General features: G+C 42.3%; 55 protein-coding genes (1 of these 55 cut by a window edge). 29 read left to right on the plus strand and 26 right to left on the minus strand.

Annotated elements, in window-relative coordinates; translation table 11 throughout:
* Positions 1 to 3: 3 nt before the first annotated feature.
* Positions 4 to 264, plus strand: a complete 261-nt coding sequence (locus B6N13_RS04480) for a PP0621 family protein (RefSeq protein ID WP_012070646.1) — start codon at positions 4 to 6, stop codon at positions 262 to 264.
* Here the strand turns inward: B6N13_RS04480 and B6N13_RS04485 are convergent.
* The 5 genes from B6N13_RS04485 to B6N13_RS04505 all read right to left on the minus strand — a co-directional run bounded on the left by B6N13_RS04485 (position 248) and on the right by B6N13_RS04505 (position 3,502).
* Complete coding sequence (locus B6N13_RS04485) at positions 248 to 700, minus strand: hypothetical protein (protein ID WP_211172770.1); 453 nt, start codon at positions 698 to 700, stop codon at positions 248 to 250. The genes B6N13_RS04480 and B6N13_RS04485 overlap by 17 nt on opposite strands.
* Before the next feature lie 56 nt (positions 701 to 756).
* On the minus strand, positions 757 to 1,638 hold the full coding sequence (locus B6N13_RS04490) for a hypothetical protein (RefSeq protein WP_169458620.1): 882 nt from the start codon (positions 1,636 to 1,638) through the stop codon (positions 757 to 759).
* Entirely contained in the window at positions 1,635 to 1,949 is a 315-nt protein-coding gene (locus tag B6N13_RS04495) for a hypothetical protein (RefSeq protein WP_048814062.1), read from the minus strand. The genes B6N13_RS04490 and B6N13_RS04495 overlap by 4 nt, the downstream gene beginning before the upstream one ends.
* Before the next feature lie 49 nt (positions 1,950 to 1,998).
* Complete coding sequence (locus B6N13_RS04500) at positions 1,999 to 2,550, minus strand: GspH/FimT family pseudopilin (RefSeq protein WP_169458621.1); 552 nt, start codon at positions 2,548 to 2,550, stop codon at positions 1,999 to 2,001.
* Between the two features lie 85 nt (positions 2,551 to 2,635).
* Entirely contained in the window at positions 2,636 to 3,502 is an 867-nt protein-coding gene (locus B6N13_RS04505) for an alpha/beta hydrolase (protein WP_169458622.1), read from the minus strand.
* A 290-nt stretch (positions 3,503 to 3,792) separates the two neighbouring features.
* On the opposite strand from B6N13_RS04505, the gene pabB reads away from it, so the two are divergent.
* From pabB to B6N13_RS04520, 3 genes are all read left to right on the plus strand, one after another.
* Complete coding sequence (gene pabB, locus B6N13_RS04510; protein ID WP_169458623.1) at positions 3,793 to 5,217, plus strand: aminodeoxychorismate synthase component I; 1,425 nt, start codon at positions 3,793 to 3,795, stop codon at positions 5,215 to 5,217.
* Positions 5,218 to 5,225: 8 nt separating this feature from the next.
* Positions 5,226 to 5,876 (plus strand): CoA pyrophosphatase, encoded by a 651-nt coding sequence (locus B6N13_RS04515; RefSeq protein ID WP_012070652.1) that lies wholly within the window; start codon positions 5,226 to 5,228, stop codon positions 5,874 to 5,876.
* A 128-nt stretch (positions 5,877 to 6,004) separates the two neighbouring features.
* Positions 6,005 to 6,739 carry a phosphoadenylyl-sulfate reductase gene (locus tag B6N13_RS04520; protein WP_012070653.1) on the plus strand — a complete coding sequence of 245 codons (735 nt, stop codon included), beginning with the start codon at positions 6,005 to 6,007 and terminating at the stop codon, positions 6,737 to 6,739.
* A 64-nt stretch (positions 6,740 to 6,803) separates the two neighbouring features.
* On the opposite strand, the gene B6N13_RS04525 is transcribed toward B6N13_RS04520, so the two are convergent.
* Complete coding sequence (locus tag B6N13_RS04525) at positions 6,804 to 7,124, minus strand: LysR family transcriptional regulator (protein WP_012070654.1); 321 nt, start codon at positions 7,122 to 7,124, stop codon at positions 6,804 to 6,806.
* Between the two features lie 111 nt (positions 7,125 to 7,235).
* Here B6N13_RS04525 and B6N13_RS04530 point away from each other — a divergent pair, with 111 nt between their 5' ends.
* Positions 7,236 to 8,582 carry an anti-phage deoxyguanosine triphosphatase gene (locus B6N13_RS04530; RefSeq protein WP_012070655.1) on the plus strand — a complete coding sequence of 449 codons (1,347 nt, stop codon included), beginning with the start codon at positions 7,236 to 7,238 and terminating at the stop codon, positions 8,580 to 8,582.
* 845 nt (positions 8,583 to 9,427) lie between these two features.
* Here the strand turns inward: B6N13_RS04530 and B6N13_RS04535 are convergent.
* The 3 genes from B6N13_RS04535 to B6N13_RS04545 all read right to left on the minus strand — a co-directional run bounded on the left by B6N13_RS04535 (position 9,428) and on the right by B6N13_RS04545 (position 13,779).
* A complete protein-coding gene (locus B6N13_RS04535) occupies positions 9,428 to 10,015 on the minus strand; it encodes a hypothetical protein (RefSeq protein ID WP_169458624.1) in 588 nt (195 codons plus the stop codon).
* Between the two features lie 191 nt (positions 10,016 to 10,206).
* Complete coding sequence (locus tag B6N13_RS04540) at positions 10,207 to 10,764, minus strand: hypothetical protein (RefSeq protein ID WP_169458625.1); 558 nt, start codon at positions 10,762 to 10,764, stop codon at positions 10,207 to 10,209.
* A gap of 1,635 nt (positions 10,765 to 12,399) precedes the next feature.
* Positions 12,400 to 13,779, minus strand: coding sequence for an MATE family efflux transporter (locus B6N13_RS04545; protein WP_169458626.1), 1,380 nt, complete (start codon positions 13,777 to 13,779; stop codon positions 12,400 to 12,402).
* 126 nt (positions 13,780 to 13,905) lie between these two features.
* Here B6N13_RS04545 and B6N13_RS04550 point away from each other — a divergent pair, with 126 nt between their 5' ends.
* A complete protein-coding gene (locus B6N13_RS04550) occupies positions 13,906 to 14,802 on the plus strand; it encodes a LysR family transcriptional regulator (protein WP_248280224.1) in 897 nt (298 codons plus the stop codon).
* Here the strand turns inward: B6N13_RS04550 and B6N13_RS04555 are convergent.
* From B6N13_RS04555 to B6N13_RS04570, 4 genes are read right to left on the minus strand one after another with little or no spacing between them, the layout of a single operon-like run.
* On the minus strand, positions 14,795 to 15,334 hold the full coding sequence (locus tag B6N13_RS04555) for a GNAT family N-acetyltransferase (RefSeq protein ID WP_100187488.1): 540 nt from the start codon (positions 15,332 to 15,334) through the stop codon (positions 14,795 to 14,797). The two genes, B6N13_RS04550 and B6N13_RS04555, sit on opposite strands and share 8 nt — an antisense overlap.
* A 40-nt stretch (positions 15,335 to 15,374) precedes the next feature.
* Positions 15,375 to 15,881 (minus strand): GNAT family N-acetyltransferase, encoded by a 507-nt coding sequence (locus B6N13_RS04560; RefSeq protein ID WP_100187489.1) that lies wholly within the window; start codon positions 15,879 to 15,881, stop codon positions 15,375 to 15,377.
* 7 nt (positions 15,882 to 15,888) lie between these two features.
* Complete coding sequence (locus tag B6N13_RS04565; RefSeq protein ID WP_012070660.1) at positions 15,889 to 16,905, minus strand: DUF2333 family protein; 1,017 nt, start codon at positions 16,903 to 16,905, stop codon at positions 15,889 to 15,891.
* Positions 16,906 to 16,917: 12 nt separating this feature from the next.
* The gene (locus B6N13_RS04570; RefSeq protein ID WP_169458627.1) at positions 16,918 to 17,742 is read right to left on the minus strand and encodes a hypothetical protein; all 825 of its coding nucleotides are present in this window, start codon (positions 17,740 to 17,742) and stop codon (positions 16,918 to 16,920) included.
* 117 nt (positions 17,743 to 17,859) lie between these two features.
* On the opposite strand from B6N13_RS04570, the gene dsbD reads away from it, so the two are divergent.
* From dsbD to purD, 9 genes are all read left to right on the plus strand, one after another.
* On the plus strand, positions 17,860 to 19,695 hold the full coding sequence (dsbD, locus tag B6N13_RS04575) for a protein-disulfide reductase DsbD (RefSeq protein WP_169458628.1): 1,836 nt from the start codon (positions 17,860 to 17,862) through the stop codon (positions 19,693 to 19,695).
* A gap of 250 nt (positions 19,696 to 19,945) precedes the next feature.
* Positions 19,946 to 20,389 (plus strand): acetyl-CoA carboxylase biotin carboxyl carrier protein, encoded by a 444-nt coding sequence (gene accB / locus B6N13_RS04580; RefSeq protein WP_012070663.1) that lies wholly within the window; start codon positions 19,946 to 19,948, stop codon positions 20,387 to 20,389.
* 20 nt (positions 20,390 to 20,409) lie between these two features.
* A complete protein-coding gene (accC, locus tag B6N13_RS04585) occupies positions 20,410 to 21,750 on the plus strand; it encodes an acetyl-CoA carboxylase biotin carboxylase subunit (RefSeq protein ID WP_012070664.1) in 1,341 nt (446 codons plus the stop codon).
* 119 nt (positions 21,751 to 21,869) lie between these two features.
* Positions 21,870 to 22,760, plus strand: a complete 891-nt coding sequence (gene prmA / locus B6N13_RS04590) for a 50S ribosomal protein L11 methyltransferase (protein WP_012070665.1) — start codon at positions 21,870 to 21,872, stop codon at positions 22,758 to 22,760.
* An 85-nt stretch (positions 22,761 to 22,845) separates the two neighbouring features.
* Positions 22,846 to 24,204 (plus strand): zinc-ribbon and DUF3426 domain-containing protein, encoded by a 1,359-nt coding sequence (locus B6N13_RS04595; RefSeq protein WP_169458629.1) that lies wholly within the window; start codon positions 22,846 to 22,848, stop codon positions 24,202 to 24,204.
* Between the two features lie 316 nt (positions 24,205 to 24,520).
* Positions 24,521 to 25,492 carry a tRNA dihydrouridine synthase DusB gene (gene dusB / locus B6N13_RS04600; RefSeq protein WP_048814065.1) on the plus strand — a complete coding sequence of 324 codons (972 nt, stop codon included), beginning with the start codon at positions 24,521 to 24,523 and terminating at the stop codon, positions 25,490 to 25,492.
* A gap of 118 nt (positions 25,493 to 25,610) precedes the next feature.
* Positions 25,611 to 25,889: a DNA-binding transcriptional regulator Fis gene (gene fis, locus B6N13_RS04605; protein ID WP_012070668.1), complete on the plus strand. Its 279-nt coding sequence runs from the start codon at positions 25,611 to 25,613 to the stop codon at positions 25,887 to 25,889.
* Between the two features lie 87 nt (positions 25,890 to 25,976).
* Positions 25,977 to 27,554, plus strand: coding sequence for a bifunctional phosphoribosylaminoimidazolecarboxamide formyltransferase/IMP cyclohydrolase (gene purH / locus B6N13_RS04610; RefSeq protein WP_169458736.1), 1,578 nt, complete (start codon positions 25,977 to 25,979; stop codon positions 27,552 to 27,554).
* 82 nt (positions 27,555 to 27,636) lie between these two features.
* Positions 27,637 to 28,923 carry a phosphoribosylamine--glycine ligase gene (purD, locus tag B6N13_RS04615; protein ID WP_169458630.1) on the plus strand — a complete coding sequence of 429 codons (1,287 nt, stop codon included), beginning with the start codon at positions 27,637 to 27,639 and terminating at the stop codon, positions 28,921 to 28,923.
* A 68-nt stretch (positions 28,924 to 28,991) separates the two neighbouring features.
* Here purD and B6N13_RS04620 read toward each other — a convergent pair whose 3' ends face one another.
* Positions 28,992 to 29,243 (minus strand): hypothetical protein, encoded by a 252-nt coding sequence (locus tag B6N13_RS04620; protein WP_012070671.1) that lies wholly within the window; start codon positions 29,241 to 29,243, stop codon positions 28,992 to 28,994.
* 58 nt (positions 29,244 to 29,301) lie between these two features.
* On the opposite strand from B6N13_RS04620, the gene B6N13_RS04625 reads away from it, so the two are divergent.
* From B6N13_RS04625 to pdxH, 4 genes are read left to right on the plus strand one after another with little or no spacing between them, the layout of a single operon-like run.
* Positions 29,302 to 31,599 carry a 7TM diverse intracellular signaling domain-containing protein gene (locus B6N13_RS04625; RefSeq protein ID WP_169458631.1) on the plus strand — a complete coding sequence of 766 codons (2,298 nt, stop codon included), beginning with the start codon at positions 29,302 to 29,304 and terminating at the stop codon, positions 31,597 to 31,599.
* Positions 31,600 to 31,643: 44 nt separating this feature from the next.
* A complete protein-coding gene (locus B6N13_RS04630) occupies positions 31,644 to 31,985 on the plus strand; it encodes a histidine triad nucleotide-binding protein (protein WP_169458632.1) in 342 nt (113 codons plus the stop codon).
* A gap of 14 nt (positions 31,986 to 31,999) precedes the next feature.
* A complete protein-coding gene (gene coq7 / locus B6N13_RS04635) occupies positions 32,000 to 32,632 on the plus strand; it encodes a 2-polyprenyl-3-methyl-6-methoxy-1,4-benzoquinone monooxygenase (RefSeq protein ID WP_169458633.1) in 633 nt (210 codons plus the stop codon).
* A 2-nt stretch (positions 32,633 to 32,634) separates the two neighbouring features.
* A complete protein-coding gene (gene pdxH, locus B6N13_RS04640; RefSeq protein WP_169458634.1) occupies positions 32,635 to 33,276 on the plus strand; it encodes a pyridoxamine 5'-phosphate oxidase in 642 nt (213 codons plus the stop codon).
* Between the two features lie 44 nt (positions 33,277 to 33,320).
* On the opposite strand, the gene B6N13_RS04645 is transcribed toward pdxH, so the two are convergent.
* Positions 33,321 to 33,821 carry an alpha-ketoglutarate-dependent dioxygenase AlkB gene (locus B6N13_RS04645; protein WP_248280225.1) on the minus strand — a complete coding sequence of 167 codons (501 nt, stop codon included), beginning with the start codon at positions 33,819 to 33,821 and terminating at the stop codon, positions 33,321 to 33,323.
* Between the two features lie 10 nt (positions 33,822 to 33,831).
* Here B6N13_RS04645 and B6N13_RS04650 point away from each other — a divergent pair, with 10 nt between their 5' ends.
* The 4 genes from B6N13_RS04650 (at position 33,832) to yfaE (ending at position 38,773) form a co-directional block, all read left to right on the plus strand.
* On the plus strand, positions 33,832 to 34,629 hold the full coding sequence (locus tag B6N13_RS04650) for a heparan-alpha-glucosaminide N-acetyltransferase (protein ID WP_248280226.1): 798 nt from the start codon (positions 33,832 to 33,834) through the stop codon (positions 34,627 to 34,629).
* 299 nt (positions 34,630 to 34,928) lie between these two features.
* The gene (gene nrdA, locus B6N13_RS04655; protein WP_012070678.1) at positions 34,929 to 37,193 is read left to right on the plus strand and encodes a class 1a ribonucleoside-diphosphate reductase subunit alpha; all 2,265 of its coding nucleotides are present in this window, start codon (positions 34,929 to 34,931) and stop codon (positions 37,191 to 37,193) included.
* A gap of 166 nt (positions 37,194 to 37,359) precedes the next feature.
* Complete coding sequence (gene nrdB / locus B6N13_RS04660) at positions 37,360 to 38,493, plus strand: class Ia ribonucleoside-diphosphate reductase subunit beta (RefSeq protein WP_012070679.1); 1,134 nt, start codon at positions 37,360 to 37,362, stop codon at positions 38,491 to 38,493.
* Complete coding sequence (yfaE, locus tag B6N13_RS04665) at positions 38,477 to 38,773, plus strand: class I ribonucleotide reductase maintenance protein YfaE (RefSeq protein WP_012070680.1); 297 nt, start codon at positions 38,477 to 38,479, stop codon at positions 38,771 to 38,773. The genes nrdB and yfaE overlap by 17 nt, the downstream gene beginning before the upstream one ends.
* 13 nt (positions 38,774 to 38,786) lie before the next feature.
* Here yfaE and B6N13_RS04670 read toward each other — a convergent pair whose 3' ends face one another.
* The gene (locus B6N13_RS04670) at positions 38,787 to 39,392 is read right to left on the minus strand and encodes a CDP-alcohol phosphatidyltransferase family protein (protein WP_012070681.1); all 606 of its coding nucleotides are present in this window, start codon (positions 39,390 to 39,392) and stop codon (positions 38,787 to 38,789) included.
* Between the two features lie 113 nt (positions 39,393 to 39,505).
* Here B6N13_RS04670 and B6N13_RS04675 point away from each other — a divergent pair, with 113 nt between their 5' ends.
* Entirely contained in the window at positions 39,506 to 40,267 is a 762-nt protein-coding gene (locus B6N13_RS04675; RefSeq protein WP_169458635.1) for an alpha/beta fold hydrolase, read from the plus strand.
* A 3-nt stretch (positions 40,268 to 40,270) separates the two neighbouring features.
* Here B6N13_RS04675 and B6N13_RS04680 read toward each other — a convergent pair whose 3' ends face one another.
* The 3 genes from B6N13_RS04680 to B6N13_RS04690 are packed head-to-tail and all read right to left on the minus strand — an operon-like array spanning position 40,271 to position 44,066.
* Positions 40,271 to 41,173 (minus strand): hypothetical protein, encoded by a 903-nt coding sequence (locus tag B6N13_RS04680; protein WP_348981522.1) that lies wholly within the window; start codon positions 41,171 to 41,173, stop codon positions 40,271 to 40,273.
* Between the two features lie 17 nt (positions 41,174 to 41,190).
* Positions 41,191 to 43,197 carry a TonB-dependent receptor gene (locus B6N13_RS04685; RefSeq protein ID WP_169458636.1) on the minus strand — a complete coding sequence of 669 codons (2,007 nt, stop codon included), beginning with the start codon at positions 43,195 to 43,197 and terminating at the stop codon, positions 41,191 to 41,193.
* A gap of 2 nt (positions 43,198 to 43,199) precedes the next feature.
* Positions 43,200 to 44,066, minus strand: coding sequence for a prephenate dehydratase (locus tag B6N13_RS04690; protein ID WP_169458637.1), 867 nt, complete (start codon positions 44,064 to 44,066; stop codon positions 43,200 to 43,202).
* Positions 44,067 to 44,178: 112 nt separating this feature from the next.
* On the opposite strand from B6N13_RS04690, the gene yidD reads away from it, so the two are divergent.
* Positions 44,179 to 44,454: a membrane protein insertion efficiency factor YidD gene (gene yidD / locus B6N13_RS04695; protein WP_169458638.1), complete on the plus strand. Its 276-nt coding sequence runs from the start codon at positions 44,179 to 44,181 to the stop codon at positions 44,452 to 44,454.
* On the opposite strand, the gene B6N13_RS23650 is transcribed toward yidD, so the two are convergent.
* The 4 genes from B6N13_RS23650 to B6N13_RS04715 all read right to left on the minus strand — a co-directional run bounded on the left by B6N13_RS23650 (position 44,451) and on the right by B6N13_RS04715 (position 48,639).
* Positions 44,451 to 45,104, minus strand: a complete 654-nt coding sequence (locus B6N13_RS23650; RefSeq protein WP_169458639.1) for a response regulator transcription factor — start codon at positions 45,102 to 45,104, stop codon at positions 44,451 to 44,453. The two genes, yidD and B6N13_RS23650, sit on opposite strands and share 4 nt — an antisense overlap.
* A gap of 28 nt (positions 45,105 to 45,132) precedes the next feature.
* Complete coding sequence (gene acs / locus B6N13_RS04705; RefSeq protein WP_012070688.1) at positions 45,133 to 47,091, minus strand: acetate--CoA ligase; 1,959 nt, start codon at positions 47,089 to 47,091, stop codon at positions 45,133 to 45,135.
* 99 nt (positions 47,092 to 47,190) lie between these two features.
* Positions 47,191 to 47,931, minus strand: a complete 741-nt coding sequence (locus B6N13_RS04710; RefSeq protein ID WP_169458640.1) for a class I SAM-dependent methyltransferase — start codon at positions 47,929 to 47,931, stop codon at positions 47,191 to 47,193.
* Positions 47,932 to 48,018: 87 nt separating this feature from the next.
* Entirely contained in the window at positions 48,019 to 48,639 is a 621-nt protein-coding gene (locus tag B6N13_RS04715; protein ID WP_169458641.1) for an HAD family phosphatase, read from the minus strand.
* Between the two features lie 281 nt (positions 48,640 to 48,920).
* Between B6N13_RS04715 and B6N13_RS04720 the strand changes: the two genes are divergently transcribed.
* Together B6N13_RS04720 and B6N13_RS04725 are read left to right on the plus strand one after the other, a co-directional pair.
* Positions 48,921 to 49,949 (plus strand): TAXI family TRAP transporter solute-binding subunit, encoded by a 1,029-nt coding sequence (locus B6N13_RS04720; RefSeq protein ID WP_012070691.1) that lies wholly within the window; start codon positions 48,921 to 48,923, stop codon positions 49,947 to 49,949.
* A gap of 96 nt (positions 49,950 to 50,045) precedes the next feature.
* On the plus strand, positions 50,046 to 52,169 hold the full coding sequence (locus B6N13_RS04725) for a TRAP transporter permease (RefSeq protein WP_012070692.1): 2,124 nt from the start codon (positions 50,046 to 50,048) through the stop codon (positions 52,167 to 52,169).
* A gap of 127 nt (positions 52,170 to 52,296) precedes the next feature.
* Here the strand turns inward: B6N13_RS04725 and B6N13_RS04730 are convergent, their stop codons facing one another.
* Positions 52,297 to 53,730 carry a peptidoglycan DD-metalloendopeptidase family protein gene (locus tag B6N13_RS04730; RefSeq protein WP_157035986.1) on the minus strand — a complete coding sequence of 478 codons (1,434 nt, stop codon included), beginning with the start codon at positions 53,728 to 53,730 and terminating at the stop codon, positions 52,297 to 52,299.
* A 425-nt stretch (positions 53,731 to 54,155) separates the two neighbouring features.
* Between B6N13_RS04730 and fdhD the strand changes: the two genes are divergently transcribed.
* Positions 54,156 to 55,028 (plus strand): formate dehydrogenase accessory sulfurtransferase FdhD, encoded by an 873-nt coding sequence (gene fdhD, locus B6N13_RS04735; protein WP_169458642.1) that lies wholly within the window; start codon positions 54,156 to 54,158, stop codon positions 55,026 to 55,028.
* 19 nt (positions 55,029 to 55,047) lie between these two features.
* On the opposite strand, the gene B6N13_RS04740 is transcribed toward fdhD, so the two are convergent.
* The gene (locus B6N13_RS04740) at positions 55,048 to 56,502 is read right to left on the minus strand and encodes a TrkH family potassium uptake protein (protein ID WP_169458643.1); all 1,455 of its coding nucleotides are present in this window, start codon (positions 56,500 to 56,502) and stop codon (positions 55,048 to 55,050) included.
* A 264-nt stretch (positions 56,503 to 56,766) separates the two neighbouring features.
* Between B6N13_RS04740 and B6N13_RS23530 the strand changes: the two genes are divergently transcribed.
* Positions 56,767 to 56,892: a hypothetical protein gene (locus tag B6N13_RS23530; protein ID WP_282434062.1), complete on the plus strand. Its 126-nt coding sequence runs from the start codon at positions 56,767 to 56,769 to the stop codon at positions 56,890 to 56,892.
* Between the two features lie 96 nt (positions 56,893 to 56,988).
* On the opposite strand, the gene B6N13_RS04745 is transcribed toward B6N13_RS23530, so the two are convergent.
* Positions 56,989 to 57,671: the 3' portion of an FAD-binding protein gene (locus B6N13_RS04745; RefSeq protein WP_169458644.1), read on the minus strand. It continues 250 nt past the right edge of the window; only the last 683 of its 933 coding nucleotides appear in the window; the start codon falls outside the window, past its right edge; it ends in the stop codon at positions 56,989 to 56,991.

Below are 57,671 nucleotides of genomic sequence, written 5' to 3' on the forward strand. Positions count from 1 at the left end.
TGTATGATCGTACGTTTGATCGTTTTTGTTGCTATTTTCTTTATTGGTTGGTGGTTGTACCGCCAATTTGTCGCTTTTAAACGCAGTCAATCGCCGGCGGAAGCAAAAAAACAGGATTCCTCTAAAAAAGACGAATCACAGGAAAGTATGGTTCGCTGTGAAGAATGTAAAACCTTCACGCCACGTTCTCATGCTATTCATGACCAAGAAGCGCGTCCATTTTGCAGCGCGGAACATTTAAAAGCATTCAACCAGAAGCACTAACCCAACCATTGGCAAGCAATCTATTCTCTCGCCACCACCAGCATAGATACTGTTGCTGGTTTTGTGTGGCGCAGAGTCGGTAGGAAATCTTAGTATTGTCAGATTCATCCGGCAGCGACTCGTAACTTTCCCAGCGATAATGCACAAGCTGGTTATCTTTTTGCCAAGTTTTTTCATGCGAACGCTCGCCTAAATCACAAAAGCCAATACACTCGCTCGCTGTTGCCAATGTAAAACTAGGAGAAACAACCAAAGCTTGCCGAAAATCTGCCCAAACTTTCTGATCGGCTTCCACTTCATTCTCTTGCCCACGCCATTGATAAGCAGCCATGAGCCTTTCTTGAAAATGCATCGACAAGCTAGACATCGCCAATAGCAAGGCAACAATGGGCAAAGACACCCAACCATACTGTGTTCTAAACAAAGAAAAATCCATTTCATCTGCCTCTTTTGAGAACTTCATCCCCCCATGTGAATGAAAAAACATACAGATTACAATACGATTATTTGATTACCGACACCCTGACAAGGCGAATGATAATGCCATTTTTCACCTCTCATAGAATGGTATTCTTGATAAAATTCTGCATCACGGTCGGCTTTGCAATCACTTAATCGATACTGATACTCCACCCATAAACCACGAAGATTCTTTAAGGGGAAGCGTCCATATTGTGTGTACAATGTGTCTACCAAACCATTTTGACTATTATCCAATAAAGGAAAAACAGCAAAGCGCTCTAAGCCATTCCATAGCTCTAACGACTTACCGCTTTCTTCTGGTGTGCGCCATAAGGCACTCCAGCCATCTTTACCTTCTGCGATATACCAATAAAAACCATCTTCACTTTGAATAACGCCTGACTGACCAATAGCTGCATCATCCTCAAGTTTAATCTGGCTTTTACTAGCAGAGTCGCTAAAAACATGCCCAGAATAATTTGACTCGCAAGATGAAAAAGTCGTTCTATCACCCGCTTTCCAATGGCAGGCCATGGTCGTTTCCATGGGATTATTTCGAACTGTTACTGAACTGCGACACAAGCCGTAATCAGCGCCCTGTAGCCAGTCTGAGTTTTTATCGATGCGTCGCGTCGCCAAACGAATCGGTGGTGACATGCCCGATTCAATCGTCAAATATAACGACTCGTCTATCGTGCAACTGGCAGGCAAAAGACGTGACCACTGTGCCTTCAGATGTGCATCAATAGCCGCTTTGATAGTGTGTTGATCCTGATAAGTTTGAGCCAAAAGGTGACGCTCCTGCATGCGAGCAATCGCCATTACTAAAAAGGGTAAAAACAAAGCAATCAAACCACACACCACCAGCAATTCGATCAATAAGCTGCCTTTCAAATAACGTCGCTGATTCATCGTGAGCCCTCTTCACTCAATGTGAGAATTGTTGACTCAAACAGAAAATGCTGTGAGGCATGAAACCAATTTTTAAGCTCATTGCCAGTACATTTTTGACAATCGGGATACTCTTCGTGGGGCGAGTTCTGGCCATCTAGCCAAGTCAAAGATCCCGTCAGCTGTGCCATAGCGGCTTGTTTTTGTTGATTCTCATGAAGTTTTCTATGTTCTTCTGCTTGCTGAATCGATTGCCATTGCACTTCGCTCTGACGCTGTACAACATGCAGCACCACGGCAAATAACGCCAAACAAAGAATCACCTCGAGCATAATCCAGCCCCTTGACCTCGGCTTAGACAATCGCAGCATTAAACGTTGTTTACTCATCCGCAATACCCACCACCGTTCCTTGTGAAGAGGAATAAGAGTCTAGTGAATCAACACCTCGCGGATCAGTGAGATAAAAACGTCCACTTTGATTGAGTATTAACGCCGCTTGCCAAGCCCCCAAACAAAACTCAAAGGTGCCATTTTGGTAACCCGATAAACCGTTAGATCGAAACTCTATCTGCTGCTTTTTAACTGGAAAGCCACTCCACGACACTGCCAATAAAGGCTCAAAGATAATCTGCCGATAGCGTTTTTTAGCTCCGCTATTAGGCTCAATTTGATAAAGTGTAAATCCTGAAGACCAAACTCCGTCGCAATTCAAGCCACCACATACAAAACTGGTTTGGCCGCTAATTACCGCCAATTGCCGAGCCTGCGTGAGCGCATCTGCTAAGCGCTTTATTTCATTTTTTAGGGTGTTTTTATCTTTAGTTTTTTGGCTGACACTAAGAAAATGCGCTGAGCCTGCGTGAGCTAATATGCTCAAAATAGCTAGAACACAGAGTAGTTCCAGCAGAGAAAAGCCGTATTGACGGTTCATTGAAAACCTCCTTGTTTTACTTTCTATATCACTAAATGCAACAGAATAGACATCCTTGCCTATTCCGTTATCTTAACCCATTTGATTATACGGTCGTAAACCATTTGTTAATGTGATTCGCAATTTGTCTTGGCTTTTGAAATGGCAATGAATGATCACAGGCGCTCATGGTTTTATGTTGCCAAGCGGCATTTTGTTCACTCAACAAATCATAGTGCTGGCGCAAGGCTTCATGACTTAATTCACCAGAGAACAAAAACACTTGCTCAGACGCATCTATCATCGTCTGACGAATATGCGGCTCGTTCGCCATTAGAGCAACATAATCAGTCACCGCATCCAATGCATAAGCAAAACCAAAAGGTCGATGAGCAAGCCGCGATTGCGTGGTGGCTTCCGCAACAGGATGCTTGCGTCGATTCGGCGACACACCATCCATAAAACTTGCTACGCCAAGTTCCACATCACCCGTATCTCGAATCAATTTCGATGCATGACGATACTTTTGACGCACATCCATCAAGGTAGATAAATCTTCACGATCCAATGACGCAGGTTCCAACAAAGCCATTTTGACTTTCTTTTTGCCCTGCAAACTACGCTGATAATTTAGGTTCAGCGCCACCAAGCCACCTAGTGAATAAGCAACTAGGTCAAAATCATCCCATTTTACATGGGCCAATAAAGCTTCGACTTCGTCGGTCAATTCGGTAACCGACACAGCCCCCTCTTCACCATGATGATGAAAAGAATCGCCCATGCCTTTTAGATCGGGCACCAGCATCCAACGCCATCGGGTAAAATACGGCAACATCGGAGAATAAGTGATCTCCCCAGCAACGCCGGCACCATGTAGCAACAAACAAACTCGGTCGCTTTGCGCTTCTGGGTTCTCGTAAAGACGGTACGCGATACGCGCTTTGGGTAAAGAAAGAAAAAAAATGTCAGACACTTGTAATTAACCTGTGAGGACCCTTATTAAAAGAATACAATGCTTGCACTTACTCGTACTATACACACAAACGTATATTAGAGACCTTTGCACGATGTTACGAGCGAAAACAAGACGAGGCAAAAATAGACGAGAAAGCAGACACCTACATGGATGTAGGTGTTAAAGCGACGCAGGATGCCAAAGCCGAGTTTATAGGTTATAAATGAGCATTTCGAGTCTATTTTTAACAAAGTATTGGCAAGCGCAGTAGTCGTGCAAAGGTCTCTATTACTAGGTATTGATAAAAAATGTCATCAATCAAACACGTAAATCTCCCGTATCAGGCGTCATTACTGTCTTTCTTTTCTGCTGTGCGAGACTTACCTTATCCCGCTTTACTCGACAGTAATCACGAACATTTCCCTGACACAAATTACGACATTTTAGTCGCTAACCCGCTTGCTCGCATCCATCCAGTTCAAAATAACCAGCCGATCACTTGGTACAGCAAACCACTTTATGAGCTAAGCAATACTGACAACCCAATGACCTTGTTGAATGAATTAATGAGCCTTATTTGCCAAGAACCTTGGGCGAAATCTGCTCCGAAAGATTTACCTTTTGTTGGCGGTTTACTGGGCTATTACGGTTACGAAAGTGGGCATTTTGTTGAACAATTACCCGATACAGTAAAACATGATATCAAGCTAGAAACTTTGAGTATTGGTCTTTATGGCTGGGCAGTAATTACTTGCCATAAGACAAAAAACACCCAATTGATTACCTCACCTTGGTGTTCTTCTGAAGACGTTGCCGATCTTATCAACCGCTTTACCAGTGCGTGTGATGATGTGTTGGTAAAACACGATTTAAATGAAGCAAGACCTTTTCGTTTACAAGCACCTTTTACTTCGAACATGACAGAAGCCGACTACGCGCAAAAATTTTCTGCTGTTCAAGACTACATTCAGTCGGGTGATTGTTATCAGGTCAATTTGGCGCAGCGTTTTTCCACTCGTTACAAAGGCGACACTTTCACGGCATATCACACATTAAGAGACGTTTGCCCGACACCATTTTCGGCTTATATGGAATTTTCGCCAGAGCAAAGTTTGCTAAGTCATTCACCTGAACGCTTCCTCTTATGTGATCAAGGCCGAGTAGAATCCAAACCAATCAAAGGCACTGTAGCACGCGGCAAAACACCTGAAGAAGACAAGGCCAACGCAGATTGGTTACTTGCATCAGCAAAAGATCGTGCCGAAAACCTGATGATTGTCGATTTGCTGCGCAACGACCTAGGTCGAACCTGTTTAACTGGCAGCATCAAGGTGCCAAAGCTGTTTGCTTTAGAGAGTTATGCCAACGTACATCATTTGGTTTCCACGGTAGAAGGTAGGATTGATCAAGCAGATCAAGCGATTCGTGTTTTCCATCAAAGCTTCCCAGGCGGCTCCATTACTGGCGCACCTAAAATTCGCTCTATGGAAATTATCGATGAGCTAGAACCTCATGAACGTTCAGCCTATTGTGGTTCTATCGCTTACTTCAGTGCGAATGGTCAAATGGATTCCAGCATTACGATTCGCACATTGGTCGCAGATCATGGCAACTTGCACTGTTGGGCAGGCGGTGGACTGGTCGCGGATTCGAAATGCCAAGAAGAATACCAAGAAACCTTTACCAAAGTGGGCAAGTTAACCCATACTCTAGAACAAGACTTTTTGAAATAGGCCGTATCATGTCTGACATAGAGCAGTTTTTAAATGCTCCTCCCATTGACCTGAGCTTGGATGATATTCGCGCTGCATTAGACAGAGAACCTTATGCGCAACAAATCCATAACCCAGACGAGAAAATGTTTCCCAGTGGTTATGATTTAAACTATCGATCTGCTGCCGTACTCATCCCTATTTGGAAAGAGCCAGAAAATGGCGAGCTGTATGTACTTCTAACCCAACGTGCGCTTCATATGCGTAATCATCCGGGACAAATAGCCTTCCCCGGTGGCAAACATGACCCAGACGATGCCAGCATCCAATACACAGCACTACGTGAAACATTAGAAGAAGTTGGTCTATCACCTGATTGTTTCGATCTATTAGGAGAACTTGGCGAGTATTGCACCATCTCGGGCTATTGCATAAAACCCATCGTCGCCGAAATGACGCGTAGAAGCGAATTAAGCCTGTGTGAAGAAGAAGTAAAATCTGTCCATTGGGTGCCTTTGCGTTACTTGCTCACGCCACAAAATTACCGTTTTAAAAAGAAAGTGCTCGATACAACGTCTCGTGGTTATTTTGAAATTGACTACGAAGATATCCGTATTTGGGGTGTTACTGCAGGCATTCTCTACGGGCTTTATCAAACACTGGCCAGACACATACGTTAATGGTTTTAGCCTTTTCTCTCTTTACACTTTATTAAGTATTATAAGGATAGTTTTCTTTCGTCTTTTATTTCATTGGCACAAATTGATAAGGTACAACCAACGTAACTTAGAACACGGTAAACTTTCCTATGCCAGCATTTGATTTAGCGTCTTTTACTACCAACAACAAAGAAGACGAAGCTCAAAAAATCATCCATAACGCGATGAAGGAATTTGACAACATTGCCATCTCTTTTAGTGGTGCAGAAGATGTTGTTTTAATTGACATGGCAGTCAAAGCAAAAAAAGACATTCAGGTATTTTCTCTGGACACAGGTCGACTACACCCTGAGACATATCGCTTTATCGAACAAGTCCGTAAGCACTATAAAATCAACATTGACCTACTTTCCCCTGATCGTGAAACACTCGAAAACTTCACCCGAGAAAAAGGCTTGTTTAGCTTTTTTGAAGATGGCCACAAAGAATGCTGCAGCATTCGTAAGGTACAGCCACTTAAACGTAAGCTTGCTACTCTAGATGCATGGATAACCGGGCAACGCAAAGACCAAAGCCCAGGCACACGTAACGTTTTAGCCTTTGCAGAAAAAGACAGCGCATTTAGTACAGATGAAAAAGATCTATTTAAATTCAATCCATTGGCGAACTGGTCTTCAGAAGACGTTTGGAACTACATCAAGATGTTTGATGTTCCCTACAATGAATTACATTTGAAAGGTTTTACCAGCATCGGCTGCGAGCCTTGTACTCGTCCAATTTTACCGAATCAGCATGAACGTGAAGGTCGTTGGTGGTGGGAAGAATCAGAGCACAAAGAATGTGGGCTACACATTGGTAACTTAATACCAACCGCTCAACAATAAGCTCCGCTTTCGGTTTAGAAACACTTAAATTATGAACGTTTAAAATTAAAAGTGCCCGATACCATCAGGCACTTTTAATTGCTTTAAACATTTCATCTGATTTACCTTCAAAATGGCTTTGTTCTAAATGACTTTGCCATGATGTAATAAAATCTTGATAGCATGCTTCAAGCTCTGTTATGTGTTGCAATAAAACTTCTCCTGCTGGCGTCATATCCGTCGTTCGACCATGTCGAATCAACAAAGGCTCGCCTAGCTCCCGCTCTAATTTTTGAATATGTTGGCTAACCGCAGGCTGAGTTAACCCCAGCAGCTTCGCAGTTTTCGTAAAACTCCCTGTTTCAACCAAAGCCTTAAAGGTAATAAGATGTTGTGTATTAAGCATAAAGATTCCTTATAGTAGATTCCATTATGCCCAATGCTAATTTTACGAACATTGACCTATATCGTGTTTTCATGAAAGACTCAAAGTTATTAACCTAAGTGGATTAAGAGCATGACAACTGCACAAGACACAATGCTACCTTGGCACGAAAGACAATCCGGTCATAAAAAATCCCGCGACAACGATTACCGCACACCTTACCAGCGCGACCGAGCCAGAATCATCCACAGCGCAGCATTTCGTCGCTTGCAATCCAAAACTCAAATTCTCGCTATCCGACAAAACGACTACAGCCGTACACGCTTAACACATTCCTTAGAAGTCGCCCAAATTGGCAACGGCATTGTTCATCAACTTAAATTCAGTTCACCTGCCGATGCCGACTTTCAGCCTTGGCTCGCGGACGATGCTTTAATTGAAACCATTTGCCTAAGTCATGATATTGGCCACCCACCCTTTGGCCACGGCGGAGAAGTCGCCCTTAACTACATGATGCAAACTCATGGCGGCTTTGAAGGTAATGCGCAATCACTAAGAATCCTAGGAAAACGCGGTTCCTACTCACCTATCTATGGTATGGACGTCACCCGCCGTACGTTATTAGGAATTTTAAAATACCCCGTTTTACACACTAGCGTGGTCGGCAAATACCCAGAAAAACCAGCAAACTTCCGCCAATTCAAAGCCTCTAACTGGGCGCCACCAAAATGCGTCTACCAAGAAGAACAAGATTTACTAAACTGGATCATCGAACCCTTTAGCCAAACCGACAAAAGCTTATTACAAGAAGTAAACCAAACTGATCCTGACAGCCACGCCAAAGCCAAACACGCCAGCTTTGACACCAGCATAATGGATCTCGCCGACGACATCGCCTATGGCGTTCACGACCTAGAAGACGCCATCGTCCTCGGCATGGTCACCAAAGACATGTGGCTAGAACACCTAGAACCAAAACTCGCCGCCTTGGCGTCACCCTTTTTAGCTGAAAACCTAAACGACATTCGCACCCAACTGTTCAGCCGTCAAAGCCACCTTCGTAAAGAAGCCATTGGCAGCTTAGTCAGCTGGTTCATCACCTCTTGTCGAGTCATTGAAAAAGCCCAATTTGAACACCCATTACTGCGTTTTCAAGTGGGCTTGCCCGAAGGCCAACGTCAAGCCTTAAACTTGTTAAAACAATTTGAAATGCAACACATCATCCAACGCCCAGAAGTGCAAATGCTCGTCTACAAAGGCCAGCAAATGTTGTTGGAAATGTTTGAAGCCTACTCCGCCGATCCGAGCCGATTACTGCCAAGAGAAATCGCCAACGAATGGCAAAAAAGCCAAGATCGAGGAGAAAGCGGACTTCGCATCATCTGCGACTACATGGCCTCCATGACCGACGACTACGCCAGCCGCATGTACAATAAGTTGTTTGTTCCGAGCTTGGGCTCGGTGTTTGAGCCAATGTAGTTGAGTTTAATTACAATTAGATTTGGAGCCAAAGGGATATTTGGCTCCGTTCAAACGCTTTGAATTCCTAAGCTTTTTTCCGCCCTGCTGGGCGTGTTACTTTTATCCAGATCCACAAAAGTAACCAAAAGGTCTCTTTAAGATCTTTAATGCCTGATTTTTGTCATCGAAGAATAGCTTTACCGACGCTCTAGGGCAGTAAGGCATAGATTGTTGTTGATATTGGTAGGAAGGATATTTTTAACTGACCCTGAAACTCCATAAAGTCGCGCAACTTCGTCGCGTCGAACAGACCTTCTTCGGTCTGCAGTGATGGAAAACAAAGACGTAGGGCGACATGAGGGAGGCACGACCGCTTTCTGTAATATAAGAGTGCCGATGAAAGCGAAGCTTTCATGCTCTAGAGTAGGTCGCGGCTTTGCCCGACGCGGAATTTAAACTCCATTCAAACGCTTTGTATTCCCGACCTTTTTTCCGCTCTGCTGAGCGGGTAACTTTTGTCCAGATCCACAAAAGTAACCAAAAGGTCTCTTTATCGGGCTTTCGCCCAAACGTCTTATTCATATTGTTTAACATCACGTCTAGCAACACGATTTTTATCGTAAGGCATAGATTGAGCTTATTGTTCGAGAGAGTCCTTCCGTTAATGACTCTGAAACTCCATAAAGTCGCGCAACTCTGTTGCGTCGAACTGGCTTCTTCGAGGTTGCAAATGCGGAAGACAATATCACGACAACATGCCTCGGGTGACGGAGACACGTCATTCCCGCGAAGGCGGGAATCAATTTCTTATGCTACTCAAAAGTTGGACTGAGAAGTTTCAGTACAGAAAGTGGCAGGCATATTTAACACCGACTGCCCCTGCGTAACGTTCCAGAACAACGTTTTGCACTGGGGTAACTCAACGGGTCAAACATCACTTCGCCATTTTGAAAGCTATCTTTATAAATACAGAGTATTGCTTCAACAAATTTCGGATTAATTTTTTGTAAATGCAGAGGAAGATCTTGAATATTTAAACTCTCCTTAGAAGTATCTAAATTTAAATTTCTTGCTCCTTTTAATGTACCGGCATGGAGATATATTTTTGTAGGTTCCAGACTGAAATAAGTTCCTAAACGTAAAGCCGCATCATAAACATAAAGTTTTCCAACTCCATGAATAGGTAACAAATTCTTTTTTAAACATTCATATAGTGATTCAAAGTCCTTTATATTATCGAACGACATTTTTTTTAAAACCCTATGACTCTCATCACATGTTTGTTTTGTTATTCGATATTGATGGGGAAATTTTTTTTCGTCTTTTCCATTACAATATGCCACTCTAGATAGCACATTACTAAAACTACTTGGCGGCTTAAAATCAGCTAATTCAGATTCTAAATTTAACTGATGCTGAGTTTTGTAATGTTCGATTATTTTTTCTAGCATAATGATCTTATATATTTGATATTCATAAAATTTTCAGGAACGATGTTAATTTTTTTACTATATTTAGTTTTTCATCTAACCACAAACTTATAACTGACTTCTTCGTGATTTCAGGTGCTGTAAGGTGACGCCTACTAATTACTAAGTCCCTTTCCCTTTTGTCTTCTTCAAAGGTAAGACGGAGGGTGGGGTTAGTCTCTTCTTTGGGTACTATTCAAATACATTATCTCTTCACCATATCCATGAGCATCATAGTTCACAGACAATTCGTTCATAAAACCGTGAAGATAAGAAGCTTGGCGAATGGACACATTTTGGTTTCCCGATAGTTGTTGAATTAGTCCGCCAACTGAGAAATGACGCTCCATGGAAGGAAAAACTAATTCGATAGGAAACCGTGGATTACAAACAACATTGCTTCTAATCTGCGAGCCGTAGTAACAAATCGCTTTTTTAACAGCAGTGATGGACTCATCATCAGAAACATTCCAGATAGCTGAGGCGCCAACACTAAAGCCAATCAATAACACTTCGTCTTGTTGCTCCAGCAAGACTCGCTTCAATTTATCAGTGTAGGAACCCAAACCGACATTCTCAGAAAAATACGCATAAGCAGCCTCTTCGTTTTTAAAATTCATAAACTCTGAATCATATGGATCTAAAATTAACGCGTCTTCGCTTATCTCTGCGGTAAAACGCTCAAGGGCTTCGGTTCTGCCAAAAATGTCTGAGAGCACGATGGTTTTCATTGATGTATCCAGTGGTATTTCTGCGTAAAGTTTGTCTGACAATATAACCTAGTTAAGGGTAACCTACATTTTTGTTTAATGCCTGTGATACGTAATTAACTAGAGAAATCGCCTTTAAACTATTAAGCTTGCTTCCGTAATCTAGTGATTCGCCATGCAATACCATATGCCTATTAAGAAGATTAAACCCTTTTTCACTTTATTCCAGTTTTCTGTCGTCCAGAAGGACAGCCTACCTTAAAAATGAAAGCTTCGCTTTCAACCGGCACATTACGCTACGCTAATGATGCCCTACGTTATGGTTTTACACGATTAGCTACGAAGAAGTCAGTTCGACGCGACGAAGTTGCGCGACTTTATGGAGTTTCAGAGTCATTAACAGACAAAGTCTCTCGAACAGAAAAAACCAATCTATGCCTCACGATAAAAATCGTGTTGCTAATCCAGAATTAAACAACGTGAATGAGACGTTTGGGCGATAGCCCGATAAAGCGAATTTTTGGTTACTTTTTGGGCGCTTGCAAAAAGTTACCCGCTCAGCAGAGCGGAATAAAGGCTGGGAATACAAAGCGTTTGAGTAGAACCAGATAAATTAAAAAAGCGGCTTCGACGCGACGAAGTTGCGCGACTTTATGGAGTTTCAGGGTCAGTGTTTGAAGGTTTATCTCCCACCAAATAAACAATCTATGCCTTACGATAAAAATCGTGTTGCTAAACGCAACATTAAACAACGTGAATGAGACATTTGGGCGATAGCCCGATAAAGCGACCTTTTGGTTACTTTTGTGTCGCTAGACAAAAGTTACCCGCTCAGCAGAGCGGAATAAAGGTTGGGAATACAAAGCTGTTGAATGGAACCAAATAAATTAAAAAAGCGGCTTCGACGCGACGAAGTTGCGCGACTTTATGGAGTTTCAGAGTCATTAACAGACAAAGTCTCTCGAACAGAAAAGCCAATCTATGCCTTACGATAAAAATCGTTTTGCCAAACCAGTATTTAACAATATGAAGGAGACGTATGGGCGATAGCCCGATAAAGCGAATTTTTGGTTACTTTTTGGGCGCTTGCAAAAAGTTACCCGCTCAGCAGAGCGGAAAAAAGGTTGGGAATACAAAGCGTTTGAATGGAAGCAAATAAGCTAAAAAAGCGGCTTCGACGCGACGAAGTTGCGCGACTTTATGGAGTTTCAGGGTCAGTTAAAAATACCTTTTCTAACATCCTAAAAAACAATCTATGCCTTACGATAAAAATCGTGTTGCTAATCCAGAATTAAACAACGTGAATGAGACGTTTGGGCGAAAGCCCGATAGAGAGACCTTTTGGTTACTTTTGTGGATCTGGACAAAAGTTACCCGCTCAGCAGAGCGGAATAAAGGTCGGGGATACAAAGCGTTTGAATGGAACATGAATTCCGCGTCGGGCTGAAGCCGCGACCTACAATGAAAGCTTCGCTTTCTTCGATGAAAGAAATCAGGCATTAAAGACCTTAAAGCGAATTTTTGGTTACTTTTTGGGCGCTTGCAAAAAGTTGCCCGCTCAGCAGAGCGGAAAAAAGGTGAGGAATACAAAGCGTTTGAACGGAAGCAAATAAAGAACACCTTAAACAAAGTATTCTTCATTAATAAGTTCAGAGATTACTGATAAGCGACCGCTCTTGCTGCAATATCACTTTGTTGGTTATGCATTTTCTTCAATCCTTTCAGGTTGATCAATAGCATCGGCAGTACAATTAAAACAAAGGCGATGTTGGATAAAGGAACAGCCAGCCAAACACCGTCTATGCCGAGGTACTTTGGCAAAACGAATAGAAACGGAATCTGGATCAAGATATTACCAACCGAAACAAATAATGCTTGGGAACTTTTACCAACAGCGACGAAATAAATGGACGCCATAAATAAGAAGCCATCTAAAAACAATGCCATTAGGTGAAGACGAATGCCATTTTTACTTGCGGCAACTAGAGCACTGTCTCCTGAGGCAAAGGCGCTGATAAAGAATTCTGGAAACAGATTCAGCAGTATAATCAGTGCGATACCAGATCCGACGGTAACGGAAAACGCCAGTTTTACTGTCTTGATAATGCGATTGTATTGTTTAGCCCCTAAATAATAACTCACTGGTGGCTGTAGACCGCTTACCAGCCCCTCGGCAAAGAAGTAATAACAGCTTGCTAGGTAGCCAACAATCGCAAAGGCCGCAAGTTGTGTGGTGTTGCCATAGGTCATAAATTGCAGATTATGGAACGCCATAACAAAGCTAAAATAGATAAACATCACTAAGTTGGATGATCCTAGCTGCACGATACGAATAGCAATGGCTTTATCAAGCTGCTTGAGCGCCAGTTTAGTTTTCGCTTTGGATGATGTGAAATAGCGTAAACACAATATACAGGTAATGGATTGAGCAATTAAGGTGGCGATAGCCGCTCCTCTCAGCCCCATATCAAGGTAACCTAAAAAGATATAATCCAAGACTATGTTAGTTAAAGCCCCAGCCACAATAAACACGGTGGCGCGGTTTGGGCTGTCATCATTTCGCACAAGCATCGGCATGGCACTGGCACCAATAGAAATGAGCGCACCAAATGACATGGTCTGCACATAACTCCAGCTCAGCTCTAGCGTCACACCTGTTGCGCCTTGCAAATTCAGCAACGTTTGTCCAAAAGCGATAAAAACAACGGTAGCTAATAAGCCAATCAAAATGATCAAACACAATGACGTGACCAAGGTTGCCTGAGTTGCTGGCAGGTTGTTCTCACCTCGATAGTTAGACAAGACACTGCCTCCGCCCATTCCTACCAGCAAACCAAAGCCCATGATCAAGCCCAATAAGGGAATCGCCATATTGATTCCAGCCAATCCGTCAGCACCAACAAAGTGACCAACGAAAAAACCATCAATAATCTGATACAGACCACTAACTAACATAGCAACAATGGAAGGAATGGCAAAACGCCAAAACGTACCAGCGACGGATTGTAACGGTTGAACCTGTGGAGCGGCTTGCATAACTTAAATATCCAGAAGGTAAAAAAACACAGGCATAATATATAAAATTGAGATATAAGAAAGTTAGTTACCATCCGTTTAATGGATGGATTAGGCAATATCCTATACCGCAAGAGCAACCATTTTATGAGCAAAGAAATGAACTGGACATTGGATCAGTTACTGGCTTTTGTTACCGCCGCAGAGTTGGGATCTTTTTCAGCAGCAGCAAGACAATTACAAAAGGCACAATCACGTATTAGTAGCGCCATCTCTAATTTAGAATTGGATTTAGGGTTTGAGTTATTTGATCGCAGCTCTAAATTCCCCGTATTAACACCTTTAGGTAAAGAAATGCTTCCCGAGGCTCGAGCCGTGCTTAATCAGTGCTTGCGTCTAGACTCTCGTGCTTTATCAGCAGCGAACAAAGAACCCATTTCATTACGCATCGCGCTAGATGAAGCCTTGCCATTGGAAACCATCCACTCTATTTTTTCTCAAGTTGGCGATTTATTTCCTAACACGCATTTAGTTATTACCAATGGGTCACAAGACGACATCGCCATAGCCATTGCTAATCAAAAAGCTGACATTGGTTTTATGATTAGCAACAGTGCTTTGCCACCAAAGTTAACTTTGCAGTCTTTGGGATATTTTAAAAAAATCCTGATTGTCGGTAAAAAGCACCCTCTTGCTAAAGAAAATATATTGAGTCTTGCGCAACTACAGCAATACCGTCAATTCGTACTATGCAATCGTTCAGGAGAAAACCGCGAAAATGCCCTAAGCCCAGATCATTGGGATTTAGACAGTTATTATCTGATTTGTGAATTGGTAACGCAGAATCAAGGTTGGGCCATCGTACCTGAGCATATTGCCAAGGCACATTGGTTTTTTGAGCAAATAAAAATCGCCAAAAGTGACTTTTTAACGGATCAATTAATTGAAATAGGTATAGTGAAACGACTCGACAGCCCAAGTAATAAATTGACAGATTGGATCACTGAACAGATGCGCCACTTAACGGATAATCACTCTATTTAGATAATAAAAGCTTTTCAGCCAAGGTGTCTGGCAGCCCCCAGCTGTAGATGAATTCTTTTGTTTGGTTGCCACAAGGTGTATGCCAATAAGAAGAGCCGATATTTTTAGCGCCAAGGGCTTCATAGAATCCAATGGCTTTGGCATTAGACTCTAAAACTTCTAAATATAAGTCTGTGTTTTTATAATGAGCCGCAGCCCAAGATACCACAGCGGCGAGTAATTGACGGCCAGTACCTTTGCCTTTATTACCCGATTTTACATGTAGGTTATCGATGATAGTGCCGAAAGTTGGATGATTATCGCCAAACGCACAAATGAAGCCGCATATATGGTCATCTATCTCAGCGACTAACACCAACTGGTTGGTTAAAGGGTTGTTTAGTCGAGATGTCCATACTGCTTGCCTATCAGTAAATACAATTTTTTCAAGGTACTCTTCAGACAAGACATCACGGTAATTGTCACGCCAACTTTGGGCATGTAGGTTTGCAATACTGGACAGATCGTCTAAACACGCTTTTCGAATGATCATATTTTCATTCAGTTCCTATCAATCGTACTGATATTGATCACTAGAAAAACTCTCTTCCAAGAATAAACACGTCTTCTTTAATCTGTTCATTCTGAGCAATATTCGGCAGCAATCCCCATTGATCAAATCCTTGGCGTTTGAAGAAGCCTTGGCTTTCGAGGTTGCTGGCATAGATGTAGGCAACGAGATGGGTGAAACCAAGTTCTGGTCGGTTCGTTTCTAGGTATTGAAATAACTGTGTGCCAATGCCTTTCCCCTGCCTGTTTGGTAATACATAGAAGCTGACCTCACAAGCAGTATCAAAAGCGGGTAAGCCATAAAAAGGTTCAACGGAGCACCAAGCAATCACATTGCCCTGTTCTTCTAGGACTAACATGGGATGGTTATCAGTGACGCTTTCTAGCCAGTCCATGACATCGATCAAACCAATATGATCTTGTCGATGGCCTGTGCTGGCAAAAAGGTCGCAGTGCTGAAAGATGTCTAATATCGCAGGGGCATCGTCTAATACCGCTAGACGAATTTCCCTGCTGTGACTAAGTGGCATTGCCGCGTTAGCCTTGTTCAAGCAAACGACGTAGGTCGATAATCGCGGTATTTGCACGTGCGATATAAGAAGCCATCACCAAAGAATGGTTCGCCAATACCCCAAATCCGCTGCCATTTAAAATAAACGGAGACCATACATTGGCTTGGGTCGCTTCTAGTTCACGAATAATTTGACGCAAGCTAACCAGTGCATTTTTGTCCTGTAAAGTGAAGATAAAATCCACTTCTACCGCACGTAACATGTGGATCAGTGCCCAGCTAGTGCCACGAGCCTCATAAAAAACATCATCTACTTTAGACCAAGGTGTTCGCACGTAACGGGTATTTTCGTCTGACTCCAACTGTGGTTTGTCTTCAATTACGCTTGCTGATAGACGCTGAGACAAGCTACCAAGACGAGTACTGACATCTGATAACCAGTCTGAAAGGTTGTCGGCGCGAGCATAGAATTGCGCCTTGTTGTTAGTCTGTCCCGCCAAACGATCGAGGTATTCCATTAGCTCTTTGTTACCACGGCGGTATTCGCTTTCACTGGATGGCAAAGCCCAACTTTTATTATCAAAGTTGAATTGTGGCTCAGCTATTTTTAAGTTTACATCTTCGGTTGATTGAGATTGAGAACGGCTAAACTCTTTTCGGAAGGCTCTTGCTAGATCACGAGACTGAACCAATACACCAAACTCCCACGCAGGCATGTTATCCATAAAAACACCTGGCGGCATAATGTCATTACTAATAAAACCGCCTGGTTTATCTAATAATGTTTCCACGATGGTGTGCAATGTGCTTGCGGTTGTGTAGCCAACAACAAGTTTTTTACTATTGTTTAAATAACCACGTTCTGTAGCCTTTTCTTTTGCGGTAGCAACCACATCAAATTGATCTGGTTCACTGCTCCAATACATGCCTAAAAAACTAAGTAACACAGCGGCAATAAATACAGCAACCGCAGCGACTTTACCGATACTTGAGAAATTAAAGCTTGGCTTTAAACCTTGTAATTTATTCGCTAACCACGACATTATTGACCTACCTTAATTTTGTTGTAATTCGACCATGTAATCAGCACGATGATATATCATCGCACGCACACGAAATTCGGGAACACGGCTATTAATGATTTGATAAATCAAACGCGCTTCTTTGTCATTTGGCCAATAAATAGCGATGGGGCGATCCGCTGTTGCCACTTCATCTATAATAGGCTGAATCTTTGCGATTATCTCTTCTTCACTCAAACTAAAAAGCGTTTCTGGCAGTAAAAACTGCCCCTCTTTTAGCACTTTTGGTTCTTTCGCCTCTGGCTTTATTTTTGAAATCTTAGCAGCCTGCTCTCGCTTCGCTTTCAAATCACTAACACGCGACGCCATTTCTACGATGGCAGGATCTTCAGGATTAACAGAACGTGCTGAATCTAAATATTTTGCGGCCTTCTTATAATCACCGTTTCTAGCTGCTTGCCATGCCCATTGCGTATAAACATCAACAATGGCCGTAATGCCTTGAATGGCACGAAAATTACCAGGATCACGTCCTAGTGCAGCCTGAAAATACAAGTTAGCATTGTCGTCTACTGGCGTTAAAAATCTCTCTGCAGCTAAAGCTATTTCACCCTGCTCAATCAATCGCTGCGTTAATTGTTCAAAAGCCGTTGGAGCTTTGGCAGCTTTAGGTTGCTGTTTTTTTATCGTCACAGGCTTTTCAATATCAACTGATTTATTAACAGAAGACGTAGCCGCTATAGCTTGGGGGCCTTCCGCTTCTTGTAATGGCTGGCTTTTCTCTGTTGACTTCACATTTTCCTGACAGCCTGTCAGGAAAGCTACAACAATTAGAAAAGAAACTAGGTTTTTACTCAATTTGCCCCCTTGTGATTGGCAACTTAAAGGTGGATTGGTAGTCTACACCTTCTAACTAGCGTGATGAAATATGGATTTACAATTTACACAATACGCTCAATTTGATTGAAGATATTTATGCGCCTACTCGTTCTACTGTTTTTACTAATGTTTCAAAGCGTTTCTCACGCCTTCACTTTTGGCCCCACATCAAGACTTTCAGAACCAGATTTTTTAACTGTAGACCAAGCTTTCCAACTATCCGTCTCGGCTCCTAAAGACGGAAAATTAATGGCAACATGGCAGATTCATGATGGCTACTATTTATATCAAGAACAATTCGCCTTGTCTGGTGATGCAGCAGATAAACTGCATTTTTCGCCTTTTCCTGCCGGTGAAATTAAACAGGATCCTTATTATGGTGAAGTAACGGTTTATCGCGAGCAATTAACTCTGCCCATTTATTACGACATCAAACTGGCAGCAGGCACTCAAGTTAATGCAGTGCTATCTTATCAAGGCTGTGCCGATAAAGGCTTATGTTACGCTCCACAGAAAATGCCGATTCAATTTACGGTTCCCGCACTGTTATCGTCGACAGAAAAACTGGCACAGACAGAGAAACATCTAACAGCATCTCAACCTAAAACGGAAAGCCCTTCACCTTCCAGCGCAATGCTTGCACCTTCCGAAGCGCAGTCTGTAAGTCAGTTGCTTAGAAGTAACAATACTTGGGCAGCTTTCATTGCCGTCTTTGGCTTGGGATTGCTTTTATCACTAACGCCTTGCGTACTGCCTATGGTGCCCATCGTCAGTGCTATTGTGATTGGCACTCGTAACTCAAAATTAGGCGCATTTTATTACAGTTTTGTTTACGTACTGGCCATGGCATTGACCTATGCGCTTATTGGTGGATTGGTAGGTATTTTTGGCACTCAGCTCAATCTGCAAGCTCAGTTACAAAACCCTATTTTATTAATTAGCAGTGCAATCCTCTTTGCCTTGCTCGCTCTAGCAATGTTTGGCGTCTATGAAATAAGACTGCCAAGTTCATGGCAACAACGTCTTCAAGTGTCGACTAAATCAACAGGCTCAGCTTGGACATCAACCTCGAGTATTTTTATCGCTGGGGTTTTATCTACACTCATCGTCTCCCCATGCGTCTCTGCGCCGCTTGCTGGCGCCTTACTTTATATAAGCAGCCAAGGTAATGCGTGGTATGGCGCGACAATGCTGTTTGTCATGGCACTCGGTATGGGAGTTCCACTATTACTAGTTGGCCTTTTTGGGCCTAAAGTCTTACCAAAAAGCGGAGAATGGTTGCACGATATTAAAGTGCTCATGGGTTTTGGGTTACTCGCTATGGCGATCTGGATGGTTACTCGTTGGTTACCAATCAACAGCCACTTGTATCTATGGAGTACTCTTGCATTGGCAATAAGCGGCTATTTTATTCATCGAGCTTATAAAATCGCCTCGCATCCTATTCGCTGGTTTTTTGCCTTAACTTTTTTCCTTATCGGCAGTGTTGAGTTTATTGGCGGCGCAACAGGTAGCAGCAGTCCACTACAACCCTTGAAAAAATTATCTGCACCCTCAACAACACTAGAGGAGAAAGTAATATTTGACGCCACAATCACGAACTTAGACGAACTTGATAGAATTATAGCTAATCAAGACTCTCGCCCTATTATGTTAGACCTTTATGCTGATTGGTGTGTTAGCTGCAGAATATTAGAAGACATGTTTGCTTCGCCTGATGTATTACCGCTACTCAATAAGGTTCAATTAATTCGAGTTGATGTCACGGCAAATTCAGCGGAGAACCAAGCATTAATGCAGAAGTTCAACTTATTTGGGCCGCCTTCACTGATATTTTTAGACAATAAAGGCGAAGAACGCAAAGCATTAACTTTGATGGGCGAGCCAACCAAATCTTTGCTAATTGATCGCTTAAATCATGCAATTAACTAATAACTTTTATAAAAAAGCACAAGAGTTTACTTTTGATCAAAAACAAACCACACAGAACATTTTTCGGTTTTTTTAACGCAAAACTGGACAATATCCCGCTTTTTATCGATAATTTCGCGTTACAAGCTTTTACAATTCGTTTTTTTATAAAAGCCCTGTTTGTTGGATAACGCAAGCAGTACACAGATTTTATAATAGTCAGTGGATAACATAACCACTGAAACACCAACACAGACAGAAGAGAGTATTTATGGACATTCGTAAAATCAAAAAGCTAATCGAACTTTTAGAAGAATCTAACGTCTATGAGATTGAAATCAAAGAAGGCGAAGAAGCTGTTCGTATTAGCCGTGGTGGTGCTCCAGTTCAAGCACCTATGATGGCCGCTCCAATGATGGCAGCACCTGCTGCTGCACCAGTCGCTTCTACTGCCGCTCCTGAAGCACCAGCAGCTTTCGCTGGTCACACTGTTAATTCTCCAATGGTCGGTACTTACTACAAGTCTTCTGCCCCTGGTGCTAAGCCTTTCATCGAAGTAGGCCAAAAAGTTAACGCTGGCGATACTATCTGTATCGTTGAAGCAATGAAAATGATGAACCAAATTGAAGCAGATAAATCTGGTACAATTGGCGCTATCCTTGTTGAAGACGGCGAGCCAGTTGAATTTGACCAGCCTCTTATTACTATCATTTAATCCAACGCAAAGGTTTCATCATGCTCGATAAGGTATTGATTGCTAACCGAGGCGAAATCGCGCTACGTATTTTACGTGCGTGTAAAGAACTCGGTATCAAAACCGTTGCGGTTCACTCTAAAATTGACCGTGACTTATTACATGTGCGCCTTGCAGACGAATCTATCTGCATAGGGCCAAACCCATCAACTCAAAGTTATTTGAACATTCCAGCTATCATCAGCGCTGCAGAATTGACAGATACTTCAGCTATTCACCCAGGCTACGGCTTCCTTGCTGAAAATGCAGATTTCGCAGAGCAAGTTGAGCGTTCTGGTTTTACCTTCATCGGACCTAAAGCCGAAACAATTCGCTTAATGGGCGATAAAGTTTCTGCTATCAAGGCAATGAAAGAAGCGGGTGTCCCTACTGTTCCTGGCTCAAACGGCCCAGTACCTTCTGATCCTGAAGAATGTATCCGTATTGCTAATGAAATCGGGTTCCCGATTATCGTTAAAGCAGCAGCAGGTGGTGGTGGCCGTGGTATGCGCGTTGTTCACAACGAAGGCAGCCTACTAAAATCTATCAGCATTACACAATCTGAAGCTGGCTCTTACTTCGGCGATAGCACGGTTTATATGGAAAAATTCCTACAAAACCCACGTCACGTTGAAGTTCAAGTACTTGCTGATGGTCAAGGCAATGCGGTTCACCTATACGATCGTGATTGTTCTTTACAACGTCGCCATCAAAAAGTGTTGGAAGAAGCACCAGCACCAATGTTGAATGAAGAATCTCGCCAAGCGTGTTTGAAAGCGTGTGTAGATGCCTGTATTAAGATCAATTACCGCGGTGCTGGTACTTTCGAATTCCTATACGAAGATGGCAACTTCTACTTCATCGAGATGAACACTCGTGTGCAAGTAGAACATCCAGTTACCGAGATGGTAACAGGTGTTGATATCGTTAAAGAGCAACTTCGCATTGCTAGCGGCTTACCACTGTCTTTTAAACAAGAAGACATTAAGCTAAATGGCCATGCTGTTGAATCACGCATCAACGCAGAAGACTCTAAAACTTTCATGCCTTGCCCAGGTAAAGTGGAATATTTCCATGCACCAGGCGGTATGGGTGTTCGTGTCGACTCTCACTTGTACAGCGGCTACACAGTACCACCTACGTATGACTCAATGATTGCTAAAATCATTTGTCATGCACCAGATCGTACTGCTGCACTAAAACGCCTTTCTGGCGCTCTAGATGAAACATTCATCGATGGCATTAAAACCAATATAGAGCTTCAAAAAGACCTAGTAAATGATGCTAATTTCATTGCTGGTGGCGTTAATATCCATTATTTGGAGAAAAAACTCGGTCTATAAAGACTGCAGTTTTGCCCCTAGTGATCACATAAATCACTAGGGGCAATCATTTTCCTCTCGCCTCTCGCTCCAAGCTTCGCTATTCTATTCCTGTTTGTTTTACTGTTGGACTTCACTTTATGCCTTGGCTTCAAATACGTATCAATACCACGCCCGATCACGTCCCAGCTTTCGAAGATACTCTTCTTGACTGTGGCGCCATGGTTGTCACCTTTGAAGACGTCCATGACGATCCTGTATACGAACCAGACCTAAACACTACACCTCTATGGAAAAACACTAAGGTGACTGGCCTGTTTGAAGCAGACGCAGATATTGAACACATTCGCCCAGTAATTGAGCATAAAGCCGAATCCCTTGGTGAAACCGATATCGATATGAAAATAGAGATAGTCGAAGATAAAGATTGGGAAAGAGAGTGGATGGACAACTACCATCCAATCCAATTCGGCGAACGTCTATGGGTTTGCCCTAGCTGGCGCGAAGTACCCGATCCCAATGCAGTTACACTGATGCTAGATCCAGGCTTGGCATTTGGTACAGGCACCCACCCTACTACCGCCTTGTGTCTACAATGGCTGGACAGCATTGATTGCAAAGACAAAACGATCATTGATTACGGCTGTGGCTCAGGCATTCTTGGCATTGCTGGTTTGCTGCTTGGCGCAAATAACATGGTCGGTATCGATATCGATCCGCAAGCTGTGCAAGCAACCGAAGCCAATGCGGAACGTAACAAGATAGATCCAAGTCGTTTAGAAGTAAAACTGCCGCCATACGAATCTGACCTACAAGCCGATATAGTAGTTGCGAATATTCTTGCTGGCCCTCTTGCTCACCTTGCGCCGACTATTTCTGCGCTGGTTAAAAATCAAGGCCAATTAGCCCTCTCAGGCATTCTTGCCAACCAGGCTCAAGAAGTGATTGAGGCGTATCAAGAATGGTTTACAATTGATTCCATTACCGAAAAGGAAGAATGGGTTCGTATTGTAGGCACTAAGCACGCATAATACTTAACCTTATATACAAAGAGACCTTTGCACGAAGTCACGAGCCAAAGGTCTCGTAAAGTTTTAGACAGGAAGATAACACCCTATGGCCAATAGCCTAATAACCCGTTGCCCAAAATGTTCAACCGCATTTCGAGTAAGCGATGAAGTATTAAGCATGGCCAAGGGCAAAGTCAGATGTGGTCAATGTTTCCATATTTTTAATGCCAGCGACGCGGCAAAAAACAAGACGAACCCTGCTAACACCAGAGAACAGCCACCACAAGAAAGCAATGATCCAACAATAGAAACGGTCACGCCCAAAAAACAAGCACAAGCTGATCTAACGCGCCAGCCGACAGATCAAGACAACATAGCTCAGAACACTATAGTTCAAAACAACAGCCTCCAAAACAATGACGCAGGTACAAACATAAAAGCATCTATTGATAATAGGCTCGCTCCTGCAGAAGAAATTGTTAACCCAGATTGGCTGCACACACTATTTGATGATGAAGACCTACGACCACAAAGTGAAGATATAATAAGCTCAAAAAATAGCGGTACTCTAGATGAAGACGAAGCCTTCGAAATAAACAACGCCTATCAAGAATCCGCACACAAACAAGAACAAGCCAAAAGAGCTACTGCGGAAACAAAAAGACAAGATGAACCAGCACCATGGGAGCTAGAGCTTGCTGAAGTAGAAGCCGCACTTAAGGCGACACCACAGCAACCCGTTACAGCAAATAAACCCACAGTCAAACCAACAAAAACCGCCGCAGCTGAACCCACTGCAGCAGTCAGCCCTGAACCAGACTACATGGTTGCTTTGCATTCCTTGGCGCAAACCGCTGCAGAACAAACACGTCCATCAGACATAAAAAACCAACACACCATCCTAGAACAACTATCGGCTCAACAAAGTCTAGCGCCATTAATGGGCGAAAACGATTCTTTCACAAGCAAGAAAAAAGGGCACCCTTGGCTATGGTTTTTTGCTTCGTTATTAGGAATCGTCCTATTAACTACACAAGTGGCTACACATTTTTTTGAAGAAGGCAGTCGCTCTTCTAATTTCAGAGCCATCTACAAAACGATTTGCTCATACTCTGGTTGTGCACTACCAAGATTCGAAGACATTAGTGCCATCACTATTCAGCACGTACGCATCCAAAGTCACCCATCCATACCAAACGCACTTTTGGTAAATGCTATTATCACCAACACCAGTGATTTCTCTCAGCCTATGCCAAAAATTGCCTTAGAGTTTTTTGACTTAAACGGTCTACCCGTGGCCGCACGACTCTTTGCTCCGAATGATTACTTACACAAAGACTTTCTCGATATTACCTATATGCCACCAAATACCCCGATCCATTTGGTCATTCCTATACAAGATCCAGGTGCTCGTGCGGTCACTCATCAGCTTAGAGCCTTTCCGACAGACACTCGCTCTTACTAGTTTTTGAGAATTTTACGACTACTGTGCTCGCCAATACTTTGTTAAAAATAGACTCGCTTATTTACGGATTTAACAACATGGGCTCATTTATAACTCATAAACTCCGCTTCCTCGTCTTTTTTTGCCTCGTCTTGGCTTCGCTCGTGACTTCGCGCAAAGGTCTCTTTTCACTGTTTTAGTGCAAAGGTTAAAAAAAGAACAAAAAATAGTCAGTTTTTAGCCTGTCAAGACTTCAAAAACAACGATTGCATAGGTATTATTCACGCCCGCTCGACACTGTCGACGATCTTTAACATTCAATCCAGTATTCAGGAACATCATGGCATTTGCTATTGGCCCATATTGCGTTGACAAGCCTGTTATTCTTGCTCCTATGGCAGGCGTAACAGATTTGCCTTTTCGCCGCCTTTGCCATGACCAAGGTGCAGGCTTAGTCGTATCAGAAATGGTCACTTCTGATGTTCGCCTGTGGAACTCGACAAAAAGCCGCCATCGTTTAATTCACGATGCGGAAGTCTCGCCGAGGTCCGTTCAGATTGCTGGCGGCGACCCACAAATGATGGCAGAAGCTGCCCAACAAAATGTTGAGCTAGGCGCACAAATCATTGATATCAACATGGGTTGCCCTGCTAAAAAAGTATGCAATAAAGCAGCAGGCTCTGCATTACTTAAAGATGAAGCACTTGTTCGAGAAATACTGGAATCTGTTGTAAATAGTGTTTCTGTTCCTGTCACTCTAAAAATCCGTACTGGATGGAGTCTTGATCAGAAAAACGGTCTTGCGATTGCAAAAATGGCAGAGGATATTGGCATTCAAGCATTAGCGATTCACGGACGAACACGGGAATGTAAATTCCAAGGACAAGTTGAATACGACACAATTGCAGAGATTAAGCATCATTTGAGCATCCCTATTTTTGCTAATGGGGATATTAAAGACGCACAATCCGCAAAATTCGTGAAAGATTACACCCAAGCAGACGGCATCATGATTGGTCGAGCTGCCCAAGGAAGACCGTGGATTTTTCGCGAAATAAACCACTATTTAGAAACAAACGAATTGTTAGCACCTCCTTCTTTATCTGAGGTGAGACAGCTTGTTATTAACCACGTGAACGCCTTACACCAATTTTATGGTGATTATTTAGGCGTGCGTATTGCTCGCAAGCACGTTGGTTGGTACCTGCAAACGTTAGCGGATAAAACACAATTTCGCAGTCTGTTTAACCGTATTGATAATACGCAAGAACAGCTTGATAAATTGGAAGAGTTCTTTGTTTGCCAATAGGCAAACGAACCTTACACTTAATGTACTGAAAATCAAAAAAGAAGACCTAGATCACCCTTCTCAATGACGATCAACGTGCATTAATAAATGGTTAGCTTTAAAAATAGAAGGTCATTCTGTGGTAGAACAAACTCATACTCATACGTTTCAAGCCGCTTCTTCAGAGCAGTCACAAACCCTACGTGACAATGTTGAAAAAGCCCTACAAAACTATTTCGCTCATCTTGATGGGCAGCCAATAACAGACTTATATCAGTTAGTCTTAGCAGAGGTTGAGGCGCCTTTGCTAGAGTCTGTCATGAGCTACACAAAGGATAACCAAACAAAAGCATCCACCATCCTTGGTTTAAACCGAGGCACACTTCGCAAGAAGCTGAAGCAATACGGTATGCTATAAGCACAAAGAAAAAAGGGCGAATTCGCCCTTTTTTTCGTCTTACCTTCCCCTTGTTTATTTAGTGTTAAATTAATTGCGAGAACCATGATGGCAAATCAAAATACAGTAACTCCAATCAAACGAGCGTTAATCAGTGTTTCCGACAAAACAGGCATTGTCGAATTCGCACGCGAACTGACCGCTCAAGGCGTTGAAATTCTTTCAACAGGTGGTACTTACCGTCTTTTATTGGACAGCAACGTTAAAGCAACTGAAGTTTCTGACTACACAGGCTTCCCAGAAATGATGGACGGCCGCGTAAAAACGCTACACCCAAAAGTGCACGGTGGCATTCTTGGTCGTCGTGACATCGATGGCGCCATCATGAAAGAGCACGGTATCGAAGAAATCGATATGGTTGTTGTCAACCTTTATCCATTCGAAGCGACCATCGAGCGTCCTGATTGCGATTTACCAATGGCGATCGAAAACATCGATATCGGTGGTCCAACTATGGTTCGCTCTGCAGCGAAAAACCATAAAGACGTTGCTATTGTGGTATCTCCTTCTAGCTACGAAGAAATCTTAGCTTCTCTTAAAGCAGATGGCGGTTTGACTTATGAGCAGCGCTTCGATCTTGCCGTAAAAGCATTCGAACACACTTCTCACTACGATGGTGCCATTGCCAATTTCCTAGGCAAAAAAGTAGAAGGCGGCAGCGAAGATTTTGCGCGCACCTTCAACTTACAATTCAACAAGCAAGAAGAAATGCGCTACGGTGAAAACCCTCACCAGAAAGCCGCTTTCTATGTTGAAGCGAATCCTAAAGAAGCATCCATCAGCACTGCTAAACAAATCCAAGGTAAGGCACTGTCTTACAACAACATCGCAGACACCGATGCGGCTCTTGAGTGCGTAAAAAGCTTTGATAAACCTGCTTGTGTTATCGTTAAGCACGCGAACCCTTGTGGTGTAGCAACGGCAGCAACACAACTTGAAGCATACGACCTAGCTTTCCAAACCGATCCAACGTCGGCATTTGGTGGCATCATTGCATTCAACCAAGAGTTAGATGCAAAAACAGCACAAGCCATTGTTGACCGCCAATTTGTTGAAGTTATCATTGCGCCAAGCGTCAGCAAAGAAGCAGCGGAAGTCGTAGCGGCTAAGCAAAATGTTCGCTTGTTAGAGTGCGGCCAATGGTCAAAAGACAAACCTGCGGCACTAGACTACAAGCGCGTAAACGGCGGTCTATTGGTTCAAGACCGTGATGACGGCGTTATTACTTTAGACGATCTTAAAATCGTCTCTAAACGTCAGCCTAGCGAAGAAGAGCTAAAAGACTTATTGTTTGCTTGGAAAGTAGCGAAATTCGTTAAATCCAATGCTATTGTTTATGCAAAAGCTGAACAAACCATTGGTGTAGGCGCAGGCCAAATGAGCCGTGTTTACAGCGCTAAAATTGCCGGTATCAAAGCGGCTGACGAAAACCTAGAGGTAGCAGGTTCCGTCATGGCTTCGGATGCTTTCTTCCCATTCCGTGATGGTATCGATGCCGCTGCGCAAGCTGGTATTACAGCAGTTATCCAACCTGGCGGCTCTATGCGCGACGAAGAAGTCATTGCCGCAGCCGATGAAGCTGGCATGGCTATGGTCTTTACAGGAATGCGCCACTTCCGTCATTAATAAGCTATCACTAAGAAGCCAAGACTTCTTAATTCGTCACCGGAGGCTGCGGCCTCTGGTTTGCAATACAAAGGATTAGATAATGAAAGTTCTTATTATTGGTAACGGTGGTCGTGAACATGCTCTGGCATGGAAGACTGCAGAATCTAACCAAGTTGAAAAAGTTTTCGTTGCGCCAGGCAACGCTGGCTCAGCAACAGAAAATAAAGTTGAAAACGTTAATATTGGCGTAACCGATATTGCCGATCTTGTTGCTTTCGCAAAGAAAGAAAACATCGACCTTACCATTGTTGGTCCAGAAGCCCCATTAGTCATTGGCGTTGTAGACGCGTTTGAAAAAGAAGGTTTAGCTATCTTTGGCCCAACTGCGGCAGCAGCACAGCTAGAAGGCTCTAAAGCCTTCACCAAAGATTTTCTAGCTCGCCACAATATCCCTACTGCGGCCTATGGTAACTTCACCGAAATTGAACCTGCTGTTGCCTATATCAAGCAACATGGTGCGCCTATCGTGGTTAAAGCCGACGGTCTAGCCGCTGGCAAAGGCGTTATCTTGGCACAAACTGAAGCCGAAGCCATTGAAGCAGTTGAAGACATGCTACAAGGCAACTCTTTTGGCGATGCGGGCAGCCGTGTCGTTATCGAAGAGTTTCTAGTGGGTGAAGAAGCCAGCTTTATTTGTATGGTAGATGGCGAAACTGTTTTACCTATGGCAACAAGCCAAGACCATAAAGCACGCGACAATGGTGACAAAGGCCCTAACACCGGCGGCATGGGTGCTTACTCTCCTGCACCCGTTGTTACACCTGAAATCCATGATCGCATTATGAACGAAGTCATTATGCCAACCGTTAAAGGCATGAATGCTGAAGGCAACCGCTACCGTGGTTTCTTATATGCAGGTGTGATGATCGCACCAGATGGCACACCAAAAACACTCGAATATAACTGCCGTTTTGGTGACCCAGAAACTCAACCTATCATGATGCGCTTGCGCTCTGATTTGGCACAAATGTGTTTAGCTGCTGTTAACGGCAAACTGGATACTGTTGAAGCTGACTGGGATCCTCGCGCAAGCTTAGGTGTTGTTCTAGCCGCTGGCGGCTACCCTGCTGACTATGCAAAAGGTGATGTTATTTCCGGCTTGGAGACTAACCTTCCAGAAGGTCAAAAAGTCTTCCAAGCAGGTACAGCACTAAAAGACGGCCAAGTGGTAACCAACGGTGGTCGTGTCTTATGCGCTGTAGCACTAGGTAATACTGTTGCTGAAGCTCAAGCGGCGGCATACGACGTAGTTAACACTCTGTCTTGGGACAAAGTTTACTTCCGCACCGACATTGGCCACCGCGCCATTGCTCGCGAGCAAAAGTAACCTCCTACAAACTAAAAAGGCCTCAATTGAGGCCTTTTTTACATCTTAACACTGCGCTTTATTCACTCTTACTTTTTTAGCTGTGACTCTTTTTTATCTAACCAAGCCTTAAATAAGCGGCCAACCTCAAGAACCAACAAGCCAAAAATAATACCTGCAACCCAATCCAAACCAAGCACAAAACCTAGCGCTGCAATCATTCCATAGCCGTACATTAGATTAGTTCGGGTTGTCGGTTTTGCTTGCCTAGCAAACCAGGTGACACCCAACAAGAGTATGCTAAACCAAACATAATACTCCACCAAAATTGGATATAGCATTTGATCCCCTATCTAGTTAATAATGATAGCCTTTATACAATATAGTTAGGCTAGCGTTTTGCTTTATCGATTTATTTTACTGTTTTTACTTTGCATCTCCAACACTGCGTGGAGCACAAACACTATTGCCATCATTGATGATACGAATAGTTCGTTCAATATTAACAAAAGCGGCTCTTATTTTATCGATGAAGATCAAGCCCTCCCATTTAGAACTATTGCGTCTGACGAATATACAAAGAGATTTCGCCCAATTAACCGTGGATACTTACAGTTAGGATTGGTAAAAGGCAACATCTGGATTCGCACCGATGTAGCAATAAGAACAACCAACAGCACGCCTATTTTGCTAGAAATAAATTCACCTAGGTTACAATATCTAGACATATACCTACCTAATTTATACGAAAATCAGATCCAAGCAGAGCTCGGTGGTGCACGCCCCTATAACAACAAAGAAATCAAAGCACCAAACTATATTTTTTCAATTCCAGCCAATTCGCCACCCGTGTTCACCTTATACATTAAGCTATCATCTAACTTACCAATTAATGCGCAAATCGAGCTTAAAACCCTTTCTCAACTAAGCCAAGATACTCAAAAAAGCCTAATTTTCACCGGGATTCTCATTGGCATATTGTTGACTCTACTGATCTGTAATACCTTCTTTTTTGTCAAAACATCGCACCCTATGTATTTAATTTACTGCACATTGCTCATTGGCATAGCAGTTCTACATCTCGCACTTCACGATCAGATTTCTCAGCTGTTTCCAAACCAAACCAACATTCAAGAACGTATATACAATCTAGCTGCGTTATCTTGTTTATGCGCGATTGTATTTTTCTCTCGCCTCTACCTTGATACCAAAGAATATCTTCCTAAATTAGACAAAGTATTGATTACAATTGGCTCTATTAATGGGTTATTTGCCATCATCTTCACTATTTCACCAGAGAAAATAAACATAGCGGCTCTTTCTTTAATAGTGGTTAGCACTCTTATTATATTAACAGTTCATGCTGTCATCGCTTTTATGAAAAACATACCGTTTTCTGGGTACTATCTGGTTGCTCGGCTAACATTACTTTGCGGCCATTTTGCTTGGCTTATGTCAGCCTATGGCGTTATTCCAAGCGCGCTATTATTTGAGTGGGGGCTAACCATCACCATAATCATCGAGGCAATGATTCATTTCTCGGGCATGATTGCGCAAACAACACCATTACTACAAAGACATTCGAAAAAGAGCAAACAAGCTCAAACAGAAATAACAGACCTTTTATCCGATATTTCCAACAGACTTCGTCGTCAAATTAATATTCTTGGCGGTACACTCTCCCACCTTGAACAAGCAGCTACATCAAATGATACCAGGCTGTTCTTAACCAGTAGTCTGACTGCCAACAACAACCTAAAAAACCTAATTGAGCGAATTGACCTAATTAGTGATATTAAAGAACATACACCACCAGATCAGCCGTACCCGCTATCACTTAACCAATTAATAGATAATGCCTACAACAACGTTCAACGCTTAGATCAAGACAATACGCAGATTGAGCTGAATACTTACAAAACAGATCAAGTTGAAATTTTACAGAATGCATCTATTGTGCAGCACCTTATTGAAAGCCTAGCGCAAGAATTCAAGCACTTTACAGATCAAACATTAACCATCAACATTACTCGCCACGAAATAAACCGAGATGGCGTCACCTTACTAGAGCTCAGCTGCTTTCCACTGCCAACGCAAGTTCGCACTACAGCGACCAGCTTTGACCTTGGAATGCATTACATATCACTCCTCGTCCAACACTTAGAAGGTGAGATACAAATATCTGAAAATGATCGTATGCGAAGCGTTAACATACAACTTCCCATACGCGCGCACATACGCCCTTTGAGCAACGATATCAGTCAACAACATCACTTTGACATCATATTATTTGGCCAAGAAGACAGCGATCTGCAAAAATCACTAACGATTTTGCAAAGTCATACCAATAAAATAGAGCATTTCACCACTCTAGAAAGTTTATTAGAGTATTTAGAGCAACCTGCCAAAAGAGAATCAGGCTCTATTATTTTAGTATTTGATAACGGCGGACACATCCCCCACATTACACAACAAAGATTACTACCTTTAATGCGTCATGAAGATCAGTGCTTACTCATCAGCAACAATGTTAAAATGTCGCTAGATTATGCGAAAAAACTGGGATTTGATGAATTACTGGCCTGCTCTGAGCTAGAAAGCCATCTAGAGCAAAGAATATCGCGCCTGATACAAAAAGGAGACAGACTAAAGAATACATCTTTGTCACGGATCAATCCTTTGCGCATAACGCCTTGAAGCAAAACCACTAACCTTGAATAATACAAACAAAAGGAGATGATATGGACTGTTTATTTTGCAAGATAGTAAAGGGTGACATTCCGGCAAACATTTTATTTGAAGACGATGACGTTATTGCTTTTGAGGATATTATGCCTAAAGCACCAACCCACTTCCTTGTCATCCCGAAGCGTCATATTAGTACGTTGAATGACCTTACCGATGAAGATGCTCCAGTGGTTGGCAAACTACAAACTACCGCTGCGAAAATAGCAAAACAGAAAGGCATCAGTGATGCAGGTTATCGAGTTGTCATGAACTGCAATGAAATGGGCGGACAAACCGTTTACCATATTCATATGCATGTATTGGGTGGCCGCGCAATGACATGGCCTCCAGGTTAATAAGAGGAAACACAATGATCTCTTTTCTAGATAAAGCCGTATTACAGTTTGACCGTGCTTTACAGACACTTGTACCACATGCAGCAAAAGCGACGCGCCCTTCACCAGCTAACACTTTAGAAGAGGCCGAGCTGGATCAGGTCGAACGCAAGCACTCTTCAGGCTTAATGCGTATTAACCATACTGGCGAGGTATGCGCCCAAGCACTTTACGCTGGCCAGGCGACTACTGCAAAACTGGCTACAGTTCGCCAAGAAATGGAACATGCAGCGGACGAAGAAATAGACCACCTAGTCTGGTGCGAACAACGTCTTTATGATCTTGGCAGCAAACCAAGCATTTTGAACCCCTTATTCTATGGGGCATCATTTATGATAGGTGCTGGCGCAGGGCTTATTAGCGATAAATTAAGCTTAGGCTTTGTTGCTGCAACAGAAGATCAGGTTTGCATTCATCTTCAAAAACACATGGCAGCCCTGCCAATGCAAGATGCAAAAAGCAAAGCGGTATTAACACAAATGCACATAGACGAAGCCAAACATAAAGCAATGGCGTTAGAGGCAGGCGGATACGAGTTCCCACAACCTATTATGGCCATCATGACCCAAGTATCCAAAGTCATGACCATAACTACTTACCGGATTTAATCATGAACAGAGATCTTCATTCTATTCGTCGTGACTACCAATTCGACGATCTTTTGGAAGAACAAGCTGGTAACAACCCACTTGTCCTATTTGATACTTGGCTCGAAAAAGCTATCGAATCTTGCCCCGATGATCCAACAGCTATGGTATTAAGCACTATTGGACTAGATGGTTGGCCTCATTCACGCGTGGTTTTGTTAAAACAACGAAATGACGCTGGTTTTTCATTTTTCACCAACTATGACAGTGAAAAGGGCCAGCAGTTGGCACAAAACAATAAAGCCAGCATGACCTTCTTTTGGCCAGCCCTGTCTCGTCAAGTTCGCGTTGAAGGCACCATTGAAAAAGTATCTCGCGCAACATCAGAGACATATTTTGCAACGCGCCCAAGAGGAAGCCAGCTCGCTGCTAGAACATCAAAACAAAGTACCGTTATTGCTAGCCGCGATGAACTACAAAACGCCTTTAACGCAGAAGAGCAGGCTTTCAATGATCTAGATATACCTTGCCCAGAAAACTGGGGGGGCTATGTACTAAAGCCTAATTTCATTGAATTCTGGCAAGGACGACCAAGCCGGCTTCATGATCGAATTTGCTTCACACTGAAAGATAATGATTGGATAAGAACTCGAAAAGCACCTTAATCATTTAACACTATCAAAGAAGCATCAAAGCAAATAGATAGGAATCAAAGCAGAAGACGAAACGTTAAGCTTATTCGCTCCTCTTTGATTCGCTTTCTTACTGGCAAAGAGTGCTGCCACAATACCTGTGTCGAAGCAGACATAACCAACCAACTTCCATCTTCTAACTCCACACTATGTTTAATTTGATGATTCCCTTTAAGACGAAATATAAACGGCCGACTTGCTCCGAGGCTCAACATAGCAACAACCGGCGCAGGCCCTAATGATTTTTCATCATCCGCATGCCAGCCCATATATTCTTCCCCATCTTGGTACCAATTCAACAACACTGCATTAAATGACTGTTTAGCAAGGATCTCAGCCTCTTCTTTTATCGCCAACAACCAATCTGGCCAACCAATACCATAGTGATCCTTACCTGTATAGCGATAACAAATACCCGTATCCGCAACAAATGCAACGCGCCTCGGTACCAACACGTCACGCCCAAACATCGTCAGACTTTCTCTCTCCCACGGCAGATTAAACTTAAGCTGCGACATAAGCTGCTGTTTGCTTGAGCTAGAAAATGAGTATCGGTATGATGGCTGGATTCCCATTAAAAACTATTTCCCTTGGACTTCAATGCAAGCCTCTCCCGTTTTTGAGACAACCAAACGCAGTGCATTTTTAGACGTATACCGCGGCTCTGCGGTGTTACTAATGATAATTTTTCATTTTTGCTGGGATTTACTAAACTTTGGTTTCTTGGAATATTCCATTTATGACCCTTTCTGGGTCTATTTTCGCAGTTTAATCCTAACTCTGTTTCTCACCGCAATTGGCTGGTCAGCCTATATAGCATTGGGTAAGTCTAACAACTCATCTTTTTGGAAACGAGACATCAAGTTGCTTATTTCCGCTACCGCTATTTCATTGGCGACTTATCTAACCATGCCTAATCAATGGATTTATTTTGGGATTTTACATTTCATATTTATTGCCTCTTTGCTCATAAGACCTCTTGCAAAGTGGCCTATCCCATCAGCGTTAGCTGGTGCTGTCATCATACTTATCTATCATTCAACAAACTGGCTACATTTTCCAAACGCTTTTTCAATTATAACAAGCTATATAGCACTTCCAGACAAGACTCTCGATATTGTATTTCCTTTTCCATGGATTGGTGTTGTTTTAATAGGCCCTCTTCTTGGCTATCTAAATTGGCAGAAATGCCCAACACCAAACAGCTTAGCAATCCAGATTCTAGCATTTATGGGACGTTATGCTTTACCCATTTACCTAATTCATCAACTCGTATTATTTCCACTGGTTGCAACATTCAAAATGGTGCTTACCCTCCTTTCTTGATCACTTTTCGTGCGTTCAGATAGATGAGTTTTTTTCATTAAAAAATAGATAAAAATAGCCCTTATGGTATTGCCAATTGCTAACTTTACGCTTTTTCAGGCAAGTAAAGTAAGTGACCACTTAGCTATTTTTCAATTATCATTTTAGAGTTTTTTTCAAGCCTTGATTTTCACCTAAATGAGCACTATTGTTCGCTACAGATTAACAACGAAACACTACATATAGTGTGTCATCTAAAAAACACACACTACATACAGTAAATATCCTTTTTTTATATTGCACTAATGGGAAGTCATTGCATGAGTACTCTCACAGTTACTAAACGTAACGGGACGACAGAAAACATCAACCTAGAAAAGATTCATAAAGTCATCGCATGGGCTGCCGAAGGGTTAGACAATGTTTCTGTTTCCCAAGTAGAGCTAAAAGCACGAATTCAGTTCTTTGAGGGTATTCGTACTACAGACATCCACGAAACGCTTATCAAGTCTGCTGCAGATTTAATCTCTGAAAGCACTCCAGATTATCAATATCTAGCAGCTCGCTTAGCTATCTTTCACCTACGCAAAAAAGCCTTTGGTGACTTCGAGCCACCTCACCTTTACAAACACGTAAAAAATCTCGTTGAACAAAAGCGTTACGACGCACAGTTGCTAGAAAAATACACTGAAGAAGATTTTAATGAGCTAAATACATTCCTTGATCACTCTCGTGATATGGATTTTTCTTATGCTGCGGTGAAACAGCTTGAAGGTAAGTACTTAGTACAAAACAGAGTAACTGGCGCAATATACGAAAGCCCTCAGTTTATCTACATACTTGTCGCTGCTTGTTTATTTGCAGAATACGACAAGAAAGAACGTTTAAATTTAATCCGCCGTTTCTATGACGCTGTATCTAAATTCAAGATTTCATTACCAACACCTATCATGTCTGGCATTCGCACACCTACTCGCCAGTTCAGCAGCTGTGTATTAATTGAATGCGGTGACTCTTTAGATTCTATCAACGCCACGTCAAGCGCTATCGTTAAATATGTTAGTCAGCGCGCTGGTATCGGTGTAAACGCGGGCGCGATTCGTGCCTTAGGCAGCCCAATTCGTGGTGGTGAAGCGTTCCACACTGGCTGTATTCCATTCTACAAACATTTCCAAACTGCCGTTAAAAGCTGTTCTCAAGGTGGTGTTCGTGGTGGTGCTGCAACTGTTTTCTACCCAATTTGGCACTTGGAAGTTGAAAGCTTACTGGTATTGAAAAACAACCGTGGTGTTGAAGAAAACCGCGTGCGTCACTTAGATTACGGTGTTCAATTTAACCGTTTAATGTATCAGCGCTTGATCAAAGGCGGCAACATTACTTTGTTCAGCCCATCTGACGTACCAGGCCTATACGATGCGTTCTTTGCTGATCAAGAAGAATTTGATCGCCTATACACTATGTATGAGCAAGATCCATCTATCCGCAAACAAACCATTAAGGCAACTGAGTTATTTACTTTGTTTGCTTCTGAACGCGCAAGCACTGGCCGCATCTACTTACAGAACGTTGACCACTGTAATACACACAGCCCATTTGACCCTAAAGTTGCGCCAGTTAAGCAAAGTAACTTGTGTTTGGAAATTGCTCTGCCAACTAAGCCACTAAACAGCATTGATGACAAAGAAGGCGAAATCGCACTTTGTACTCTATCTGCATTTAACTTAGGTGCGCTTGAAAATCTTGATGAGCTAGAAGAGCTAGCAGAGTTAATCGTACGTGCGTTGGATAGTTTGCTGGATTATCAGAACTACCCTATCCCTGCAGCACAACGCGCAACTGAATTGCGTCGTACTTTAGGTGTAGGCGTTATTAACTACGCCTACTACTTGGCGAAAAATGGCGTTAAATACTCTGACGGCAGCGCTAACGAGCTAACTCATAAAACCTTTGAGGCAATCCAATACTTCCTATTGAAAGCCTCTAACAAGCTGGCAAAAGAGTTTGGTCCTTGTTTGGCATTTAACGAAACAACTTACTCTAAAGGTATTTTGCCAATCGATTCCTACAAAAAAGAAATCGATAACATTGTATCCAATGAGTTGTTCTACGATTGGGAAACACTACGTAACGACATCGTGACTCACGGTCTACGCAACTCAACATTAACGGCCTTGATGCCATCTGAAACTTCTTCTCAGATCAGTAATGCAACCAACGGCATCGAACCTCCACGTGGTTTTGTATCTATTAAAGCCAGTAAAGATGGTATCTTGAAACAGGTTGTTCCTGAGTTTGAGCGCTTAAAAGAAAACTATGAGCTATTGTGGACTATTCCATCTAACGATGGTTATTTACAATTAGTGGGCATCATGCAGAAATTTGTTGACCAAGCTATTTCTGCTAACACCAACTATGACCCACAGAAATTTGAATCTCAAAAAGTGCCAATGAAGGTTATTTTGAAAGACCTTCTAACGGCTTATAAACTTGGTGTGAAAACACTGTATTATCACAATACTCGCGACGGTGCTGATGATAAGCAAGAAGACATGGACGATTGCGCAGGCGGTGCTTGTAAGATCTAACCTGTCAGCCATCGTACAAAGATCTTTTGCATGATCTGACAAACAAAGCCTCATAAAAAATGAGGCTTTGCTACGTTTATCGCTTTAACGAAATACTAAAATCTATTAATAACTAAGGTATCTTCTCATTGAATATACCTTACGCTTTTGAGGAATACCCTGAGACATGAGTTACTCGACTTTCAACCGTAAGCACTTCGATAGTACAAAAGAACCTATGTTCTTTGGTGAAAATGTCAACGTTGCTCGCTATGATCAGCAAAAGCATCCTATTTTTGAAAAATTGATTGAAAAGCAGCTGTCTTTCTTTTGGCGTCCGGAAGAAGTCGACCTTTCTACCGATCGTAAAGACTTTCAAAGATTGGAAGAACACGAACAACATATTTTCTTAAGCAACCTAAAGTATCAAACCCTACTCGACAGTGTGCAAGGCCGTTCGCCAAACGTTGCATTATTACCGATCGTTTCTCTACCTGAATTAGAAACTTGGATCGAAACTTGGTCGTTCAGTGAAACCATTCACAGCCGCTCTTACACACATATTATCCGTAATATTGTTAACGATCCGACCAAGATTTTTGATGATATCGTGACGAACGAAGAAATCACCAAACGTGCCGATAGCGTTTCTAAATACTATGACCGTCTAATCGAAATGGTTAATTTGTATAACACTATGGGCATGGGAACCTTTGATGTTCCAGGTAGAGGTTCAATTGAAATTTCTATGCCTAAGCTTAAAAAGGCACTTTACCTAACAATTGCCTCGGTAAACGTATTAGAAGCAATTCGTTTTTATGTGAGTTTTGCTTGTAGCTTCGCCTTTGCTGAACGCACGCTGATGGAAGGCAACGCTAAGATCATCAAATTAATCGCTCGCGATGAAGCTCTGCACTTAACAGGCACTCAACACATGTTGAACTTGATGGCTTCCGGTAAAGATGACCCAGAAATGGCCGTCATTGCCGCAGAATGCCAAGACGAAGTTCGCCAGATTTTCATTGAAGCTGCCGAGCAAGAAAAAGAATGGGCAACTTACCTATTCAAAGACGGCTCGATGATTGGCCTTAATGCTCAAATTCTAGGCCAATATGTTGAATACATTACTAATGTGCGTATGCAAGCCGTTGGGCTTGAAACATGCTTTGCCACTAAGCACAACCCAATTCCATGGATAAATGCTTGGTTGGTGAGTGACAATGTTCAAGTTGCCCCACAAGAGGCAGAAATCAGTTCCTACCTAGTGGGTCAAACTGACAACAGTTTAGATGATTCAGACTTCGATGACTTCGATCTCTAAACCCAAAGCACCCGAAAAAAAAGAGCAAGTGCATCGTGTACTTTTAGGGAAAAAACAAATTCTCGTTACTGAGGATGAGCCCTTGCTAGTACAACTTGAGCGGGCGGGTATTCATGTTGAATACCAGTGTCGTGAAGGATATTGCTCTTCTTGCTCAATAAAGCTCTTATGGGGAAATGTAATTTACCCATTTGAGCCCCTTGCATGGGTGCAAAGCGGTTATTTATTAGCATGCTGCGCGATTGTCAAAAGCGATATTGAAATTGCTTTTTTCGATTAAAAGCATGAATTGTTTAGGTTAATGTTCGGTATCCTGCGTAAATTCGGGTTACCGTCGTTATCCAACATATCACACCGAAAAAATACCCCAAGACGGCGAAGTAATTTGGTAACAAACAAATCAGTACTAAAAATACGATAGTTTCTGTCCCTTCAGCCAATCCCCCTAAAAAATACAAAGATTTACGACCATACTCCAAACGCTCAATATTTCGCTTCTCAGCCATGATGGCGAAGGCCAAAAAACTACTACCCGTCCCCATAAAAGAAAAAATTAAAAAGCTTGCGGCTAACGCATTGTCTACGGGATTCATCAAGGCAAAACCAAAAATCACCGCAGAATAAAATATGAAATCTAAAGTGATATCTAAATAGCCCCCCAAATCCGTGGGTCCCTGCACTCTTGCCACAGCACCATCTAAACCATCCATCACCCTATTTATAATCACCAACACTAACGCTAAAGAGGTATTCCCAAAGTACAAAGCAGGCAATACCATCATGCCAATTAAAAAACCAAACAAGGTAATCCAATTGGCTTTTACTCCTAACTTATCAATCACTAAAGCCGTTAAACGCAATGGGTGCTTGAGGGCTTTAATAAAAAATGTATCTAACATTCAAACAACTACCTTGATTCTATAGGGACGAAATATTCCAAGACTTGATACAATGTAAGCATACTAGTGTTAACTAACACTAATCATCTACTTAGCAGAATAATAAGGTTTTTATGATACACGCAAAACAATATGGTTCATCAGGCCCAAATCTTATTGTTATACATGGCCTATTTGGCAATGCCGACAACTGGCACTCCATCGCGCAGAACTTAGCAGAACACTTTACTGTACATTGCATCGATCTTCCTAATCACGGCAAATCAGACAGCTTACCAGACGCCAGCTACCCAAAAATGGCGGAAGCGGTGCTAGATTGGACGGAACTTAATAAGATCAACTCTTTCTACTTGCTTGGCCACTCTATGGGCGGAAAAGTTGCTATGCAAATGGCGGCAATGGCAGCAGCAGGAAAAATTGAAAAACTTATTGTCGTCGACATTGCACCTGTCGATTATCAAGCTGGCCACACTCGTATCTTAGAAGGTTTAAAAGCGATTGATGAATCACTACCCTCTTCAAGAAAAGAAGCCGACATTCTATTAAGTCAATACGAGTCAAACTTGGCAGTCAGACAATTCTTACTGAAAAATCTAGTGAGAAATGAACAAGGCTTCAAGCTAGAGCTATCTGTGAACAACATAGCCGATAGTTATTCTACTATCCTGAAAAAACCGCTTATTAAAAATGCGGTAAGTATTCCAACACTATTTATCAAAGGTGAAAACTCAGACTATATCTTGGCGGAGTATCAGGAAGCTATTTTAGCGCTCTTTCCAAACGCAAGTTTTAAGATCATATCTGGTGCTGGTCATTGGTTACATGCTGAGAAACCCTTACCCTTTACCAGTCTAGTGAAACGTTTTCTACAGTAACCACTAACACCCAGTTTCGGAGCAAAGGCCATACTTATCTTTCAAGTAAGACGGAGACGGCAACACGACACCATGTGATTTAATCAGATAAGGGTTAAAACTCACTCTCAGATTGTCGGGGTACACAGCATCCAGCAGTACCCCTTTTGTTTGCCACATGCTGATATGATTAGCCAAAATATCTAATTTCGTCTCAGTATCAGAATAAACTGCAAACAGTGATCCAGCTCGCACAAAAGCAAAAGAAGGCCCTATCATCACCCGCTGTTTATGAAATAGTAATTTCAATATGTCTTGAGCTATGCCATTTTTATATAGCTCAGTATCAACTAGTGAAAAAACCACAGCAGAACCATCTAAAACAAAATTAACCGATTTCAACACAGATAGTCGGTCTACCTCTGTTTTAATAAACTCAAATTCAAAGCCATGCTGCGCAGCCTGTTCCTGCATATCTTGCGTATCAATTAAAAGATTATCACTATAAAGTACAGCCAGAGGTTTACGATCAAACCAAATAGCTTCAAGCAAGGCCAAGCGTTTATCCAAAGGCGCGCCTGAAAACACAGCACTATTAGGAAGTCCACACTGCGGCTGAGCTTTAAGGTATTCTTCTTTACCAATGAAAATAGCCATTACAGCCCCTTCCAAGGCCGATGAACACACCTGACGAAAGCTTTCAGACCCAATTGCAACCGCCACATCTTCGCTTTTCAAAAAAGAGGCATTTTGTACGAACAAAGAACGACGCACTGGGATCATTTGCGTATTGGCAGGCAATAATTTAGAAAGCTGGAATACCAAAGAGCGTGCTGAGCTTTCCTCTATGTCGTGGACGATATAAATCGCTGCTGATGCCTTTACAGACAGAAACAACAATAAAACAATCGATAAAATCCTTTTCACTTTTCTAAGCATCCGAATTAGAAAGTGATATTTGTAAACACATAAGCAAAAGTATCTTCCGTCATATTATTATGCTTAGAAATTAACGCATTATTATCCAAACGCGTCTCTGCTCCAATCCCCATTGTCGCTTTGGAATACCCACCTAAGGATAAACGATAAGACAGCCATGTATTGAGAAGCTCGTAATTATTTCCACCTAACTCTTTTCCATACCAGTAATAGCTTTGAACTGCCCACCGTTCCGTTATAGGCAAACTACCAAAGAAAGATAACATTATAGGCGTTGTTGACTTTATAAGAGCCGCATTATCTGTTTGCGTATCTTGATAAGAATAGGTAAATCGAGTGATAGCACCTGATCGAAAACGCCAATCAAGCTCTAGTTCCATTCCATTGATATCAACATCTTCCGTTATACCCTCTTCGATTTGAGTATCTCCAGTATAGGCCGTAAATTTTTTCTGACTTAAGACCATATCTTTAATTTCATCATGATAAAATTTTATATCAAGCGATAAGCCACGACTCGGCCAATAATGATAATAGCCCACTTCATAAGAGGTAATTTTTTCCTCTTTTTCTCCATTCACCGCATACGAGGTTGGAGAACTGTCCCCATTGCCTAAAACATAATGCCACTTAAAATATTGATCTGATAAATCAGGTGTTCTTACCGCTTTGGAGATATTAAATCGCATTGACTCTTGTTCAGATAACTTATAGGTCATCCCAAATTTGGGTGACAAAAACTCCCCCCCCATTTGACTACGCTCAAACATAGCCCCTGCATTTATTATCCAACTTTCGCTGGCGCGGTACTCTACGTTAGAAGAAAGACGAAACACTTCATCACTCGCTTTACCTGATAAATAATGCTCAGAATCCGCTTCATCCCAACGATAGCCCACAGCAGAAATCAAACGCAGTTGATTGGATGCTTCCCATGTACTTTGTAGCTCAATATCTTGACGAGTTTCCAGTAGATCAACCGTTGCGGACTCATGTACTGAGACAGTACTAGAACCACCAAATAGCGCGTTATAAAATCCAGAGCTAAGTATAGCTTCATGATATTCATTTAAATCAGATTGATCATAGTAATACTGTATTTTCACTTCATGACTCGGTGAAACTTGTTTGCTATAGCTTAACTTAATATGCTCACGATCAATCAAGCGCATAGGCTTATTAATATCATAAGAACCTGCGCCATATTTCACCGGATCAACCTTATCCTTAAGACTATTAGCCCCCATATCAAGATTAAAGGTGCTGCCTGCTGTCTCTTTTTGAATAAGAACATTTCCCATCGTTGAACGATGCCCATCATGACGATCTTTATCATAAAAATCTTTATCAAAGCCATGCACTGCATTCGTCGAGGCAGACGCACGATAACTCCAGTCACCATTCAAACCACTATGCTGCCCGTATAAACGATAATCTCCGCGAGCCCCAGAATACGCAGTGATACTGTCACCCAAGGTTTCTAATGGAGATCGGGTAATGATATTCACCACAGCAAAGTAAGAGTTAATGCCATAGCTGGCCGCATTTGGTCCTCGGTTAACCTCCACACGGGCGACATCTTCAATACTTAATGGTAACGTTGCCCATTCAACTCGCGCCAGCCCCACACTATAGACAGAACGACCATTAACCAACACCTGAATACGACGATATTGATCTAGCTGAGTACCATGATAAGAGGCTTCTTTTTGGGCGGATGACTTATAAGGTGCAACTGAAAAGCCAGGTATAAACTGCAAAAGATCTTCTACATATTGCATATTTATACGTCGGATAAATTCACCGTCCAATACAGATAACGTAGAAGACACATCAACCCTAGGCTGAGACATTTTAGACGGCGTAACAACTACAGAAATATGATCGAAAAAGTCATCATAGGAACCTAAATCAGAAAAATCCCCTCTAGCAGAAGACAAATCTTCCATTTCTGCCGAAGCATTGAAACTAAAGAACAGATAAAAACTAACGCACAAAAAACGAGTTATCATTGCTACTTCGACCTATAATCATCCGCTAAATAGGTTCCTAACATTCGAACTTCTTCAGAGAAAAAACGCAACTCTTCTAACGCAGCTTGCATAGAGGAAGATTGAAAATGAGCTTCAACGTCAACATAAAACTGAGTCGCAGTGAAGTTACCATTGACCATATAACTTTCTAATTTCAACATGTTAATCCCTTGAGTAGCAAAACCGCCCATCGCTTTATACAGGGCCGCGGGGATATTTCGCACACGAAACATAAAAGAAGTGATATATGTTAAGCCATCTTCATAAATAGGCATTTTTTGCTGACGAGAAAAAACCAAAAAGCGAGTTGTATTACCCACAGTGTCGTTAAAAAAAGTTTTAAGTACATTTAGGCCATACAATTCTGCAGCCAATTCAGACGAAATAACCGCCATTCCAGGCTCATCAAACTCAGCAATATGCTTAGCAGCACCCGCAGTGTCGTACATGGCCTGGCTTTTCGCACCTAACACCTTAATATTAGCATCACATTGCGCCAACGCTTGAGGGTGACTACCAATGCGAGTAACTTGATCTAATGTCATAGAATGACGAGCAATCAAACAATGATTAACTGGTTCAAAATGCTCTTTCACCACATACAGCTGAGTGCGTTTTAATTCTCGATAAATCTCTTCCACTCGACCAGCAGTAGAGTTTTCAACGGGAATCATGGCGTAATAAGCATCACCTCGCTCCACCATCTGCAAGGCATCAACAAAGGTCGCACAATGAATGCTGGTCCAATCAGGAAAGGTATGTTTGCAAGCAAGATGCGAATAGGCTCCTGGCTCGCCTTGATAAGCAACGACTTGCATTGCATCAAGAGTAAGATGTTGATCTGGCATAGTAGAATCGATTCTGTGATATATTTCCGCTACAGTAACAAATAGACGTTACTATTTACACAAAAATGACATAACCCAATAGTCACCCAATCATTCACTAGATAAGTAGCGCATGAAAAGAATCTTCATATTAATAGTAAAAGGCTATCAGTTTTTAATTAGTCCATTATTGGGTAATAACTGTCGCTTTTACCCTAGCTGCTCACATTATATGATCCAAGCCATTGAGCGTTATGGGATTTTTAAGGGTATGTACCTTGGTTTGAAAAGATTATCTAAATGTCACCCATGGCACGAAGGTGGCATGGATCCTGTTCCCAGCTCATGCCACTGCAAGGACGGAAAAAATAGAAAAGATCAGGCTAAAAAAGAAAAAGAAAAGAATTAACTTTGTGCAGTAGTCATTTGTAACTTCAAATCACTAGCGACCAATACTGCTTGCGTCCTATTATTGATTTCTAGCTTACGAAAAATAGCCGTTATATGAGCCTTTACTGTTGCTTCAGAAATAGATAATTCATAAGCAATTTGTTTATTCAACAGACCTTCATGCAAATAACACAAAACTTTATATTGCTGAGGTGTCAGCTCAGTTACTTTGTGCTGCATTGATAAATCTGGTTTTGGTTGATCAGCAACCTCTTGTCTAAGATCATCTGGAAGCCAAATATCTCCCGCCAAAATAGCATGAATGGCCTGTACATAAGTGGCAGGCTCGCTAGTTTTGGGAATAAAGCCCAAAGCACCAGCATCAATCACTTTAGCAACCATTACACTGTCCTCACTGCCAGAAATAACTGCCACCGGCACATCAGGAAAGTCTTTACGAATTCTAATTAGTCCATACAAGTCACCGCTACCAGGCATATTTAAATCTAGTAGCAGTAAATCAAGATCATTTACGTTCGCTAAACAGTGTAACGTCGAATCTAAATCATGAGATTCGACAATTACAATTCCCTCAATTTCAGCCCGTAGTGCGCCACATAGCGCACTACGGAACAAAGGGTGATCATCCGCGATAACAAGTGAAATCACTGTGTATCCTTTTTAAATGTGTAAACGTTCACACATTTAAACGGTTTTCGATTAAATCATCAACCACACTTGGATCAGCTAATGTACTTGTATCACCCAATTGATCATGTTCGTTTGCGGCAATCTTCCTTAAAATTCGACGCATAATTTTACCTGATCGCGTTTTCGGCAAACCTTTACTTGTCCATTGAATAAGGTCTGGCGTTGCAATAGGACCAATTTCTTGACGAACAAACAGCTTTAGTGACTTAGTCAATTCTTCATCTGGAATCACACCAGCAATCGCACTGACATAAACATAAATGCCTTGTCCTTTAATATCATGAGGGAATCCCACGATAGCAGCTTCAGCGACAGAAGGATGAGCCACTAATGCGCTTTCTATTTCAGCTGTTCCAAGACGATGCCCTGAAACGTTCAATACATCATCCATACGGCCAGTAATCCAATAATGGCCATCTGCATCGCGAGATGCGCCGTCACCAGTGAAGTACATACCGTCGAAAGTACTGAAGTAAGTTTGCTCGAAACGCTCATGATCGCCATAAACAGTTCGCGCCTGGCCTGGCCAAGAATCCGTAATAACCAAACCACCTTCCACTAACACGCCTTGCTCTTCTTGCAAGACGCCTTGTGCGTCTACCAAAGCAGGTTGCACACCATACAAAGGACCAGTACATGAACCAGGTTTTACATCACCTTGAACAATACGTGGCGTCATCATCATGCCACCAGTTTCAGTTTGCCACCAAGTATCAACGATAGGACAAGAGGAATTACCAATTTCGCTGTAATACCAAGACCAAGCTTCTGGGTTGATAGGCTCACCCACACTACCTAATACTCGTAAAGAATCTCGCTTACTTGAACGCGTCGCTTCATCGCCTTTCGCCATCAAAGCTCGAATAGCCGTTGGTGCTGTGTACAGAATGGTCACGTCAAATTTATCAACCACGCGACCAATTCGACCTGAATCAGGATACGTTGGCACCCCTTCAAATAAGATGCTCGTTGTGCCATTAGCAAGTGGCCCGTAAACCATATAACTATGGCCTGTGATCCAGCCCACATCAGCGGCACACCAATAAACATCATCTGGCTTAAGATCAAATACCAATTCATGAGTTAACGAGGCATACACCAAATATCCGCCTGTTGTGTGCACCACACCTTTTGGCTTACCGGTTGAACCAGATGTATAAAGAATAAACAAAGGGTCTTCCGCGTTCATACGTTCTGCTGGACATTCAGTACTTTCGTTTTCTACTTCAACCGCCCAGTCTAAATCACGGCCTTCAAACCAAGGCACGTCTTTTTCTGTGTAACGGTAGACAATAACATTTTCAACAGTTGGACAAGCATTGTTGTCCAACGCCATATCAACATTATGTTTAAGAGGAATAGTATTACCAGCACGACGACCTTCGTCTGCGGTAATAACCAGCTTTACTTCACAATCGTTTAAACGATCGGCGATAGCATGCGCTGAAAAACCACCGAAAATAACAGAGTGAATCGCACCAATTCGAGCACACGCCAACATAGCGTAAACAGCTTGCGGAATCATTGGCATATAAATAGCAACGCGGTCGCCTTTTTTAACGCCCTGACGTTTTAACAGGTTGGCTAAACGTCCAACCTCATCGTGTAATGTTTGGTAGGTAATTGCGACTTTTTCATCGCTTTCTTTATCACCTTCACAGTAGTAAGCGACTTTATTTGCAGATTTAGCTAAGTGACGATCAATGCAGTTATAAGCCACATTTAACTCACCATCTTCAAACCACTTAATGCTAACTTCGCCTCGTTTAAAAGAGGTGTTTTTAACTTTTGTATAAGGCTTAAACCAGTCTATACGCTTCCCTTCTCGCCCCCAAAACTCATCTGGATTTTCAATCGATTCTTGATAGCGTTTTTCAAATTCTGCTTGACTCACATTGGCATTTTTTGCCGCCTCATTTGAGGTTGCGCTATATAATGACTTCATAACCCGCTCCATTGTTAAATTTGTTATTCGGATGCTGAACTACTATAACTCGCTAGAGGTTCCAATCTATTCCACTTTAGTCTTATTGCAAAAGCAAACCTAAGCGAAACGCCCCGCTTTTACGAAGAATGGCAGATGTATCTCTTGCTTTTTTGTCGGCTCCGACCAAGCCTCACGAATAATAGGTGAAGCATTTAATAAAAAATCATCTCCCAGCTCTTGTATACGCAACTGAGATGCAGACCAAGTACGAATAAAATCCAGCGTTTGCGCCACAGACCAATGACAACTTAGCTCAAATTTTGGGACGTCTATTAATTCAAAAGGAAACTTAATATCACGATATTGATTCCACAATAAACGACTTTCTGCTGGCCAATAAGTCTCAAGATGAGGCAGCACAGACTCAGCTATCGCTTTATCCTCTGTCTCACCTACTTGTAACCAGTTATATCCCCAGCAAACAAACATGCCACCAGGTTTTAATACCCGCTTTAATTCTTTCCAAAACGCCTCTAAATTAAACCAATGCAATGCATGAGCAACACATACAACATCAAAATAATGGTCAGGATAGAGCGTCTTTTCAGCTGGAAAAACCTGATAATTCACCTTCCGGTGAGGTGTCGCCGCAGTTACTTGAGATTCACTAATATCAGACGCTTCTACGCGATCAAAGTACGCAGCAAGATCAACCGAAGCTTGGCCAGTACCGCACGCACAATCCCATACAACACTTGATGCAGGTACTTGTTGGGATAGCCAATAATAAAGCTCAGCCGGGTACATAGGCCGAGTCCGTGAATAACTAGTAGAAGATTGTCCATCAAACGTACGCATAGAAACCTCTAAACCTAATGGTATTTAACCTCAACTGCTTAATTTAAGGCTTCAAGCAATTCTAGTACTATTGTCTCAGCCTATAATTTAGCTGGACAACACCCCATGTTGATGAAGTACGACACGTGCTTCATCAACCCCTTTGACACGAAACGCTTTCATTCCTAGAGCATTGGCCATATCAATATTGATCTGATTATCATCAATAAAAAGAATCTGCTCGGGAGCAACCTGCAAATTGCGAATGACGTGCTGATAAATCGCTTCATCCGGTTTTACGAAACCTACTATATGAGAAGCATAATAACTGTGAAATTTACCAGCCAGCGCCATTTCATCCATTAGTCGCGGCCAATGAGCGGCATTAGTATTGGATAAAATAGCACGATGATATTCAGGCTTTACAGATTCAACCAGCTCAAGCGCCCCAGCAAACAAGCCTCTTGGCCATGCTTTAAAAGATGCTTTGAATGTTTCTTTATCTATATTACTGCCAACTTCTTTCAGTAAGCTATCAGCAAATTGATCAAAAGTAATTTTTCCAGAATCAAATGCCGCCACAGTCGGTGATTTTAGCCACTTCAACCAGACTTCAGTCTCCTCACCTTCGGTATTCAACATAGCATGCATTTCAGAAATATCGCCTAAGTCGACTAAGACATTTCCCAAATCAAACAATACAACACGAATATTATGATCTTGTTTCATTATTTTCTCGCTTTAGACTCATCGGCAAAATTTTGCTCATCACATATCCCTCTATGACATAAAATAGCATGTTAACAGCGATTTTTACTCACTTACATCGTAAGCAATTTATTGCCGATACTGAATCGTCAACCATAAGCAATAATTAGCCCATATGTGTATAAAAAAAGAAAGGAAATACCAAGGATAAAATAAAGACCATACATATCAATAAGATATATATTTGGCATGATTATCGCTATAGGTTATGTAACCAACCCCATCAATAGGAGAAAAATAATATGAAATTGGGCTTTGTTACTAAAACTATTCTTACGAGTGCAACCGCTGCTGCGATTGCTTTATCAGCATCCAGTGTATCTGCTGCAGATAACCGCAATTACATCTTAGCAACCGCATCGACAGGGGGCACTTATTACCCTGTGGGTGTCGCTATCGCTACCTTAAGCAAAGTAAAGCTAGAACCTAAGTTTGGCCTATCAGTTTCAGCTATCAGCTCAGCAGGCTCAGGCGAAAACATCAAACTTTTACGTGAAAACCAAGCTCAATTCGCTATTTTACAAGGTCTTTACGGTGCTTGGGCTTGGGACGGTGAAGGCCCATTCGAAAGCTCTGGCAAACAAACTGAGTTACGCTCTGTTTCCATGCTTTGGCAAAACGTAGAACATTTTGTTCTAAAAACAGACCTAACTAAAACTGGCACTATGTCGGATCTAAAAGGTCTCGAAGGAACCAACCATAAATTTTCCATCGGCACTAAAAACTCTGGAACCGAAGGTTCTGGCCGTCAGCAATTGAAAGGGCTAAACATTGATCCTGATAAATTCGCTTTAGCTTATATGGGCTACGGTGCAAGTGCCGACGCAATGCAAAATGGCAATATCGACGGCATGAACACTCCTGCAGGCGTTCCTGTCAGTGCGGTAACTAGACTTTACGCATCTATGGGTGACAAGGTCAAAGTATTAGACTTTACTGACGAGCAAATTAAGGAAGCAAATGGTAACTACGAGCTATGGACCCGCTACGTCATTCCAGCTAACACTTACCCAGGCCAAACAAAAGACATCAATACGGTGGCTCAGCCTAACTTCCTTGCAACACGCGCTGACTTATCAGAAGACGACGTCTATGAGCTAACCAAATCACTTTATGAAAACTTAGCGTATTTAAGTGCCATTCATAAAGCGACATCCGTGATGTCTCTTGAGAAAGCCATTGCAGGTCTTCCTGTTCCACTGCATCCAGGTGCCGCTCGTTACTACCGTGAACGCGGTATTAATATCCCAGCTCGCCTGATCGCTAAATAACATCATTCACTATTGTTCTAGCGCCGTACACTAGTGCGGCGCGCCTTTTACGCCTTTGCTCAATCCGTTTTTTGCACACATAAAGGTAGCTTGTCTATGACTGCTTCATCGCAACCAACCGCACCTCAAGACATCAATCTTGAAGATTTTGAAACCAAACATCGCTCTGGCCCTTGGCTAAACCGTTTTGTATTTGCCCTTTCGGTTTTCTTGGCAGTTGCCCACATTTACATTAATACGATAGCCACACTTCCAGAACTTTGGGTCTCTGCGTTTCATTTTGCTGGATTCGGTATCTTGTGTGCCTTGTTGATCCCAGCGAATCCTAAATGGCAAGACAGTAAAATCGCTCTATTTTTTGATGGGGCTATTGTACTCGCCCTAATCGGAATGGTGCTCTACATTGTCTTTTTTGAAGATGCGCTATACGCCCGCGGCGTAACTTTCAACACCTCAGACTGGATAGTATCCAGCGTTGCTGTTTTACTATCTCTTGAACTGATTCGCCGTACCAGTGGTTGGTTTATTCCCTTTCTCATTATCGTTGCACTAACCTACGTTGTACTCTGGGGAAGCTGGCTCGCTGGTATGTTTAACTTCCCCGGACTTAGCCTTGAAACCCTTTTGTATCGCAGTTTTTTTAGCACAGATGGCATGTTTGGCTCCATTTCTAGAATCTCATGGAGCTTTGTCTTCATGTTTATTTTATTCGGCGCCTTTTTAGTAAAATCCGGTGCAGGTGATTTTATTATTGATCTGTCACGCTCGCTTGCTAGCAAAATGATAGGTGGCCCCGGTTTTGTGGCGGTATTAGGTTCTGGCTTAATGGGTTCTGTTTCTGGCTCGTCAGTAGCCAACACTGTATCGACTGGTGTTATCACCATTCCACTGATGCGCAGAGCGGGCTTTCCAGCGCGTTTTGCTGCTGGCGTCGAAGCTGCAGCTTCTACCGGTGGGCAATTGATGCCGCCAGTTATGGGTGCTGGGGCTTTTATTATGGCTTCTTATACACAAGTTTCTTACGTCACCATTATTAGTGTGGCTGCCATTCCAGCGCTTCTTTATTTCCTGTCCGTTGGTTTCTTCGTACGTGTCGAAGCAAAACGCAGTAAAGTTATCGCGACAGAAAGCGATGATGCCGTCAATATTTCACAAGTCCTTAAAGATGGCTGGCATCATATTGTGCCGCTTGGGGTTTTAGTAACCTTGTTAGTACAAGGTTTTACACCAACATACGCTGCGGGTATTAGTATTTTGGCGGTTATTGCTGCCTCCTTCCTTTCTAGCAAGCATAGAATGGGGCCGGCTGCGGTTATCGATGCGATGGCTCAAGGCGCGAAAAACATGTCTACCACTGCGGTTCTACTGGTAGGTATTGGCTTAGTAGTTAACGTAATTAGCACCACTGGCGTTGGTAATACTTTCTCTTTGTTAATAACCAATTGGGCCGGTGGTAGTCTGTTCTTTACCATTATTCTCGTTGCAATTGCGTCTTTAATTTTAGGTATGGGCTTGCCAGTAACGGCGTCTTACATCGTGTTAGGAACGCTATCGGCTCCAGCTCTATTTAATCTCATCGCAGAAAGCCAGCTCTTGGATATGATGTCTTCTGGTAGTTTGCCTGAAGCCGCAAGCGCAGTATTCATGCTGGTCGATCCTTCTGCTATTGCTTCTTTAGCGCAAGGCATGCCAATGGAACAAGCTCAAGCTTTATTGGCACAAGTTCCTAACGATTTCAAAAGCATGTTGATGGATCAAGCCTTAGGTGCTCAGAGCGTCGCGATGATTTTGGTAACAGCACACATGATCATCTTTTGGCTTTCACAAGACAGTAACGTGACTCCACCTGTATGTTTAACCGCTTTCGCTGCCGCCGCTATTGCTAAAACACCGCCGATGCTAACCGGTCTGACTGCATGGAAACTAGCAAAAGGTTTGTACATTGTTCCACTATTAATGGCTTACACTCCATTAATAGGCGGTGATACAGAAACACTATTGCGTCTGTCTTTCTTTGCTATATTTGGTATGTATGCCTTAGTTGGAGCTATGGAGGGTTACTTAGAAGATAAGCTATCGATCTTTTCACGATTCATTGCTTTAGCCGCTTCGTTGATGATGCTATGGCCACATTTAGCGCTTTGGGTTAATTGTATTGGCCTCGCTATTTTCTTGGTACTCTTCGTCATAGGTAACAAGTCTTATAAGAAAAGTATGTAAGTGATCACGCATCACAATATTGAAATAATAGTTAATCTCTTAACGCAATAATAGCTAAATGAAAAAGGCGTCTCTTCTTATGAAAAGACGCCTTTTTATGTTTCATCACTCAGTTTTAAATCGATATTTAATTTGCCGCGGCATCCAATTCGGAGACTGGTTCAGGCTCTGATTCAACGTCTGTATTCTTAACTGAATCTGCTGCCTGAGCACTCGCCATCATGGCTACCCAGCGCTTAACATTACTGGCATATTCTTTTTTATCACCCTTCGGTATGGATTGGGTAGTCGGAATATCCGTCGTCATTGGATTAACTGGTCGGCCTCTTATATGCAGTTCATAATGCAAATGGGCGCCAGTTGTTCGACCCGTATTACCAGACAAAGCAATTACTTGACCACGTTTAACTTTCTGGCCTTGTTTCACTAATATCTTACTTAAGTGTAAAAAACGTGAGCTATAAGGACCCGTATAATCAACCACAACATACTTACCTGCATACTTATGCGTTGCGATTCGAGTAACAACACCATCTCCTGTAGCAAGAACTTCTGTCCCTGAAGGAGTCGCTAAATCAACACCATTGTGTGGTGCAGGGCGACCTGTAATCGGGTGTAATCGATTGGCATTAAAAGGCGAACTAATTCGATACTGTTTACGCGTTGGCCAACGTAATAAGGCAGGTGTTAAGCTGTTGCCATCGAGATCATAAAAACGCCCATCTGAATGCAAGAAAGCACTATATTTCTGACCTCTTACCGTTATTTCCAGTGCTTCTAGTTGAGTTTCCCCTACCTTTACGCCACCAATATTGCCTTTTTTAACAATGACATTAAAGTCATCACCGGCCCTAAGATCTTTGCGAAAATTCACTCGACCTTTCAGTAAATCGTTAATAATTAAAATATTAGTATCCGACAAACCTACTTTTTTAGCTGATAAATAAAAATTTCCACTTATCTTACTGTGCACTGCCTCTTGCGTGTAAGTAATGGGATTAACTTTCTCTTCGTAGCTAAAACCACCGCCATCATGCTGTACATAAGACACACTTTTACTAATGTCTATACGGCGAGTAATCCTAAGTAGATCACCGTTTTCGTCCAACTTAAAGGTGAACTTATCATCCGGCATCAAAGGCTCAAGAACTAAAAACTCTTGGTCCGCTTCCAATACAGAATACAAAGACTCTCGCGATAACCCTAAGCGCGCAAAGATGCGAGCTAAGGTATCACCAGGCTTAATAACGTATTCTATTGAAGGAATAGAGGCAGTAACCTTCTCCACGTTTTGTAGTGGATCGGTCGTAACCAGCGAATCATAGTTATTATCTTCATCCGTATTCGAACTGGCCTGTGGAGGCACTAGACTTTTAGTGTCATTACTCTTCTCTGTATCTATTTTAGCGGTACTAGGTAATGTGTAGTCTTTAGGATTATTTGTTGGTGATACAAGGGACTTATAAACAAACAACAAAGCGATAAAAGCAACAAATATAATGGATAACCAAGCTCGCGGGCCAGACAAAGCCCAACGCGAGAGGCGATTAATAAACTGCATAAATAAAAAACTCATTTAACAAAAAGTGGCTCACGGAGAACCTGACTATGTGCTAATACATTTGATCGCACACGTTCTCGATATATGACAAAAACAGAACCACACTTTGTAGCATGTGCTTTTTCCTTGCCACTGTTGGAGTGCAAATAATCACAGTCCATACCCTTTTAACCTATAGTTTTACAAAACCAATACGTATAAGGGTTTTTGAAGCTTAATTTTTTTGGGTAGGATACGGCATTTTAGGGTCTAAAGAAATACTTAAGCTTTTGAAACACGATTGCATATCGCCTCTTTTTTAAACAAACAATATCTATTCAAAATTCATGTCGTTTTCATGCTCTTTCTTAGCGCAAAAGCATTGGACGCTCCCAATCTCTCTCCGTACTATAAGAGCATCTTCTTAATTAACTGAATTCGATATCATGCTACATTCTCCTATTTCGTTTACCAGCTACAGACGCCAACAGTTTGGCCGTTGTGACACTTTGCAGAAAAATATTGCGCATCAATGCGAAGACACAACAACGCCCCGATTCGAACAAAAAATATTAGAATCGGCAGAACTTGTAGAAGAGATGCCGCTTGCCATCAGTATCAACGATATTTCGTATGCAGTTATGATGGTTACCCCTGTGAGTTTAGAGGCCTTTGTCGTCGGCTTTGCTCGCAGTGAAGGCATTATTGAACATATTAATGATGTACGAGACATCACAGTCCAGCTCACACAAACACAACCAGACATCGAAAGCGTTGCCATCAATCTAGAACTAAGTCCACGCCGATTTGCTCAATTCAAAAAAAGAAGACAAACACATCTTGGCGCAACTGGATGTGGTTTATGCGGTATAGAATCTTTGACTCAAGCAATCCCTGTGCTTTCAATACTTCAGCCTAGTACCCCAATAGAAGAAGCAAGCCTAATCACATTAAGACCCCGTTTATCTGAGCTCCAAGAATTAGGAAACAAAACCGGAGCGGTTCATGCTGCCCTGCTGATATCACCCGAAGGTGAACCTATTGTTTGCATGGAAGACATAGGTCGGCATAATGCCCTTGATAAGATAATTGGCTATGCGCTACAAAAGGATATAAATTTACATAATTACAGCGTTTTGATGTCGAGTCGATGCAGCACAGAATTGGTTCAAAAAGCTGTACGAGTCGGACTTTCTAGACTAATCCATCTAGCCTCGCCAAGTACACTCGCTGTCAAACTTGCCCAGCATTACGGACTAACATTAATTCATTTACCCAAACACGATGCACCGCGAGTGTTCGCCTTATCGAGTAAATAACAGCATAAGCGTGATACGTTTAATGACGCCACATTACGGGGAAGAAAAGCACCAGCACAGTAAAATATTCCAAACGCCCCAAGATCATCGCAAAACTCATCAACCAAGTGCCCGTATCGCTTAGAGGTGAAAAGTTACTACCAAGCTCAGCAAAACCCGGTCCCAGCACATTCAAGCAAGCCGCCGTCGCGCTCAGGGATGCCATAAAACTCATGCCCGTCATCATCAATAAAATCGTAAAAAACACAGTAACCATAGCGGCCAGACACATAAAGCCCATCACCGAATGACGTACATCGGCACTAATAGTTCGCCCTTGAAATTTCATCGCAAAAACACCATTTGGGTGCACCAAACGCTTTAATTCCAACGAAATAGATTTCAAAGAAATGATATTCCGAATCACTTTATTACCACCCGCTGTCGAACCTGCACAGCCGCCAATATAACCAACAAAAATCAATACTATTGAGGTCACTGCAGGCCAAGCGCCAAAATCTGTTGCGGCAAATCCTGTGCTGGTAATAAACGAAATAACATGAAAGAACGACTGAGTAATAGAGACCCAAAGCCCATCTTCTGAACCTGTCTGGAAAAGAAACAAAGCCAATAATAACGCCACAAAAGTAATGATTTTAAGAAAACCACGCGTCTCTTCGTCTTTCCAATACAGTCTAATGCTACGAGCAATATAAATACGATAATGCAGAGCAAAGTTGACCGCACCTAGTACCATGAAAAGATTACAGATCCACAAGATTAACGGGCTTTTAAAATAGCCCATACTGGCATCATGAGTTGAAAAGCCGCCAGTGGATACCGTGGTAAAACTGTGACCAATGGCATCAAACGCCGACATACCAGCAAAGTAATAGCTCAACGCACATAAGCCAGTAATGGCCAAATACACCATCCATAAATAATGTGTTGTACTAGATACGCGAGGAGAAAGCTTATCGTCTTTAATCGGCCCCGGCGTTTCCGCCTTTAACAAACGCATTCCACCGATGTTCAGCATGGGAAGAATCGCCACCACAAAGATCACCACACCAAGACCGCCCATCCATTGCAAAAATTGACGATACATCAAAAAAGTCGGCGGCAATTCATCCAAACCAGACAACACAGTAGCGCCCGTAGTCGTCAAAGCACTAATAGATTCAAACACGCCATCGGTAAAAGAAATATGCGTAACCGATATAATAGGAATTGCACCCAATACACCAACAGCTAACCAAGTCAACGTGGCGAACAGCATGGCTTCACGAGTATTTACGGAGGGTAAAGGATATTTTTTAAAGCCCAATAAAAGAACCAAAGATATGGTAAACGTAATCAAGGCTGGCGTCGCAAAAGCACGTCCAACATCATCTTTAAATAACATAAAGGACAATTCACCGAATACAAACTGCACCACACTCATCCATAAACACGGCATCGTCAGCAAACGCATAATCAACAATGGGCGAATCATGAGTCGTCACGACTCCTATAAACAATCTGCACGGTATAAAAACATCTTTGATAGAGGGAATATTTCAACTGAACTACAGGACCGAGGCACGCTATTAATCCTGATGCACACTATAAGTCAATAAAGCTAAATTCAAAACTTTTCATTATAGAAAACGAACATTTAAAAAAAACTATTTTGCAAATATTGTGGACGAATTGTGAAACCTGTGCTTTTATTAAATAAAATAACAATGAATAAAAGCGCCAACAAAAGGAACTATCTATGGAAAACATGTTACTTGTTGATTTTTTTCACCTTTCTGCTCTTGCCACCACAGTTTGCTGTTTTTTAGTTATCAGCGGCAAACGCGTCATTGAACTTTGCTCGCAAACTCACTCAAGCAAATAAAAAAACCGAGCCTAAGCTCGGTTAAAGTCACCAAATTCACAACAGACTGCCTAACTTAATGATAGGCGGTCATATTATTTATACTCTAATACAATTCTAAAGTTTGCTCGTCATTTCAGGAAGCACATCAAAAAGGTCGCCGACCAAGCCATAATCTGCAACTTGGAAAATAGGCGCGTCTTCGTCTTTGTTTACCGCTACAATCACTTTGGAATCCTTCATGCCGGCCAAATGCTGAATAGCACCAGAAATACCAAATGCCATATACAGATCTGGCGCAACAATTTTACCAGTCTGACCGACTTGCAAATCATTCGATACAAAACCCGCATCAACCGCTGCACGAGACGCGCCAACCGCAGCACCTAATTTATCGGCTAAGGCTTCAACCAGCGCAAAGTTATCGCCACTACCAACACCACGGCCACCAGATACAATACGGCTAGCGCTCGCTAGATCGGGTCTCGCCGATTCAGTAATGTCATCAGATTGCCAACTAGACAAGTTACTATCAGCAATAAAATCTACCGCCTCAACAACACAGGCTTGATCATTCTGTTGAGTACTTTTATCAAAGGAAGATGCTCGCACTGTAATGACTTTTTTATCGTCTAACACGGTTACCGTCGCAATAGCGTTACCGGCATAAATTGGACGCTTAAACTGATCTGCGCTCAATACAGCACAAATATCAGACACTTGGCCAACATCTAATAAAGCGGCCACTCTTGGCATAAAGTCTTTCGATTCTGAATTAGACGGCGCAACAATATGCGAAT

Source organism: Marinomonas sp. UCMA 3892 (assembly GCF_012726345.1).
GTDB lineage: Bacteria > Pseudomonadota > Gammaproteobacteria > Pseudomonadales > Marinomonadaceae > Marinomonas.

Coding starts and splice junctions, on each gene's coding strand:
- B6N13_RS04480 (WP_012070646.1), top strand. CDS start 4: ATGATCGTACGTTTGATCGTTTTTGTTGCTATTTTCTTTATTGGTTGG.
- B6N13_RS04485 (WP_211172770.1), bottom strand. CDS start 700: ATGGATTTTTCTTTGTTTAGAACACAGTATGGTTGGGTGTCTTTGCCC.
- B6N13_RS04490 (WP_169458620.1), bottom strand. CDS start 1,638: ATGAATCAGCGACGTTATTTGAAAGGCAGCTTATTGATCGAATTGCTG.
- B6N13_RS04495 (WP_048814062.1), bottom strand. CDS start 1,949: ATGCTCGAGGTGATTCTTTGTTTGGCGTTATTTGCCGTGGTGCTGCAT.
- B6N13_RS04500 (WP_169458621.1), bottom strand. CDS start 2,550: ATGAACCGTCAATACGGCTTTTCTCTGCTGGAACTACTCTGTGTTCTA.
- pabB (WP_169458623.1), top strand. CDS start 3,793: ATGTCATCAATCAAACACGTAAATCTCCCGTATCAGGCGTCATTACTG.
- B6N13_RS04515 (WP_012070652.1), top strand. CDS start 5,226: ATGTCTGACATAGAGCAGTTTTTAAATGCTCCTCCCATTGACCTGAGC.
- B6N13_RS04520 (WP_012070653.1), top strand. CDS start 6,005: ATGCCAGCATTTGATTTAGCGTCTTTTACTACCAACAACAAAGAAGAC.
- B6N13_RS04525 (WP_012070654.1), bottom strand. CDS start 7,124: ATGCTTAATACACAACATCTTATTACCTTTAAGGCTTTGGTTGAAACA.
- B6N13_RS04530 (WP_012070655.1), top strand. CDS start 7,236: ATGACAACTGCACAAGACACAATGCTACCTTGGCACGAAAGACAATCC.
- B6N13_RS04535 (WP_169458624.1), bottom strand. CDS start 10,015: ATGCTAGAAAAAATAATCGAACATTACAAAACTCAGCATCAGTTAAAT.
- B6N13_RS04540 (WP_169458625.1), bottom strand. CDS start 10,764: ATGAAAACCATCGTGCTCTCAGACATTTTTGGCAGAACCGAAGCCCTT.
- B6N13_RS04545 (WP_169458626.1), bottom strand. CDS start 13,779: ATGCAAGCCGCTCCACAGGTTCAACCGTTACAATCCGTCGCTGGTACG.
- B6N13_RS04550 (WP_248280224.1), top strand. CDS start 13,906: ATGAGCAAAGAAATGAACTGGACATTGGATCAGTTACTGGCTTTTGTT.
- B6N13_RS04555 (WP_100187488.1), bottom strand. CDS start 15,334: ATGATCATTCGAAAAGCGTGTTTAGACGATCTGTCCAGTATTGCAAAC.
- B6N13_RS04560 (WP_100187489.1), bottom strand. CDS start 15,881: ATGCCACTTAGTCACAGCAGGGAAATTCGTCTAGCGGTATTAGACGAT.
- B6N13_RS04565 (WP_012070660.1), bottom strand. CDS start 16,905: ATGTCGTGGTTAGCGAATAAATTACAAGGTTTAAAGCCAAGCTTTAAT.
- dsbD (WP_169458628.1), top strand. CDS start 17,860: ATGCGCCTACTCGTTCTACTGTTTTTACTAATGTTTCAAAGCGTTTCT.
- accB (WP_012070663.1), top strand. CDS start 19,946: ATGGACATTCGTAAAATCAAAAAGCTAATCGAACTTTTAGAAGAATCT.
- accC (WP_012070664.1), top strand. CDS start 20,410: ATGCTCGATAAGGTATTGATTGCTAACCGAGGCGAAATCGCGCTACGT.
- prmA (WP_012070665.1), top strand. CDS start 21,870: ATGCCTTGGCTTCAAATACGTATCAATACCACGCCCGATCACGTCCCA.
- B6N13_RS04595 (WP_169458629.1), top strand. CDS start 22,846: ATGGCCAATAGCCTAATAACCCGTTGCCCAAAATGTTCAACCGCATTT.
- purH (WP_169458736.1), top strand. CDS start 25,977: ATGGCAAATCAAAATACAGTAACTCCAATCAAACGAGCGTTAATCAGT.
- purD (WP_169458630.1), top strand. CDS start 27,637: ATGAAAGTTCTTATTATTGGTAACGGTGGTCGTGAACATGCTCTGGCA.
- B6N13_RS04620 (WP_012070671.1), bottom strand. CDS start 29,243: ATGCTATATCCAATTTTGGTGGAGTATTATGTTTGGTTTAGCATACTC.
- B6N13_RS04630 (WP_169458632.1), top strand. CDS start 31,644: ATGGACTGTTTATTTTGCAAGATAGTAAAGGGTGACATTCCGGCAAAC.
- coq7 (WP_169458633.1), top strand. CDS start 32,000: ATGATCTCTTTTCTAGATAAAGCCGTATTACAGTTTGACCGTGCTTTA.
- pdxH (WP_169458634.1), top strand. CDS start 32,635: ATGAACAGAGATCTTCATTCTATTCGTCGTGACTACCAATTCGACGAT.
- B6N13_RS04645 (WP_248280225.1), bottom strand. CDS start 33,821: ATGTCGCAGCTTAAGTTTAATCTGCCGTGGGAGAGAGAAAGTCTGACG.
- nrdA (WP_012070678.1), top strand. CDS start 34,929: ATGAGTACTCTCACAGTTACTAAACGTAACGGGACGACAGAAAACATC.
- nrdB (WP_012070679.1), top strand. CDS start 37,360: ATGAGTTACTCGACTTTCAACCGTAAGCACTTCGATAGTACAAAAGAA.
- yfaE (WP_012070680.1), top strand. CDS start 38,477: ATGACTTCGATCTCTAAACCCAAAGCACCCGAAAAAAAAGAGCAAGTG.
- B6N13_RS04670 (WP_012070681.1), bottom strand. CDS start 39,392: ATGTTAGATACATTTTTTATTAAAGCCCTCAAGCACCCATTGCGTTTA.
- B6N13_RS04675 (WP_169458635.1), top strand. CDS start 39,506: ATGATACACGCAAAACAATATGGTTCATCAGGCCCAAATCTTATTGTT.
- B6N13_RS04685 (WP_169458636.1), bottom strand. CDS start 43,197: ATGATAACTCGTTTTTTGTGCGTTAGTTTTTATCTGTTCTTTAGTTTC.
- B6N13_RS04690 (WP_169458637.1), bottom strand. CDS start 44,066: ATGCCAGATCAACATCTTACTCTTGATGCAATGCAAGTCGTTGCTTAT.
- yidD (WP_169458638.1), top strand. CDS start 44,179: ATGAAAAGAATCTTCATATTAATAGTAAAAGGCTATCAGTTTTTAATT.
- acs (WP_012070688.1), bottom strand. CDS start 47,091: ATGAAGTCATTATATAGCGCAACCTCAAATGAGGCGGCAAAAAATGCC.
- B6N13_RS04710 (WP_169458640.1), bottom strand. CDS start 47,931: ATGCGTACGTTTGATGGACAATCTTCTACTAGTTATTCACGGACTCGG.
- B6N13_RS04715 (WP_169458641.1), bottom strand. CDS start 48,639: ATGAAACAAGATCATAATATTCGTGTTGTATTGTTTGATTTGGGAAAT.
- B6N13_RS04720 (WP_012070691.1), top strand. CDS start 48,921: ATGAAATTGGGCTTTGTTACTAAAACTATTCTTACGAGTGCAACCGCT.
- B6N13_RS04725 (WP_012070692.1), top strand. CDS start 50,046: ATGACTGCTTCATCGCAACCAACCGCACCTCAAGACATCAATCTTGAA.
- B6N13_RS04730 (WP_157035986.1), bottom strand. CDS start 53,730: ATGCAGTTTATTAATCGCCTCTCGCGTTGGGCTTTGTCTGGCCCGCGA.
- fdhD (WP_169458642.1), top strand. CDS start 54,156: ATGCTACATTCTCCTATTTCGTTTACCAGCTACAGACGCCAACAGTTT.
- B6N13_RS04740 (WP_169458643.1), bottom strand. CDS start 56,502: ATGATTCGCCCATTGTTGATTATGCGTTTGCTGACGATGCCGTGTTTA.
- B6N13_RS23530 (WP_282434062.1), top strand. CDS start 56,767: ATGGAAAACATGTTACTTGTTGATTTTTTTCACCTTTCTGCTCTTGCC.